This is a genomic window from Micromonospora nigra, from assembly GCF_900091585.1.
Taxonomy (GTDB): Bacteria; Actinomycetota; Actinomycetes; order Mycobacteriales; family Micromonosporaceae; genus Micromonospora; species Micromonospora nigra.
On the sequence record NZ_FMHT01000003.1, the window covers coordinates 3060359 to 3116831 of the forward strand.

Here is a 56473-nt window from a genome sequence, read left to right on the forward strand (position 1 = left end):
GCCGAGAGCGACGAGCTGGTGCAGATCGCCCGGGAGGCCCGACAGAAGGGCTGGTGGCACCCGTACAGCACGGTTCTGGTGGGGGCGTACGTCGGCCTGGAGGCGGCGGCGAGTTCCATCCGGGCGTACGAGCAGCAGGTGGTGCCGGGCCTGCTGGAGACCGAGGACTACGCCACGGCGATGATCCGGGCCGCACGACCCGACTTCACCGCGGAACAGGTGCAGCAACGGGTGCGTGTCCGACTCGGCCGTCAGTCGTTGTTGACCCAGGATGATCCGGTCGATCTGTGGGTGGTGCTCGATGAGGCGGTGGTGAGCCGGCCGGTCGGGGGCGACGCGGTGATGCGTGGCCAGCTCGAACGGTTGGTGGAGGTGGCCCAGCTGCCGAACGTGACGTTGCAGATCCTGCCCTTCGAGGTGGGGGCGCACGCCGGCATGGACGGCACCTTCACGGTTCTCAGCTTTCCCGAGCCGAATGATCCGGATGTCGTGTACGCGGAGAATGCTACGGGTGGGCTCTTCCTGGAGAAGAGCGACGAGCTACAGAAGTACAGCTTCATCTTCGATCACATTCGGGCAGCGGCCATACGACCGGAGGAGTCCGTCGCACACATCGCAAAACTGGCAGAGGAGCCGTTGTGGAAATGGCGACCAAGGGGTTCCCCGTGGACCTGACGCAGGCATCGTGGTTCAAGAGCTCGAAAAGCGGGCCGAACTGTGACAACTGCGTAGAGGTGGCGTACGTGACCGGGGCCGTCGGCGTCCGGGACTCGAAGGACAAGGCGGGTCCCGCACTGCTCTTCGGCCCGGGAGGCTGGCACGCCTTCGTCGCCGGTGCCAGGGGCGGAGTGTTCGACCGGGGCTGACCGGCCCCGGCGTGTCCCGAGCTGCCCCCCGTCCGGTCCGACCGGGCGGGGGGCAGCGTCGCGTCCGCACCCCCCCGGGCGTGGACCTGCTCGACCGGGCGGGCCGGGCTCGACCGGCGCGGCCACGGTCGGCTGGCGGGCACGCAGTCGACCGGTGCTGACGCGATCCTCCCCGGCGCGATGCCGTCGCCAGAGCGTCCCCGACTCGTTGTACCCCTGCGTACGGCGCTGGTCGACATCCCGCCTCTGGCGGGTCCGAGCGAGGCAGGCGAGGCGGATGACGACGATCGGGTCAGAGAACCTGACGAACGGGCCGGGCAAAGCGGAGCGGTTCGGTGGGAAGTACCGCGGCGCCCGCCGGGACACCGTGCTGACCGAGGTGGTGTCCACCGACACCGACCTGCCGGGACGCGAGACCGCCGCAGCACCGGAACAGGCCGGCCAGGCCATGTCCCTGCCGTCGCTGGATTCGAGCCCGCTCACCGAGCCGTCGTTCCCGCCGTCCGGCTGGCCGACGGAGCCGTCGGAGTCGCTGGTCGACCACCCGCTGCTGCGCGGTCTCCTCCTGGAGTTGCCCCCCAAGGGCAGTGTGCCCCCGCCCGGCTGGCTGGACCGCTGGTTCGAGGCGACCCGCGCGATCCTGGAGCTGCTATACGTGCAGGGCTCCGGCCGTTCGCGCTGAGGCCGGACGCTCCGGCATGGCCCGCTCGGCGAGCCGGTTGTGCCGCAGGGCGTGGCGTACCCCGATGGCGGCGACGCCCAGCACTCCGAGGGTGACGGCGAAGCCGGTCACGCCCGGCCCGGTGGGCAGGTTCGCCCCGCTCGCCGTCGCCAGGGCCGGCAGGATCGCCAGCCCGGTGACCTGCACGGGAAGCCCGACGAGCGGGTGCGCCGCAGCGGCCCGCAGCCCGTGCGGCGCGGGGATCCGGGGAACTGCGGCGAACGCCTGTGCACCCGCCCGCACCCGGCGCAACCGGCGCACGGTGCAGACCGCGACCACAAACGCCGGGGCGGCGGCGAGGGCGAGCCCGGCCGCGGCCCGGTCCGCCGGCACGGCGGCGCTGGCGAGACCTGCCAGGAACACCGCGCCGGTCAGTCCGATGCCGGCCAGGGTCAGCCCGAGAACCCATCCGGTGCGTCTGCGGAGCAGCCGGGCCCGGTCCAGCCGGGGTAGCCCGTCCGCGAGCCAGCCAGCGACCCACCACACGACGGCCACCGGAACCAGGACGGCGAGGTGGGTTTCCATACCGGACAGCCTTTCCCGATTCCGGCGTTCGTGAATCAGGGGCGTGCCCCTGGTTCGTCCCGTACCGGGTCCCGTAGGGGCCATCCCACTGGTGTTATGGGGAATCCGACATGTTTATCTGCGTCCATCGGCCGAACTACCCTCACCTCGATCGGCGTTCATCGATTCACCTGCCACGAGCCGGTGGACGGTCGATGCCGGTCGGAGGGAGGTAGGAAGATGACTCTTCCACACAGGTCCGTTCTCGTCGGGCTGGCCGCGCTGGCCATGGTGGCGACAGCATCGCCCGCCATGGCCGCCGAACCGGTCGGCATGATCCGCAACGCCGGCGGCGCGACCGCCGTGACCGACAGCTACATCGTGGTGTTCAAGGACGACGCGGTGGCCCGTCCGGCCGTCGGATCGTCCGTCGACCGGCTGCGCAGCCGCCACGGTGGCACGGTGGCCCGCACCTGGAACTCGGCCGTCCGCGGTGCCGAGATGCGCGTCAGCGCGCGGGCAGCCGCCCGGATCGCGGCGGACCCCGCCGTCGCGTACGTCGAGCAGAACCACGTCGTGTCGATCGCCGGCACGCAGACGAACCCCCCGTCCTGGGGAATCGACCGCGTCGACCAGCGCAACCTGCCGCTGGACAGGTCGTACACGTACCCGAACACGGCGACCAACGTGACGTCGTACATCCTCGACACCGGCATCCGGATCAGCCACTCGGACTTCGGTGGTCGGGCCGTCTGGGGCACCAACACGGTCGACACCAACAACACCGACTGCAACGGCCACGGCACCCACGTCGCCGGCACCACCGGCGGCACGGCGTACGGCGTCGCCAAGGGCACCCGCCTGGTCGCCGTCAAGGTGCTCAACTGCTCCGGCAGCGGCACCACCGCCGGGGTCATCGCCGGCGTCGACTGGGTGACCGCCAACGCGGTCAAGCCGGCCGTGGCGAACATGAGCCTCGGCGGTGGGGCCAGCACCGCGCTCGACAACGCGGTCGCCAGCTCGATCGCCTCCGGAGTCACGTACGCGCTGGCCGCCGGCAACTCCAACGCCAACGCCTGCAACTCCTCGCCGGCCCGGACCCCCGCGGCGATCACCGTCGGCGCGACCACCAACACGGACGCGCGGGCCTCGTACTCGAACTACGGCACCTGCCTGGACATCTTCGCGCCGGGTTCGTCGATCACCGCGCCGTGGATCACCAACGACACGTCGACCAACACCATCAGCGGCACCTCGATGGCGTCCCCGCACGCGGCGGGCGCGGCGGCCCTGGTGCTGTCGGCCAACCCCTCGTGGACCCCGCAGCAGGTTCGGGACTCGCTGGTCAACAACGCCACCAGCAACGTGGTGACGAACCCGGGCAGCGGCTCGCCGAACAAGCTGCTCTACGTCGTCAACGGCAGCACCCCGCCCCCCACCAACGACTTCTCCGTCTCGGTCTCGCCGACCTCCGGGTCGGTCGCGCCGGGTGGCTCGGCCACGGCCACCGTGTCCACCGCCACCACCAACGGGTCCGCCCAGTCGGTCAGCCTCTCCGCGAGCGGCCTGCCGTCCGGGGCCACGGCCTCGTTCAGCCCCGCCACGGTCACCTCCGGCGGCTCCTCGACGCTGACCATCAACACCTCGGCCAGCACCCCGGCCGGCACGTACACCGTGACCGTCTCGGGAACCGCGACGTCCGGCACGAAGACCGCGACCTACTCGCTGACGGTCACCGGCAGCGGGGGTGGCAGCTGCGCCGGCACCAACGGCACCGACGTGGCGATCCCGGACCGCAGCACGGTGACCAGCTCCATCACCATCACCGGCTGCAACCGCAACGCCTCCTCGGCCTCGACGGTGGCGGTCAACATCGTCCACACCTACCGCGGTGACCTGGTCATCGACCTGCTCGCCCCGGACGGCTCCGCCTACCGGCTGAAGAACAGCAGCTACTTCGACGGCGCCGACAACGTCAACGCCACCTACACGGTGAACCTCTCCGGTGAGGCGGCGAACGGCACCTGGCGGCTCCAGGTCCAGGACGCCTACTCCGGCGACACCGGCTACATCAACACCTGGACCCTGACCCTCTGACGCACGACGACACGCAGGCCCCCGCCGGTCACGGCGGGGGCCTGCGGCGTACGGGATCAGACGGCGAAGCTGCCGGGGTGCTCGGTCGCCGGCCTCGGCGGCTTCGCCTTCCACAGCCCGGTCTTCTGCGCCGCCAGTCGGGTCAGGTATGCCGGGTTGAGGATCACGTACCGCCGCCACAGCCGCTTCGGCTCCAGGCCGAGCCGCCAGAACCACTCCAACCCGGCCCGCTGCATCCACGACGGCGGATTACGCAACAGCCCGGCGTGGTAGTCGAAGGCCGCCCCGACCGCCATCAGCGGCATGTCCAGCAGCGGTCGCATCGCGTACGCGAAGATCTCCTGGCGGGGGCAGCCCAACCCGACCAGGACGAGGCGCGCACCGCTGGCGCGGATCCGGTCGGCGATCTCCACGTCCTCGCCCGGCTGCACGGCACGGAACTTCGACGGCTCCACCCCCGCGATCTTCAAAGCCGGGAACATCCGCTCCAGCGCCGGGATCAGGCGCGACAGCGTCTCCTCCGTGGAGCCGTACAGGTAGACGGGCAGGCCCTCGTCGGCGAACCGGGAGAGCACGTGCAGGGTGAGCTGCGGCCCGTAGACCCGGTCGGTGAGGCCGGCGCCGTGCAGCAGGTTCAACGCCCAGCGCACCGGCTGGCCGTCGGGCGTGACCACGTCGAAGGAGTTCAGGCGGGCGTTGTGCGCCGGGTCGAGGACCCCGGTCATCACGCCGTGCACGGCGAGCGCGGTCAGCGCCAGCGGTCGGCGTTCCTGCGCCGCCACGACCACCTGCTCGGTCGCGGCGGCGTAGTCGGTGGCGTCGACGAGGACGCCCAGGACGTTGCGCTTGCCCCGCTCGTTCACGGCCGCACCTCGCTGACGCTCGCTCATGACCCCGGCACCCACTTGTCGACGTTGGCCTCGTAGATCTCCCGCATGATCATCGGTACGTCGTAGACCTGCTTCCAGTCCGGGTAGTCGGCCTGGAACGCCTCGTTGGAGCCGATCCACCACTTGTGGTCGCCGATCCGGTTCGCCTCGACGTACTCGGAGATCATCTCCTGGCCGGTGATCCGCTCGGCCTCGGCGAACGCCTCCCGCATGGAGGTGTTGGAGTGCCGCCCGCCGCCCAGGTTGTAGACGGCCGCCGAGCGCGGGTTGCGGAAGAACGCCTCGAACGCCGACACCACGTCGGAGCTGTGGATCGCGTCCCGCACCTGCTTGCCCTGGTAGCCGAAGATCTTGTACGTGCGGCGTTCCATGTTGGCCCGCATCACGTACCCGAGGAAGCCGTGCAGTTCGGTGGCCGAGTGGGCCGGCCCGGTGAGCGTCCCGCCCCGGAAGCAGGCCGTCCGCATGCCGAAGTAGCGACCGTACTCCTGCACCATCACGTCGGCGGCCACCTTCGACGCGCCGAAGATGGAGTGCAGGCAGGCGTCGATCGACATGTCCTCGCGGATGCCCTGCTCGTACGCGTGCCCCGGCTCGATCTCCCAGCGGGTCTCCAGCTCCACCAGCGGCAGGTCGTTCGGCCGGTCGCCGTAGACCTTGTTCGTCGAGCAGTGCACGACCGGGGCCTCCGGGCAGTGCTCACGGACGTTCTGCAGGACGTTCAGGGTGCCGGCGGCGTTGACGTCGAAGTCGGTGAACGGGTCGCGCACCGCCCAGTCGTGCGAGGGCTGCGCGGCGGTGTGGATCACCACGGCGACGTCGCCGCCGTACCGCTGGAAGAGCTTGCCCAGCGCGGCGCGGTCCCGGATGTCGATGCTGTGGTGCGAGTACGACGGGCCAAGCTCGTCTGTCAGCCGGCGGACGTTCCAGGCGGTGGACGCCTCCTCGCCGAAGAACTCCTGCCGCATGTCGTTGTCGATGCCGACGACATCCAGACCGAGGCCGGCGAAGTGCCGGACCGCCTCGGAGCCGATCAGCCCGCCCGATCCGGTCACGAACGCGACACTCACACGCCACTCCTGGTCCGTCGGAGGCAGAAACCATCGGAGCATAGCGTGACGGGTGACCCGACCCGACATGGCAAGAGGGCCCCGCAAGCTGCGGAGCCCTCTGTCTATGGTGGGGAAGGGGGGAGTTGAACCCCCACGCCCTTTCGGGCACACGGACCTGAACCGTGCGCGTCTGCCATTCCGCCACTTCCCCGTGGCACGACCTCGAACACTGTAATCTGCGCCGCGCCCGCTGTCTCCAGCGGGGCCCGGTGAGCCTACCTGGCTGTCGGTCTTCACCGCGATCGGATAACGTCCCCGTGGGGCGGTCACCGTTCGTGGCGGACGAAAGAGTAACACGGCACGGTGGGCCCGTCCGAACGGGCCGCCGCCGGCGGGCCGAGCGGCGTGTGAGCTGCGGGCGCGCCGGACGGATACCATCATGTCCTCGGGACCCGAGGAGGAGCCGGTGAGCGTGCTGCAACGCTTCGAGAAGCGTCTGGAAGGCCTGGTCGAGGGGGCTTTCGCCAAGGTCTTCAAAGGGGTGGTCCACCCCGTGGAGATCCTCAACGCCATGCAGCGGGAGGCCGAGGCGCACAAGGCCATCCTGGCCGGTGGGCGCACCCTGGTGCCCAACCGCTACGTGATCGATCTCTCGCCGTACGACCACAGTCGGCTGGCGCCGTACGCTGCCGCGCTGGCCCAGGAACTGGCCCAGTCGCAGGCGGAGTTCATCGGCGAGCAGGCGTGGACGGTCTACGGCGACGTGATCGTCGAGATCGAGCGGGGCGAGGGGCTGGACACCGGCATGTTCCGGGTCACCGCCGAGGTCTACACCGGCGGCGAGGTCGCCCCGGTGTCCGCGCCCGGTGGCTACGACGCCGGCCCGCCGGCCTATCCCGCGTACGACCAGGGCGGCGGCTACGGCCCCCCGCCGGGCCACGGCGGCGGGCGCAACGTGCGGCTGGTCTCGGGCGACGGGCGCACCTACCCGCTCCAGATGGGCTCGACGGTGATCGGCCGCGGCGACCAGGCCAACCTGCGCCTGCCCGACGTCGGTATCTCCCGCCGACACGCCCGGCTGGACTTCGACGGCGGTCAGGTGGTGCTCACCGACCTCGGCTCGACCAACGGCACGATGGTCAACGGTCAGCGGGTCTCCGCCGTCGCCCTCAACCCCGGCGACATGATCCAGCTCGGGACCACGACCCTGACCTTCCGCGTGGACGGCTGATCCGCCTTGCCGGAACTCGTCATCACCGTCGCCCGGTTCGGGTTCCTCATCCTGCTGTGGATCTTCGTGTTCACGGTGGTCGGCGTCATCCGCCGGGACCTGTTCGCGGGTGCCCGCTCGGGCCGGCTGGTCGCCGCGCCCCGCGGGGTGGGCGCGCCGGCCGGGCAGCCCGCCAAGCAGGCGAAGGCGAAGCGGGGCCGGGCGGCCCACCAGATGGTGGTCACCGCCGGCCAGTTGGCCGGCACCAGGATCACTCTGGGTGATTCTCAGATCACCATCGGTCGTGCCGAGGACTCCACCCTCGTCATCACCGACGACTACGCCTCCGCGCGACACGCCCGACTCGTGCCACGGGACGGGCAGTGGTTCGTCGAGGACCTCGGCTCCACTAACGGCACCTACCTGGATCGCGCTAAGGTCACCGGACCGACCCCCGTCCCCCTCGGCGTGCCGATCCGTATCGGCCGCACCTCTCTCGAATTACGGCCATGACTTTGACCCTGCGCTATGCGGCCCACAGCGACCGCGGTCTGATCCGAGACGGTAACCAGGACTCCGTCTACGCCGGGCCGCGGCTACTCGCCGTCGCCGACGGCATGGGCGGCATGGCCGCCGGTGACGTCGCCAGCAACATCGTCATCGGTGCCATGGCGCCCCTCGACGAGGACGTCCCCGGTGACGCCCTCGTCGACGCGCTCCGGTCCGCCGTGGGCACCGCCAACCAGCAACTCCGCGACACCGTGGACGCCAACCCCCAGATGGAGGGGATGGGCACCACGCTGACCGCGACCCTCTTCTCCGGCAGCAAGCTGGGCATGGTCCACATCGGCGACTCGCGGGCCTACCTCCTGCGCAACGGCGAGTTCGCGCAGATCACCAAGGACGACACCTACGTCCAGATGCTCGTCGACGAGGGTCGGATCAGCGCCGAGGAGGCGAGCAGCCACCCCCAGCGCTCGTTGCTCACCCGGGCGCTCGACGGCCGCGACATCGACCCGGAGTACAGCGTCCGCCAGGTGCTGCCCGGTGACCGCTACCTGATCTGCTCCGACGGGCTCTCCGGCGTGGTCAGCGCCGAGACCATCGCCGAGACCATGCGCGAGTACGCCGACCCGCAGCAGTGCGTGGAGCGCCTCGTGCAGCTCGCGCTGCGCGGCGGCGGCCCCGACAACATCACGGTGATCATCGCTGACGCCACCGACCAGGACATCGTCGAGGCCAGCCCCATCGTCGGCGGTGCCGCCGCCCGGGACCGGGGAATGGCCACCTCGGCCGACGTCTCCACCCCGGCCGCCCGCGCCTCGGCGCTGTCCGCGCCGCGACCCCCGGCACCCGAGGACGAGTCGGCGGCCAACGCCGACGACGAGCCGGAGGAGCGGCGACGCCGGCCCCTGCGGGCCCTGGCGATCGCCGGCGCGCTGCTGGTGCTCGTCGGTGGTGGTGCCTTCGGTGGCTGGACGTACACCCAGCGCCAGTACTACGTGGGTGCCACGGACGACGGCCAGATCGCCGTGTTCCGGGGCATCCAGGGCCAGATCGCCGGCATGGACCTGTCGACCGTCCACTCGGAGAGCACCGCCGAACTGGACGACCTGACGCTGGCCGCGCAGGAGCAGGTCAAGCAGGGCATCCCGGCCCGCAACCAGCCGGACGCCGAGCGGCGGCTCGCCGAGCTGACAGTCGACAGCCCGACGAACGTCAACCTCAAGCCGATCTGCCCGCCCACCATCCCCCCGGCACCGGTCGAACCCACTCCGACACCCACCCCGCCGGTTCCCCCGACTCCGACCCCGGCCGCGACCGCCCTGCCGACGGTCGACCCGTCCGGCCTTCCCACCGCGCCGGCCTCCACGCCCGACGCCCCACCCTCCGACACCTTCTCGCCGGCGGTCGACCCGGCCACCTGCCGGTCGCCCGAGTAGGCGTCGGCTCGAATCCGAGGACGATCGTGACCGCAGCGGCCACCCCGGCAACCTCGCCCGCCACCATGGGCGAGCAGCCCGGCGTACGCCTGGCCCGGTCCCGGCGCAACGCCGAACTGTCGCTGCTGCTGCTGGCCATGGTGCTGGTGGCCGCCTACGGGGCGATGGTCGAGGCGAAGGTCCTGGACACGGTCACCCCCGACTTCTGGATGCCGGCCGCCGCACTCACCGCGGTCTTCCTCGGCGCCCACCTGGTGATCCGGTTCCTGGCACCGTTCGCCGACCCGGCCCTGCTGCCGGCCGTGGCCCTGCTCAACGGGCTCGGGGTGGGCTTCCTGCGCCGGCTCGACCTGGCCAAGGCCGCCCCGCCGGACCGGGAGGGCCTGGCCATCTTCGCGGGCACCGGGGGCCGCCAGCTCGCCTGGACGCTGATCTCGGTGGTGCTCGCCGCCGGCCTGCTCACCCTGATGCGGGACCACCGGTCGATCTCCCGGTACGCGTACACCCTCGGCCTGTCGGGCATCGTGCTGGTGATGCTCCCGGCGGTGCTGCCGGCCAGCATCTCGGAGATCAACGGCGCGAAGCTGTGGGTCCGCATCGGCAGCTTCTCCATCCAGCCCGGTGAGTTCGCCAAGCTGGCGCTGCTGGTCTTCTTCGCCTACTACCTGGTCCGCAAGCGCGAGGTGCTGTCGCTGGCCAGCCGCCGCTTCCTGGGCATCGACCTCCCGCGTGGCCGTGACCTCGGCCCGGTGCTGGTGGTGTGGATCATCAGCCTCCTGGTCCTCGTCTTCGAGAAGGACCTCGGCACCTCGCTGCTCTACTTCGGCATGTTCGTGGTGACGCTCTACATCGCCACCGAGCGGGTCAGCTGGCTGCTCATCGGCCTGGTGCTGTTCTTCGGCGGCGCATACCTCGCGTACGTGCTCGGGGAGGCCGTGGGCGGGCCGTTCGCCAACTTCTACCTGCGGGCGCAGATCTGGCTGGACCCGTTCGCCGACCCCTACGAAGACGGCTACCAGCTGGTGCAGGGGCTGCTGGCGCTCGGCACGGGCGGCCTGTTCGGCGCCGGGCCGGGTGGTGGGCAGCCGCTGCTGCTGCCCGAGGTGCAGAACGACTTCATCTTCGCGGGCATCGGCGAGGAGATCGGCCTGTTCGGCCTCTCCGCGCTGCTGGTGGTCTACCTGCTGATCGTGGAGCGGGGCCTGCGGGCCGCCCTCGCGGTGCGGGACTCGTTCGGCAAGCTGCTCGCCGGTGGCCTGGCGTTCACGCTCGGTCTCCAGGTCTTCGTGATCGTCGGCGGGATCAGCAAGCTCATCCCGCTCACCGGCCAGACGACCCCGTTCCTGTCGGCCGGTGGCTCCTCGCTCATGGCCAACTGGCTGCTCATCGCGGTGCTGATGCGGGTCTCCGACGCGGCCCGCCGACCGGTCGCCGCCGGTGGCAAGGTCGCCCGCCCGAGCGGCGGGCCGCCGGAGCAGCTGCACGGTGCCCCCACGGAGGTGATCAAGCCGTGAACGCACCGCTGCGCCGGGTCGGCATCGTCGTCATGGTCCTGTTCGGTCTGCTCTTCGCGAACCTCAACTGGATCCAGGCGTACAAGGCCGACGAGTACCGCACCAGCGACTACAACGGCCGGGTCCAGGTCGCCGAGTACGAGCGCCGCCGGGGCAACATCGAGGCCGGCGGCACCGCGCTCGCGGTGAGCAAGGAGACCGACGGCGAACTGAAGTTCCTGCGCACCTACCCCGGGGGCGCGAAGTACGCGCACGTCATCGGCTACAAGCCGGTCAACCTCGCCGCCACCGGCGTCGAGCGGTTCGAGAACGACTTCCTCGCCGGCACCAGCGACCAGCTCATCGCCAACCGGGTGAAGGACATGTTCACCGGCGACCGCACCGCGGGCGGCAACGTGCTGCTCACCCTGTCCCGCCGGGCCCAGGACGTCGCGTACGACCAGCTGCGCAACAACAACCGGGGGGCGGACAAGGGCGCGGCCATCGCCATCGACCCGCGTACCGGGGCGGTGCAGGCGATGGTCTCCATGCCCAGCTTCGACCCCAACCCGCTGGCCAGCCACAGCACCAGTGAGGCGACCGCCGCGTACAACAGGCTGGAGCAGGACCCGGACCGGCCGCTGCGCAACCGCGCGCTGGCCGAGACGTTGCCGCCCGGCTCCACCTTCAAGATCGTGGTGGCCGCGGCGGCGCTGGAGAACGGCGTCGGTCCGGAGACCCGGATCCCGGCCGGGCCCAGCTTCACCCCGCCGACCTCGGGTGAGCCGATCCGCAACGCCGCGCCGTCGATCTGCCCGGAGTCCGAGGTGACCCTGATCGACGCGGTCACGGAGTCCTGCAACACCGGGTTCGCGCAGCTCGGCCTGCGGCTCGGCGCTGACACGATCAAGGAGAAGGCCCGCCAGTTCGGCTTCGAGCAGGACGACCTGCGGGTCGGCCGGCCCGGCGAGGGCGGCCTGGAGGTGGCCGCCAGCCGGACCGGCAGCATGGAGAACCCCGACGGCGGCGACGACCCGGGTGCGCTGGCCCAGTCGTCCATCGGCCAGCGCGACGTGCGGATGACCCCGTTGCAGGGGGCCCTGATCGCGGCCACGGTCGCCAACGGCGGCCGGCAGTACGAGCCGTACGTGGTGCGGCAGCTGCTCGGCCCCGACCGCACCACCGTCTACGAACCCGTCGAACCCCGGGTGCTGCGCCAGCCGGTCAGCAGCCAGGTCGCCGGAGACCTGCGGGACATGATGGTCAGCGTCGTCCGGAACGGCAGCGGCGGCAACGCCCAGATCAACGGCTACACCGTCGGCGGCAAGACCGGCACGGCCCAGTCGGCACCGGACCGACCCGACCACGGCTGGTTCATCGGCTTCGTGCTCGACAAGGACGGCAACGCCATCTCCGCCGTGTGCGTGCTGCTGGAACAGGCCGGCAGCGGCGGCAGTGCCGAGGCGGCCCGGATCGCCGGCCAGATCATGCGGGCGGTCATCGCCGAACCCGGGGGGCGCTGACATGTTGAGCCCCGGCGTCCAGCTCGGCAACCGCTACCGTCTCGACGAGCGGATCGCCAGCGGCGGCATGGGCGACGTCTGGCGCGGCACCGATCAGGTGCTCGGCCGCACGGTCGCCGTGAAGAGCCTGCTTCCGGCGCTGCTCGACGAACCCGGCTTCGCCGAGCGGTTCCGGGGCGAGGCGCGGACGATGGCGACGATCAACCACCCCGGCGTGGTCGACGTCTACGACTTCGGCAACGACCAGCAGATCGCCTTCCTGATCATGGAGTACGTCGAGGGCGATCCGCTGTCGGCGACGCTGAGCCGGGTCGGCCGGCTCACCCCGGCCCGCACGATGGCGCTGGTCGCGCAGGCCGCCGACGCCCTGCACGCCGCCCACGGCAAGGGCATCGTGCACCGGGACGTCAAGCCCGGCAACCTGCTGGTCCGGCCGAACGGCACGCTCGTGCTGACCGACTTCGGCATCGCCCGCTCCGAACTGGTCGGCCAGCTCACCGCCGCCGGCTCGGTGCTGGGCACCGCGTCGTACATCTCGCCCGAGCAGGCCACCGGGCAGGTCGCCACCCCCGCCTCCGACGTGTACGCGCTCGGTGTGGTCGCCTACCAGTGCCTCGCCGGCCGGCGGCCGTTCGAGGGTGACAACCCGCTGGAGATCGCCATGCGGCACGTCCGGGAGCATCCCCGGCCGCTGCCGCCGGACATCCCGCCGCAGGTGCGGGCGGTGGTGGAGCGGGCGATGGCGAAGGACCCGGCGGCCCGCTGGCCCAGCGCCGCGGCGCTGTCCAACGTCGCCCGGCAGTTGAAGGCGCAGCTCTCCCAGCAGGCGCGGGCCGGCGGCCAGAAACCTGTCTCCGGCGCTCCGTCCTCGCCGGCGCCCGCTCCCGGCCGCGCCCAGGTGCCGTCGCCCTCGTCGCCCCGCCCGCCGGCCGCCCAGCCGCCCCGGCCGCCCGTCACCGCCCAGCCGCCCCGGCCGCCGGTGAGCCAGCCGCGCCCCACCGTGGTCGCGCCGGCCGGGCACCCGCACCGGCCGGCGGCGCAGGCGTCGACCGGCTACCCGCGAGGGGCCGCCCCGACACGCCCACCTGCCGCCCGACCGGTGGCCTACGCGCAATCCGGCCCGCAGCCCGCACCCCGCCGTTCGCGAACCGGCGTCTGGTTACTCGCCGTGCTCCTGGCGGCACTGGTCCTGCTCTGCTCCGGCGTGATTTCCTACAAGGTGCGGGAGCAGTTGAATACCGGTGCGCCGGTGGTGGACGCCCCACGAACGGTGACATCCGACGCGCTGCGGCTCGCCGGACGAGACGATCTGGCCGGCACGGCGTACCGTCGACTGGATCGGGTCCGATCCGGCAGCGACGAGACGACGACGAGCGAAGGACGACAGACGCGATGACAGCGCAGGCCCGCCTGCTCGGAGGCAGGTACCAGGTCGGCGAGCTGCTCGGCTACGGCGGCATGGCCGAGGTGCACCGCGGTCGCGACCTGCGGCTCGGCCGGGACGTCGCGATCAAGATGCTGCGCACCGACCTGGCCCGCGACGCCACGTTCCAGATGCGCTTCCGCCGGGAGGCGCAGAACGCGGCGTCGCTCAACCACCCCGCCATCGTCGCCGTCTACGACACCGGCGAGGAGCAGGCGCCCACGGGCGAGACGCTGCCGTTCATCGTCATGGAGTTCGTCAACGGGCGGACGCTGAAGGAGGTCCTCGGCGCGGAGGCCCGCCTCCAACCCCGGCGGGCGCTGGAGATCTGCGCCGACATGTGCGCGGCGCTGGAGTTCAGCCACCGGCACGGCATCATCCACCGGGACATCAAGCCCGGCAACGTCATGCTGACCCAGACCGGCCAGGTCAAGGTCATGGACTTCGGGATCGCGCGGGCCCTGGCCAGCGGTGCCACCACCATGACGCAGACCAGCGCCGTGATCGGTACGGCCCAGTACCTCTCGCCCGAACAGGCCCGGGGCGAGGCCGTCGACGCCCGCTCCGACGTGTACGCCGCCGGCTGTGTGCTCTTCGAGCTGGTGTGCGGGCACCCGCCGTTCGTGGGCGACAGCCCGGTGAGCGTCGCCTACCAGCACGTACGCGAGGCCCCGCCGACGCCCAGCGACGTCAACCCGGACGTCACCCCGGCGATCGACGCGATCGTCCTCAAGGCGCTGTCGAAGAACCCGCTCAACCGCTACCAGAGCGCCGGCGAGATGCGCGCCGACCTGCTCCGCGCCGCCGCCGGGCGGCCCGTGATGGCCACTCCGGTGCTGCGCGAGGACGAGACGATGCCGATGTCCGCGGCCGGCGCGGCGGCGGGCTACCCGGCCGCCGCGGGCGCTCCGCAGACCCGGCAGATCCCGGCCCGGGTCGGTGACCCGCGGCAGCGGCGGGCCTCCTCCTGGCTCATCGCGACCTTCGCCGCGCTCGGCGTGCTCGCGGTGATCGCCCTGGTGGCCGCCCTCCTGCTGAACCAGCGCGACGCCGACGAGGTCGCCGTGCCGACGGTGACGGGGCTCAGTCAACAGGACGCGTTCGCCCAGATCCGACAGGCCGGCTTCAACCCGCAGGCCGGTGAGCAGGTCTTCGACGACAGCTGCCGGGAGGGCACGGTGGCGAGCCAGCAGCCCGCCGCCGGGGCGCCGTTGGAACCGAACAGCACGGTGACCGTCCGTGTCTGTGGCGGCAAGCCCGAGGTCACCATCCCGCCCGCCCTGGTCAACTCGCCCTTCGAGAACGTCGAGCAGCAGCTCACCGACCTCGACCTGGAGGTCGACCGCAAGGACGTCAACAGCAGCGCCGCCGAGGGCACCGTGGTCAAGGTGGACCCGCCCTCGGGCACCAGCGTCGCGGAGGGCACCAAGGTGACCGTCGAGGTCTCCAACGGCAGGATCACCAAGGTTCCGAACGTGCTCGACCGGACCCAGTCGCAGGCCGAGCGGGAACTCCAGCAGGCGGGCTACGACGTGGAGGTCGTCGAGGGTGACCCGGTGCCGGCGGCCGAGGCCGGCCGGGTGACCGCCCAGGATCCACGCGGGGGAACGGAACTGCTCAAGGGCAAGAAGGTGACCATCGAGGTGACCGTGCCGGAGAAGGTCGACCCGACGCCGTCGCAGTCGCCGCCGACTCCGACCCCGACGCCGACCGAACCGGATGACGACGGCGGCGGGGACGGCGGCGGCCTGCTTCCCACCCCGCCGGTGCGACTCCCCGACGACTGACCCACGCCCGATCCCGAGACGGGGAGGGCTGCCCGCTGCCGCCCGGTCCGGCGTCCGGCGGCTCGGTGTCGCCTTGGTGGGAGAGAGGGCCGGTCAGATGGTGGCGAAGGCGGCGCGGCGACGGGCGTCCACCTCGGCGGCCAGCGCCGGGGCACGGTCCAGCGCCTCGCGGTGACCGCAGGCGGCCAGCCAGTTGGCCAGCATCAGGTGCCCGCCCTCGGTCAGCACCGACTCGGGGTGGAACTGGACCCCCTCGATCGGCAGCGTGCGGTGACGCATCGCCATCACCACCCCCGAATCGGTCCAGCCGGTGACCTCCAGCTCGTCCGGCAGGGTCTCCGGCCGTACGGCGAGCGAGTGGTAGCGGGTCGCCGTGAACGGGTCGGGCAGCCCGGTGAGCACACCCGTCGACTGGTGCCGCACCTCGGAGGTCTTGCCGTGCAACAGCTCGGGGGCTCGGGCCACGGTGGCGCCGAACGCCTCTCCGATCGCCTGGTGGCCGAGGCAGACGCCGAAGATCGGCAGCTCGCCGCCGTAGCGGCGGATCACGTCGAGGCAGATGCCGGCCCGGTCCGGGCTGCCGGGGCCGGGTGACAGCAGGATGCCGTCCGCGCCGGCCTCGCCGACCCCGGCAAGGTCGATCTCGTCGTTGCGGCGCACCTCGCACTCCGCGCCGAGCTGGCCCAGGTACTGCACGAGGTTGAACACGAACGAGTCGTAGTTGTCGATCACAAGGACACGCATGGGGCTCACTCGTCGTCCGGGGGCGGGGTGTTGTTGGTCTCGGTGTCGTACGGCAGGTCGTGTTCGTCGCCGGGCGGCGCGTCCGACGGCACGTCACCGGCCGGCTCGCCGGGAACGCCCGAGTCCTGGGTGACCTGGACGTCGTCGAAGGGCAGCAGCGGCTCGGCCCACGGGAACACCACGTACCACAGCAGCGCGACCGTAGCGGTCGCCAGCAGCAGGCTGCCGGTCAGCTTGCCGGGCAGCCCGAAGGGAAGCTTGCGCCAGATCCAGCCGTACATTCGTCAGCCCCCCAGCTCCGCCGGGCGACCTTCCGACTTGGGCTGACTGCGGGTCAGCTCCGCGTGGATGATCAACCGTTCGTAGTTGTCGAACTTCGGGTTGCAGGTGGTCAGGGTCAGCATCCGCTTCGTCGGCTTCGCGCCGGGCTTACCGGGCACCGGGGCGACCACCTCCACCTGGGTGGGCTTCACGATGATGTTGTCGGTGACCTGGTAGACGTACCACTCGTCGCGGCCCTCGACGACGATCGGGTCGCCGTCGCGCAGCTCGTCCAGCCGCCAGAAGGTCGCCCGGTTACGGTGCCCGGCGACCGAGAAGTTGCCGACCCGGCCGGGCATGGCGCTGTCCGGGTAGTGGCCCGGGGCATACCGGATGTCCTTCTGCGTGACGCCCTCGACCACGACCCACTGCTTGTCGAGCTTCGGGATGTAGAGCCCGGCGAGCGGCTTGCCGTTCACCGGCGGCTTCGGCTTGGCGGACGCGCTGGCCGACGGGGCGACCGTCGGATCGCCCTCCGGCCCCCACGCCTGTGCCAACTGCTGGGTGAGGTCGTCCTGGTGGGCGTCGACGATGGCCGACTTGCCCCAGATCTCGTAACCGGCGAACAGCAGCACCACCAGGCCGAAGGTGATCAGCAGCTCGCCACTGAGCCGCAGGCCCGTCCGCACGCGGGACCAGACCGTCGGGCGGGTCAGCTCGGAGTAGACGCTCCGGTAGCCCTCACCGGTCTGGTGCGGGCGCAGTTGCACCACCCGTTCCCCGCGCCGGGGGCGGGGCGGTTCGTCTGGCTCCCCGGCCTCGGCGGCATCCTCGCGGGGCGGGGTCCGGGGTACGGCGCCCATCAGCGCGGTCGAGTCGGGCGTGGGCCGCGTACGCCCGCCGACCGCCGGGATGACGGCGGTGGTCGCCGGGTCGGCCGGCGTGCCGGGGCCGGCCGCTGTCCGGTCGAGTCGGGGGATGAGGGCGGTGGGCGCGTCCCCGGCCGGTCCGTGCTGGCCGGCGTGGGGTGCTGCTCCGTGCTGGCCGGCGGGCGGCGGTGCTGCTCCGGGTCGGCCGGCGGGTGTCGGCTGCGCGCTGCGCTGGCCGGCGGCCGGCGGCGGCGACGTTCTGTGCGGGGCGGTCTGCCCGGCGGCGGACGGGGCGGTCTGCCCGGCGGGGACGGACGGGGTGGGGGCACCCGGTCGCACGACCGACCCGCCCGGCCAGACCGGGGGCGGGTCGGGGGTGCGGGTCGACCATGGCGCGTCGCCGCCCGGGGTGCGGGGCCGGGGGTCGTCGGTGGCCCGCCGGGGTGCCGACCCCTGCCAGAGACTCTGGTCGGGGAGGCCGGGGTGGTCGGCGGGCGGGTCGAAGCGCCCCGGGTTCGTGGGTCGCCCGGGGTCGGCGGGGCCGACGGCCGGCCGTGGCGCGGCGGTGGTCGTGGGCGGCGACTGCGGTGCCGCCGGCCGAGGACCCGGGGAAGCCGCGGCGGGCGTCAGGGGCGTCGGGCCGGCGGATGGGCGCGGGGCGGCGGGCTGCGGCCCGGCGGGTGGGTGGATGGCGGCGGGCTGCGGCCCGGCGGGTGGGTGGATGGCGGCGGGCTGCGGCCCGGCGGGTGGGCGGATGGCTGCGGGCTGCGGGCCGGCGGACGGACGCGGGGCGGCGGGCTGCGGGCCGGCGGCGACGGCCGGAGGCTCCGCGGAGCGCGGCGGCAGCACCGGGTCGGGCCACCGGCCGGCGGGAGCCGGACGGGCCGGCGCGGTCGCGGTGCGGTCGATCCGGGGCAGGATCTCGGTCTGCTCGTCGCCGTGCGGGCGCTGCCGACCGTCCTCCGGGCTGCTCACCGGGGCACCGTCGCCGAGCGCAGCGTCGTGCTGTCCTCGAACGCTGGCACGGTGACCGTGGAGACGGTCTCGCTGTAGCCGAGCTGGTAGTCGTCGACCGCGTCCTTGTACAACCGGACTCCCTCAGAGTCGGCGAGGGCCCGCTGAAGGGTGGCGGGGTCGCCGATTGCTACGATCTTGAACGGTGGGGAGTACACCCGGCCGTGCAACAGCAGGGTGTTACCGACGCAGCGTACCGCGCTGGTGGTCAGCACGCGGACGTTCATGATTGACATCGCCTCGGCGCCACCGGCCCAGAGGGCGTTCACGACCGCCTGGACGTCTCCCTGGTGCACCACCAGGTCGTCGTTGGTGGCGCCGTCGGGCAGCGTCTGGTCGCCGAGCCGGGGTGCGTCGTTGAGCTCAACGGTCACACCGGGCCCGGTGAGCGCCGTGAACCCGGCGGCGGCCCGGTACTCGGCGGCGCGGTCCTGCTGCTCGCGGATCGGGGCGTCGGACCCGGCAAGGGCGGTGGTGCGGCCCTCGACCTCGGCGCGTAGCTCGGCGGCGCGGGCCTCGTTGGCCGCCACCTGGGCGCGCCGGTCCTCGATGAGCTGGGTGAGCTGGGGGCGGCGGTCCTCCCGCAGGGCGGTGCCGCCGGCCGTGGTGGCGGTGGTCGTGAACAGCAGCCCGGCGGCGACCGCGATGACGGGCACCCCGATGGACCAGCCGCTGCGCCGGTGTGGCCGCCCGGGCAGCAGGCCGGCGACCAGGCGTCGCACGACCTTCTGCCAGGATGCCGCGCCGGATGTGTACTCCACTGACCCTTCCCCCTGTGTCTGGTGCGTGGCCACGGGCCCCGTCGCCGGGCGACCGTGGCCAACTTTTCCGGTGGAACCGGGTACCGGCCTGAACCATTCGTGGATCGGACGGGTTTTCGGGACTACGCTAGCTGTCGAACATTATTGGCCATGGACCGTCGCCCCCGCGCCCGGTTGTCAGGCCGGACGAGGTCGTAACCCCTCTGGAGAGCGTCGTGCCCAAGTCTCAGGTCCGCAAGAAGAAGGTGTACACCCCGCCGACGGACGTCCGTCCGACGGCCACGGCGGCGACGCGCAAGCCTAGCCCGGTGTGGCTGCCGGTCACGGCGGTCGCGCTCATCGTCTTCGGCATCGGGTGGCTGGTCGTGTACTACCTCTCCGAGCAGGAGTACCCGATCATGTCGCTCGGGTACTGGAACCTGGCGGTCGGCTTCGGCGCGATGGTCGCCTCGCTCGTGCTGCTCTCCCGCTGGCGCTGACCCGGCGGCCCTTTCCCGCCGACGGCTTCGTCGTGCGCCGTCCGGAGACGTCCAGGTCACTCCGCCTGGCCCCTACCGGGCGAACGTGAGCCGGGCACCCTAAGGTGTCGGCAGGGCGGCGTGGCCTGGGTGCGAGAAGTCTCACGTTACCGATGGGTAACCTTGCGCGTAGGCTGCACTGCATGACCGAGCGGAGCGAGGTCATCGACCGGTCCGGTCGGGGGTGCGGCTAGCAGCTCGCCGCTCGCGCCCCGACCTGGATCCCGGTCGCCGAGCCGCTCGACAGGCAGCAGACCGGGGAGGCCAACTCGATGGGCAGCGTCCAGATCGTCACCACGATCCTCGCGGCCGCCATCACCGCCGTTGCGGTGTGGCTCGCGGCGCGTGCGGTCATGAAGATGGTGGCGGTGATCCGGCTGGGTCAGCCCGACCCGTCCCGCTTCACCGACAAGGGCACGCGCACGACGACCATGCTGGCGGAGACCGCCGGCCACACCCGGATGCTCCGCTGGAGCGTGGTGGGTGCCGCGCACTGGTTCGTGATGGTCGGCTTCGTCGTGCTGTCGCTGCTGGTGCTCGAGGCGTACTTCGAGGTGGTGTCCCCGACGGGCGGTCTGCCGCTGGTCGGCGGCTGGGCCCTCTACGGCCTGGTCACCGAGTGGATCGGCATTCTCGGCATCATCGCCATCCTGGTGCTGATCGCGATCCGGTTCCGCAACCGGCCCACCCGGCCCGGCGGGAAGTCCCGGTTCACCGGCTCCACCATGTGGCAGGGCTACTTCGTCGAGGCCGTCGTCCTCGCGGTGCTGATCATGGGCTTCGTCATCCGGGGCTTCAAGGTCGCCACGGACCACTTCGAGTACCCGACCTGGGCGACCCCGCTCAGCCACGCAGTGGGCTCCATCCTGCCCGACGCCGAGGCCGGAGTGAGCATCGCCGCCCTCATCAAGATCATGATTTCGATGACCTGGCTCATCGTGATCGGGCTCAACGTCACGATGGGTGTCGCCTGGCACCGCTTCCTGGCCTTCCCCAACATCTTCTTCAAGCGCAACCCCGGCGCCGCCGGTTCCGGTCTCGGTGCCCTGCGGCCGATGATGAGCCAGGGCAAGCCGCTCGACTTCGAGGAGGCCGACCCCGAAAAGGACCAGTTCGGCGTCGCCCAGGTCGAGCAGTTCACCTGGAAGGGCCTGCTGGACTTCAGCACCTGCACCGAGTGCGGGCGCTGCCAGTCGCAGTGCCCGGCCTGGAACACCGGCAAGCCCCTGTCGCCGAAGCTGCTGGTGCTCAGCCTGCGCGACCACGCGTACGCCAAGGCGCCCTACCTGCTGGCCGGCGGCGGCAAGGACCTGACCGGCGAGGAGAAGGCCACCGCCGCGCAACTCGCCCACGTCGACGTGCTCGCCCTCGCCGAGGCCGAGAAGCCGCTGATCGGTACCGCCGAGGAAGGCGGCATCATCGACCCCGACGTGCTCTGGTCCTGCACCACCTGCGGCGCCTGCGTCGAGCAGTGCCCGGTCGACATCGAGCACGTCGACCACATCGTCGACATGCGCCGCTACCAGGTGCTCATCGAGTCGAACTTCCCCTCCGAGGCCGGCGTCATGCTGCGCAACCTGGAGAACAAGGGCAACCCGTGGGGGGCCCCGCAGAACACCCGCGAGGACTGGACCAAGGGCCTCGACTTCGAGGTGCCGCGGGTCGGCGAGGTCGAGGACTTCGAGTACCTGTTCTGGGTCGGCTGCGCCGGCGCGTTCGAGGACCGGGCCAAGAAGACCACCCGCGCGGTCGCCACGCTGCTCAACGAGGCCGGCGTCTCCTTCGCCATCCTCGGCGAGGGCGAGACCTGTTCGGGTGACCCGGCCCGCCGGATCGGCAACGAGTTCGTCTTCCAGATGCTCGCCCAGCAGAACGTGGAGACCCTCAACGAGGCGTTCGAGGGCCGCGAGAAGAGCCGGAAGAAGATCGTCGCCACCTGTCCGCACTGCTTCAACACCCTGGGCAACGAGTACGGCCAACTCGGCGGCGAGTTCGAGGTCGTGCACCACACCCAGTTGCTGGCGCACCTGGTCAGCACCGGCAAGCTCACCCCCGTGCAGCCGGTCGACGGCGGGGTGACCTACCACGACCCCTGCTACCTGGGCCGGCACAACCGGGTCTTCGCGGCCCCCCGCGAGGTGCTCGGCAGCGCCGTCGCGGGCGAGGGCGGAGACGGTCGCGGCGGCGCGGGCGACAGCGGCCTCGTCGAGATGCCGCGCAACAGCGAGCGCTCCTTCTGCTGCGGTGCCGGCGGCGCCCGCATGTGGATGGAGGAGAAGATCGGCAAGCGGATCAACGTGGACCGGGTCGAGGAGGCCATGTCCACCGGGGCGCGGACGGTCGCCGTCGGTTGCCCGTTCTGCTCGACCATGCTCAACGACGGGGTGAACGGCAAGGGCGCCGGCGAGCAGGTCGAGGTGGTCGACGTGGCCAGCGTGCTGCTCCGCTCGGTCCGGCCCGACCAGACCCGCACCTCCGAGGAGCCGGTGGCCGGCTGAGTCGTTCCGCGCGTACGACGGGCGCGGCAGCACCCTCCACAGGGGCGCTGCCGCGCCCGTCGCGTTCGACGCGGGAAGACGATCGGCACTCTCGGTACCCGCGTCGTCGCACCCACGTGAAGCTCTCTCGGGTCGTCTTGATTCCACCTCTCGGCTTCCCTACTCTGAGGCACCGACCGCTGTGTGGGTCGTCTGTCCCGCCTCTCCACCTCTCGGCGGGACGCCCGGCGGTCGGTTGCAAAGGAGTCGATGCCGGTGGCAGCCGTGCCCCCTCATCGTCGTGGCCCGAAGCGGAACACCCGACCGGGTGGCCTGCGCCGCGCCGCCCGTGCGCTGCTCGTCCTCGCCGCCGCCGTCGCTGTCGGCGCTGGCGTGCTCGCCGCGCCCGCTCACGCCGAACCCACGGTCGACGAGATCGAGGCGCAGATCGACAAGGAGTGGCGCAAGCTCGAACCGACCATCGAGCAGTACAACAAGGTGCGCTCGGAGCTGAGGGTCAACCGCAAGAAGGCGGCCGACCTGGAGAAGAAGATCGAGCCCCTGGCCCTGGAGGCCGAACTGGCGATGAACCGGGTGGGCAGCCTCGCCTCCCGCTACTACGTCAACGGGCCCTCGCAGGAGATCAGCGCACTGCTGCTCAACGCCAACCCGGACACCCTCGGCGAGCAGATGGCGCTGCTCGACCGCCTGGCGGCGCAGGAGCGCCGGCAGATCGACGAGGTGGTGCGCGTCCGGCAGAAGTACGACGACCGCAAGCGCAGCCTCGACGCCCTCATCGCTTCCCAGACCAAGCAGCAGACGGAGCTGGCCGCGAAGCGCAAGCAGATCGAGGCCGACGTCAAGCGCCTGGAGGCGTCGCTGCCGAAGACCACGGTCAAGACGACGAACTGCCCCACCATCAACGGGGTGGTCAGCGAGGCGGCCAGGATCGCGATCCGGACGGCCTGCGCGCAGATCGGCAAGCCGTACGTCTTCGGCACCACCGGCCCGAACACCTTCGACTGCTCCGGCCTGACCCAGTACGCCTACAAGGCGGCCGGCATCTACCTCACCCACTTCACCGGGGCACAGTGGAACGAGGGCAAGGCCATCTCCCGGGCCGACGCCCGCCCCGGTGACCTCGTCTTCTTCTTCAGCGACCTGCACCATGTCGGGCTCTACCTGGGCAACAACCAGATGGTGCACGCCGCGCGGGCCGGCAAGCCGGTGAACGTCTCCAGCATCACCACCATGCCCCTGGCGGGTTTTCGCCGACCCGGCTGACCCGTCACGCAGTGCCGCCCGAAGACCCCCGGTCAAGCGTCCGGGGGTCTTCGCTTCTGTCGGCTATCAGCACGGAGTGTCATCGCGTGAATCCGTTGCGCATCGCCGGTGGTCGTCCCTAACGTGGTCCTCCGTCGGGCCGGTGACCGACCATCCGGCCGGGATGGCGACGGTCCGACACCGCCGAGTCGCTTCCGAGCGAGCCGGGGACCCAGGTTCCCCGGGGTGAATCCGCAGCCGTTGCGGTAGGGCGCCCCCTTCCCGCCCGAACCCGTCAGCTAACCCGGTAGGCGGTCTGAGGAAGAAGGAGTACGGAGCCCGGTGGCACACCATGCCCCGCGGCCACCGTTGACCCGGCCGGCGATCGCCGGCCCGATGACGGCTGCGCCGCGCCCACGCTGGTACCGCTGCACCACCGCACTCGCCGCCCTGCTCGGCGTCGCCGTCGTCCTGACGGCAGGCGCCACCGGGGCCCAGGCCGACCCCACTGTCGCCGACATCGAGCGCCAGATCGACGAGGACTGGAACCGGCTCGAACCCGTCATCGAGAAACACAACGCGACCCGTCAGGACCTCGCCGACCGGCGTCGGGAGGCCGACGACCTGGCCGCCCGCATCGCCCCGCTCCAGCAGCGGGTGGACGAGGCCATGAACCGGGTCGGGCAGCTCGCCGTCCGGGCGTACAAGGGTGAGACCGTCAGCGCCGTGAACGCCCTGCTGGGCGGCCGGTCACCCGCCGAGCTGATCGAACAGCTCGGCCTGCTCGACCGGTACGCCCACCACCAGCAGTCCGACGTCCGGCAGGCCGCCGAGCTGCGCGACGAGCTGGCTGCCGCCAAGGCACCGCTCGACGACGTGATCGCCCAGCTCACCCGCGCCGAGGCGCAGCTGGCGGAACGCAAGCGGCAGATCAACGCAGAGATCGACCGGTTGCAGCGACTGCGGCTGCGCGCGTACGGCAGGGGTGGCGGCGGGCCGCTGCGGCCGGCACCCTGCCCGGCCACCTACCCGGGCGGCCCCGCGGGGGCGGCGGTGTCGTTCGCGTGTGCCCAGATCGGCAAGCCGTACGTGTGGGGGGCCGAGGGACCGCACGCGTTCGACTGCTCGGGGCTGATGCTCGCGGCCTGGGCGAGGGCCGGGGTGTCGCTGCCGCACAACGCCGCGCGGCAGCGACGGGTCACCGCGTCGGTCCGGCGCGGCGAGCTGCGACCGGGCGATCTCGTCTTCTACTACGCCGACCTGCACCACGTCGGCATGTACGTGGGCGGGGGCTGGGTGGTGCACGCCTCCCGCGCCGGGGTGCCGGTGAAGATGAAGAAGCTGAACGACGGCCCGATCCACAGTTTCGGACGACCGGGCTGACGCCGGCCGCGTACCAGAGGACAGGCCCGCGCCGCCGACGGCGCGGGCCGGTCGGCCGCTCGCGGGGCGTGCGTCGGCCGACGGCGGGTCAGCGGGTCGGCCAGGCGCGCCAGTTCTGCCAGGCGCGGCTCGGCGTGGGGCCGCGCTGACCCTGGTAGCGCGAGCCGTAGACCGCCGAGCCGTAGGGGTGTTCGGCGGGCGAGGAGAGCCGGAAGATGCAGAGCTGGCCGATCTTCATGCCCGGCCAGAGGGTGATCGGCAGGTTGGCCACGTTGGACAGTTCCAGCGTCACGTGGCCGGAGAAGCCGGGGTCGATGAAGCCGGCCGTGGAGTGGGTGAGCAGGCCGAGCCGGCCCAGCGAGCTCTTGCCTTCCAGCCGCCCGGCGAGCTGCTCGCCGAGCGAGATGACCTCCAGGGTGGAGGCGAGCACGAACTCGCCCGGGTGCAGCACGAACGGTTCGCCCTCGGGGACCTCGATCGCCGACGTCAGGTCGTCCTGCCGGGTCGCCGGGTCGATGTGCGTGTAGAGGTGGTTGTTGAAGACCCGGAACAGCCGGTCCAGTCGGACGTCGATGCTGGACGGCTGCACCAGGGTGGGCTCGAACGGCTCCAGCGCGAGGGTGCCCGCCTTGATCTCGGAGACCAGGTCCCGGTCGGAGAGCAGCATCGGAACACCATAGCGAGCGGTGTGCGTGACCTGCGTGTCGGACTAGGTCTTCGTACACGTGTTCGATAGGATGTCGGCATGGCTTCCTGGTCCGAGTTCTCCGCTGACGAGCCCCGACTCGCCGAGGGGATCCGCCTTCTCATGCAGCAGTACGGGCCGGGTTTCGGCTACCTGGCCACCGTCCGTGCCGACGGTGGGCCGCGCGTCCACCCGGTCTCGCCGGTGATCACCGACGAGGGTCTGTTCTGCTTCGTCATCGACTCGCCCAAGCGACGCGACCTGGAACGCGACGGCCGCTACGCGCTGCACTCGTTCCCGCCGGAGGAGAGCGACGACGAGGCGTACGTGGCCGGTCGGGCGCGTCCCGTGACCGACCGGGCCCGGGTCGGCCGGCTGGTCGACATCGCCCGCGCCGAGCCGCGCGCCGACTGGCGGCTGTTCGAGTTCACCGTCGAGGTGGCGATGCTCGCCCACCGGGAGCACGGCGTCGCGGGTGGTCCCGGCGACCCCGGCGGCCGGCCCCACGTGCAGGTCTGGCTCGACCCGGCGACCCCGGCGGCCGGCGGCCTGCCACAGCCCGCGTCCGCCGCCCGCCACGTCCGCGCGGCCTGACCCCGCACCCGCCGGTGCCGGCCCCGTCGAGGGAGCCGGCACCGGTGGTACGCGGTCAGAGCTGGCGGGTCACGCCGCGCGGTACGCGTTCCACGCGTTGATCATCCGGGTCGCCTGGCCCGGGGTGAACTGGTACATGCAGGTGTCGTACGAGTAGTCCATGAAGTTGGTGATCGGGTCCAGGCCCGGCGCGGAGCAGGTGTCGCGGCCGGTCGGGCACCCGCTGGCCGGCGACGCCTCCGCAGGGGTGTCCGAGACGCTGTCACCCGAACCGGCGCAGCCGCCCTGGAAGGTGTGGTAGAGGTTCAGCCAGTGACCCACCTCGTGGGTGCCGGTGTCGCCCTGGTTGTAGTTGGTGGCGGTGCCACCCGGCAGCGACTCGCTCAGCACGACCACGCCGTCCATGCTGTTGAGCCGGGTCTGCGGGAAGGTTGCCCAGCCGAGCAGGTTGTTGCTCAGCGCGCCCAGGTAGATGTTGAGGGTGTTCTTGCCGCCGACCCGCAGCTGGGACTTCATCTGCCGCTCGGCCGACGAGCCCTGCCTGATCGGGTACCACGACGAGTTGGTCACCCGGTTGATCCGCTGGAGCGAGAAGGTGAACGCGGTCGACGCGCCGCCGGTGGCCCCGCTGAACGACTCGTTGAGCACCCTGATCTGCGAGTTGACCATGGAGTCGGGGATGTTGCCGCCCGCGCGAGTCGAGTTCCGCTGGATCACGTGCACCACGACCGGGATCGTCACCGACGCGGCGGCGGCCTGGGTGCTGAGGGTGCGCTGGCCGACGCGCTTGGCCTGCACCTGGAGCAGCTCCGCCAGCTCGGTCTCGCGCTGCTGCACCTGGCGGAGGGTCAGCTGGTTCGGGTCGTGCGTCGTACCCGCGCCAGGCCGTGCCCTCGCCAGCGCGTCAGCCGGCTCGCAGACCTCGTCGGCGGCGGAGGCGGCGGTGACTGCGGGGGCGGCCGGGGCGGTGGCGGCCGGCAGCAGGCCGACCGTGGCCACTCCCAGCAGCAGGGCGAACGACGTCGATGCGATGCCGGCGTAGCGCCGGTTCAGCAGGTTGGGACGGAGTCCCATGGGCCCACCTCTTTCTGGACGGCGTGACCGGGGGTGTGTCGCGCCGTGGGGGAAACGTGCAGCAGACGTTACAACCCATCGACACATTTGAGAATGGGCATATGTTGCCGGGATGAAACTTCTGCCGACCGAGGCGAGGCCCTCCAGGTGAGAGGGTGGCCGGGACCGGACACGGCGGCTTCGGGGTGCCTGGGTGCAGGCGGGCGGTGACTCAGGTACAGTGGTGCCGCCTGCGGGTGTAGTTCAATGGCAGAACATCAGCTTCCCAAGCTGACAGTGCGGGTTCGATTCCCGTCACCCGCTCCACCACGAAGGCCCTGGTCAGGATGTGAGTCCCGAGCCAGGGCCTTCGATGTTTCCAGGTCAACGATCATGCGCCGGGCCATCCACGGGCCACTACCCGCGCCGGGCCACCCCGCCGGCCACCCGATGATCTTGTTCAGATTGCCGCGCCAGATGAGCTTGCCGCTCGGCGTGGTGAAGACCAGCGCTTCCGGGTTGTCGTCGACGAAGCCGGCCAGCTAATCACGGAGCGCGGGCAGGATCGTCGCCGGCACCGCCGCGGTACGCAGGCGCCGCCTACGCTGTCGCGGTGGACGCGGGCAGGGTGTGGCGGCTGTACCACCGGGGCGAGTTGGTCGGCGAGATCGACGTGCAGAGCCACGACTTCCCCTGGATGTACGGCCGGTTTCGCGCGCTACCGGGGTTCGAGCCGCTACGGCCGCTCTTCGCCGCGCGGAGCGCCTCTGCCGGCCAGGAAGGCGACGAGGCCATGGAACGGGATAGCGAGGCCAAGCGTGCCGCCGTCACGATGACCTTCCCCGACGGCGGCGAGGTGGCCGAGTTCCTACTGACCATCAAGGACGACGCGGCCGGATTCCGGTGGTATGACGAGCCGTTCGAGGACGAGTAGGACCGGGTCGGCCAGGGGCACGAGCCGGGGTGAACCCAGGCCGACCGGGGGTCACCAGGGCGCTGCCGATCGTGCGACTTGCGACTCATCCGCGAGAGTCGGCTGCGGGAGTCGGCTGCGGGAGTCGGCTGCGGGAGTCGGCTGCGGGAGTCGGCTGCTTATGATGGCCCGATGGCGTCAGTCAAGCAGTTCCAGGTCACCTTCGACTGCGCAGAACCTGAGCGCGTCGCCCGTTTCTGGTGTGAGGTGCTGGGGTACGTCGTACCGCCGCCACCGGAGGGTTTCGCTACCTGGAACGATTTCGATCGCGCGCTGCCGCCCGAACATCAGGGTTCAGCGTTCGCGTGCGTCGATCCTTCAGGTGTGGGCCCGCGACTGTTCTTCCAGCGCGTTCCCGAGGGCAAGGTCGTCAAGAACCGACTGCATATCGACGTGCGGGTCGGCACCGGGCTCGTGGGTGAGGAGCGCGTGGCCGCACTTGAGGCCGAATGCGCACGACTGGTCGCGCTCGGCGCGGTACGGGTGCGACTACTGCTTGCCGACGGTCACAACGAGTCGTGCCTCGTGATGCAGGACGTCGAGGGCAACGAGTTCTGTCTCGACTGAGTGGCCGCGAACGTGGCACTTCGTGAGTCGAGGGGCCCTTCCACATCCACAGTTCGCCGTCGAACTCCAGTCCACCCGGCCAGCACAGAAGCGCCCTCCGACAGGGCCGGCGCGCTCGCCGTAGGGTGACGACCATGCGGATTGGCATCGTGATCCTGCCCGACCAGCGCTGGTCGGTGGCGCGGCACCGGTGGCGGCAGGTCGACGAGTGGGGCTTCGACCACGCCTGGACGTACGACCACCTGGGCTGGCGGGACCTGGTCGACGGCCCGTGGTTCGACTCGATGGGGACGTTGACCGCCGCCGCGACGGTGACCGCCCGGATCCGACTGGGCACCCTGGTCGCCTCGCCGAACTTCCGACACCCGGCGGCCTTCGCCCGGCAGGTCACGGCGCTCGACGACGTCTCCGACGGGCGGGTGCTGCTCGGGCTGGGCGCAGGCGGGATCGGGTTCGACTCGGCGGTGCTCGGCGGCGAGGAACTGCCGCCCCGGCAGCGGGTGGACCGGTTCGCCGAGTTCGTCGAGCTGCTCGACCTGATCCTGCGCGAGGACGGCACCACCTGGCGGGGCGACTGGTTCGCCGCGGTGGACGCGCGGAACAACCCGGGCTGCGTACAGACGCCACGGGTGCCGTTCGTGATGGCGGCCAACGGGCCCCGCTCGATGCGCCTGGTGGCCCGCTTCGGCCAGGGTTGGGTGACCACCGGGCCCGGCGCGGACGACCTGACGGACTGGTGGAATGGCGTACGGGAGTACGCCCAGCGCCTCGACGGGGTGCTCGACGTGACCGGACGCGACCCGGCCACCCTGGACCGCCACCTGTCGCTGGACTCGGCCCCGGTGTTCTCGCTGGACAGCGCCCAGTTCTTCGCCGACCAGGTGGGGCGGGCCGCCGAGCTGGGCTTCACGGACGTGATCACCCACTGGCCGCGGCAGAGCAGCTGGTACGCGGGCGACGAGTCCGTCCTGGTCGACGTGGCCACCCGCCTGCTGCCGGAGCTGCGCCGGGTCTGAGGACGGCGCAGCCACCCACACCAGTGACGGCGGCCACCCACACCGGTGACGGCGGCCACCCACACCAGTGACGGCGCAGCCACCCTCGCCGGTGACGACGGCCACCACGGCTGGACGCCGCACGGGCACCGGCGGAGGTTCAGACGCCCAGGTCGCCGCTGGCGACGCCGCCCTCGCCGCCGGACACCAGCCGGAACCGCACGCAGACGACCGCCGCGTCGTCGGTGACGGGGGTGCCCTGCCGCGCCCAGTAGGCGGCGTGGCCGGCCCGCCACTCCTCGATGTCGCGGTCACCCTCCCCCTCGGCGCGGGCGAACTCCCAGGGCACCTGCGCGAAGGGAACCACCTCGACGCCGGTCACCTCGACGACGCCGGCCAGCACGTCGTCGTCGTCCACCAGCACCAACCGCTCGCCGACGTGCTCCAGTTGCTCGTGCTCCTGGGCGTACTCGGTCAGCAGCCCGGCGGTCGCGGTCTTCACTCCGGCCAGGACGAGGGTGTTGAGATTGGTGCGCAGCTCACCGGGCGTGCCGAGGGCGAGCGTGCGCAGTCCACCGATGCGGGGCCACATCCTGCCGAGGCTACCGGCCGGCCGATCGCCCGTCGTGGCACTTGTCGCACCTGTGCGGGTCGACCCGGCGGTACGGTGGTCGTTCGACGACAAGGAGACGTCCATGGCGGACCGCCGCGCGGTGCTCATTCCCGGCCAGGGCTACGACACCCGGTACCCACTTTTCCTGTACGCGGGGGAGGCGCTGCGCCGGGCCGGGTTCGCCCTGCACGCGGTCACCTGGCAGGTGCCGGACGACCTCGACCTGGAGACCGCCGGCCGGTGGGTCAACGAGCAGGTCGCCCCGACCCTCAACGACCGCACGGATCTGCTGGTCGGCAAGTCGCTGGGCACGTTGGCCGTGGAGTTGGCCGCCGATCGGGGGCTGGCCGCGGTGTGGCTGACCCCGCTGCTGCACCGACCGGACGTGGTCGCCGCGCTGCGCCGCACCCGAGCGCCGTTCGTGCTGGTCGGAGGCACTGCCGACCGTACGTGGGACGGTGCGGTGGCCCGCCGGCTCACCCCGTACGTGCTGGAGATCCCGGAGGCGGACCACGCGCTGATGGTGCCGGGGCCGCTCGCCCGCAGCGCGGCGGCGTTGGGTGAGGTGTGCACCGCCGTGGAGCGGTTCGTCGGCTAGGTGCCCGGAGGTGGGTGTCAGGGCGTCCTGTCGAGGTCGGCGGCGTCGAGCAGTGCGGTGACCCGGAGTTCGGCGGCGAGTTCCGGGGCACACCCGCGGACGACGGCCGCCGTGCCGGCGGGTTCGGCGCCCCGGGCCGCGCAGATGTCGTAGAGGGCGCGGACCTGGGCGCCGGTGGCGATCCAGTCGTCCACGACGAGGACCCGGTCGCCGGGGCCGAGGTGCCGGTCGCGGACGGCCAGGTCGACTCGCCGACCCCGGAAGTCGGGTGGGCTCTGGGCCCAGGTGAGCGGCCCGGGTGGCAGCCGCCCGTCGACTGGTTTGTGCGCCGGGACGAAACCGACGCCGAGCGCGGTCGCCGCGAGCGGGCCGAGGAGGAGACCGGTGACCGCCGGGGAGACGACGACGGTGGGCCGGGCCGGGCGGAACGGGGCGACGAGAGCGGGCCCCAGTTCGGCGAGTACCTGCGGGTCGCGCCACCAGCCGGAGAGGTCGCTGACCAGGTGATCGGCTTCGGGGCCGGGGTCGATCCACCGGAACAGCTCGACGAGTCGTCCGCTCAGGTCGGCGTACATGCCGACCATCCTGCGGCACCGTCCCGGCGCACGTGGAGACGGTCCTGCGCGCGTCGTCCTGTTCACCGGACCCGCAGCACATCGCCCTGTTCTCAGGGCCCGGGGCACATCGTCGGGCCGGTTGATTCACGTGCTCACGTCAATCAGGCATGCTGTCGGGTGTACGCACGCACTCCTTCCAGTCGGGCCACGGCCCACTGAGCCCCGGATCCCGCGCCGGCCTCGGCGCGGCCCTCGCCCTGCTCGCGCTCGTCTCCGCCGTGGAGCTGGCGGACGGGCGTGAGGCGAACTACATCGCCCTGATGGTGGCCGCGCCGTTCCTGGCGGCGGCGCTGGCGTCCTGGCGTGTGGTCCTCGGGGTGGGGGCCGCCGCTTCCGTGCTCGGTGCGGCCTTCGCCTTCGTCGAGCCGGCCGTCTCGGTGTCCACGGCGGTCGCCGTGGCGGGGATCGCTCTCGGAACGGCCATCGCGGCGGCGGTGGCGGCGATGCGCCAACGGCAGGCCGAGCAGATCGCCGAGTTGTCCAAGCTGGCGACGGTGGCCCAGCAGGCGGTGCTGCGTCCGCTCGGGCCTCGGGTCGGGACGCTCTCGGTGGCCGGCCGGTACATCTCCTCGACGGCGACCGCCGAGATCGGTGGCGACCTGTACGAGGCGATCGACACCCCGTACGGCGTACGCATGATCATCGGTGACGTGCGCGGGAAGGGGCTGGAGGCGGTCCGCCTGGCCAGCATCGTGCTCGGCTCCTACCGGCACGTGGCGTACGACCGGGCGGACCTGCGCGCGGTCGTCGCCGACCTGGACCGTGCGGTGGCCCGCAACGTGGGTGACGAGGACTTCGTGACCGCCGCGCTGGTCGAGGAGCGGGGCGGCACGCTGACCATCGTCAACTGCGGGCACCCGTCGCCGCTGCTGATGCGTCGCGGTTCGGTGATCCCGCTGGACCCGCCCGCCCCCGCGCCGCCGCTGGGTTTCATGCCGGTGGTCCGTCCCCGGGTGGAGCGGCTGGAGCCCGGTGACCGGCTGCTGCTGTTCACCGACGGGCTCGGTGAGGCCCGCCGGGACGGCGAGTTCTTCCCCACCGCCGACCGGGCGTGGCGGCTGCTCGGGCACGGCACGGTCGCCGACGGCCTGGCGTCGCTGGAGACCGCCCTGGTGGAGTGGGTGCACGGCCGGCTGGACGACGACATCGCGCTGGTCCTGATGGAGTACACGGGATCTCCGGCCGCCACGCCCGCGGTGGTGCCGAGCTGGGAGGTCGGCGCGACGGAGGGGTGATCCATCCGGGTCCGTCCGGGTCCGTCCAGGTGTCGTAATCCCGAACCGCAGGTGTGTAATCGCTGTCACTTCCGCCAGTGGCTTGTCGCTGCCTACCCGTGAGTAATACAGTCAGGGTTACTGATCGGTAACACCTGTCCGGAAGCGGGGCCAGCGAGCATGACCCACTACAAGAGCAACCTTCGGGACCTCGAGTTCAACCTGTTCGAGGTTTTCGGGGCGGACCGGACGTTCGGCCAGGAACCGTACACGGACCTGGACGTCGATACCGCCCGCAGCTTCCTCTCGGAGGTCGACCGCCTGGCCCGCGAGGACCTCGCGGCCAGCTACACGGACAGCGACCGCAACCCGCCGGTCTTCGACCCGGCGACGCACACCGCGCCGCTGCCCGAGTCGTTCAAGAAGTCGTACCAGGCGTTCATGGATTCCGAGTTCTGGCGGCTGGACCTCCCCGAGGTCCTCGGCGGCACCAACGCTCCGCGGGCTCTCTGGTGGTCGCTCGCCGAGCTGGTGCTCGGCGCGAACGCCCCCGTCTGGATGTACGCCTCCGGCCCGTCCTTCGCGCACGTGCTGCACGTCGAGGGCACCGAGCAGCAGAAGAAGTGGGCCAAGCTGTTCATCGACAAGCAGTGGGGCTCCACCATGGTCCTCACCGAGCCGGACGCCGGCTCCGACGTCGGTGCCGGCCGCACCCGTGCCGTCCAGCAGCCGGACGGCACCTGGCACATCGAGGGCGTCAAGCGCTTCATCACCTCGGGTGAGCACGACCTGAGCGACAACATCGTGCACTACGTGCTGGCGCGCCCGGTCGGCGTCGAGGGAGTGGGCGGGCCGGGCACCAAGGGCCTGTCGCTGTTCGTCGTGCCGAAGTTCCACTTCGACTCCGAGACCGGCGAGCTGGGCGAGCGCAACGGCGTCTACGCCACCAACGTCGAGCACAAGATGGGCCTGAAGGTCTCGAACACCTGCGAGGTGACCTTCGGCGAGCACGGCGTACCGGCCAAGGGCTGGCTGCTGGGCGAGAAGCACGACGGCATCCGCCAGATGTTCATGATCATCGAGTACGCCCGGATGATGGTCGGCACCAAGGCGATCGCCACGCTCTCCACCGGCTACCTGAACGCCCTGGAGTACGCGAAGAACCGGGTGCAGGGCGCCGACCTGATCCAGCAGGCCGACAAGACCGCCCCCCGGGTCACCATCACCCACCACCCGGACGTGCGCCGCTCGCTGCTGCTGCAGAAGTCGTACGCCGAGGGTCTGCGGGCGCTGGTCTGCTACACCGCCTCCTGGCAGGACAAGGTGGCCATGGCCGAGGCGGCCGGCGACGAGAAGGCCACCAAGCTGGCGAAGCGGGTCAACGACCTGCTGCTGCCGCTGGTGAAGGGCGTCGGCTCGGAGCGGGCGTACGAGCTGCTCGGTCACGAGTCGCTGCAGACCTACGGCGGCTCCGGCTTCCTCCAGGACTACCCGCTGGAGCAGTACGTCCGGGACGCCAAGATCGACACTCTGTACGAGGGCACCACCGCGATCCAGAGCCTCGACCTGATCTTCCGGAAGATCGTTCGGGACAACGGCAAGGCACTGATGGCCGTGGCCGGCGAGATTCAGGAGTTCATCGCCACCGAGGCCGGCAACGGTCAGCTCAAGGAGGAGCGTCAGGCTCTCGGCAAGGCGCTCGCTGAGATCCAGACGATGGTCGGCGTGATGACCGGTTGGCTGGGCGAGGCGCAGGCCGGCGACGGCCGTGCCCTGTACAAGGTGGGCCTGGGCAGCCGCCGCTTCCTGCTGGCCCTCGGCGACGTCGTGGTCGGCTGGCTGCTGCAGAGGCAGGCCGACGTGGCACTGAAGGCTCTGGCGGGCGAGGTGTCCGCCGCCGACCGGGCCTTCTACACCGGCAAGGTGGCCGCCGCCCGGTTCTTCGCCCGTGAGGTGCTGCCCCGCCTCGGCGCCGACCGGCGGATCATCGAGGGTGCCGACCTCGACATCATGGACCTCCCGGAGGAGGCGTTCTGAGTAACCCCGTACCGCTTCGTGCGGTTGGGGTGACCCCGGATGTCCTCGGGGCGTGAGCTGGTCGTGACGGCCGGCGGGTGGTGACCCGCCGGCCGTTGGCGACCCCGCTCCGAGCCGAGTTCGGCATCGACGGCGGGGCGCAGTCGACGACCAGCTCCACTCGAGTGCGGTGGTCCGGATCCGCTGCGGACGCCAGCAGGCGGAGGCTGGCCGCGATTGGGGTCGGCCCGCCGGGTAGGTGGTGCCGTTGGCGGGTAACCGTCGCGGGACCACGTCAGGGAACGCCCAGAGCCACCGCACGGGGGAGTGCAGCGCACATGGGCATTGGTAGCGGGATCTTCCTGATCGCGATCGGCGCGATCCTGACCTTCGCCATCAGAGCCAACGTCTGGTGGATCGATCTGCGCGCGGTCGGCTGGGTCTTCATTCTGGCCGGGCTGGCCGTCCTGCTCACCACGCTCTGGTTCTGGCAGGATCGCCGCAAACGGGCCAGGACCCTCATCGTGGAGGAGAACCGGCTGTCGCATCCGACGGCGATGATGCCACCGCCGCCGGACCCGCCGCCGCCCACCGGGCCGCCCAACTGACCGACCACGGCACAGGGCCGGTCGTTGAAGCCCCCACTCGTCCATCCGCCACCGCACTCACCACCGGCCGTGCCACCACGGGCACGGGCGGCTCAGCCGCGGGCGGTGTGCCGCACGTCGATCGGGGCCGTCGCCCGTCCCAACTCCGACCAGGCCACGGTGGGGTGGTGCACCACGATGTCGCTGGTGCGCAGCCCGTCCGGATCGGCCCGCTGCGGAGCCAGCAGCGCCGAAAGCAGCGAGATGCCCGGGTTGTGCGCCACCAGTAGCACCGTGCGGGCGCAAGGGTCGACCCGCCGCACCAGCTCCAGCAGATCCTCCGGATGCGCCTCGTACGCGTCCTTCTCGTACCGCACCACCGGCGTGGGACCGGCCGTTCCGCCCTCCGCCCGTACGCCGGTCATGCCCGTCTCCACCTGGTGCCAGGTCTGCCGCGTGCGCAGCGCCACCGAACAGAGCACCACGTCGGGCAGCAGCTCGTGGCGGGCCAGCCAGGCGCCGGCGGCCGTCGCGTCCACACGCCCCCGCGCCGCCAGAGGTCGATCCACGTCCGGCCCGTCGCCGTGGGGCGGCTCGGCCTTCGCGTGTCGCAGCAGCACCAGTGCCCGTCGTTCCTCCCCAGTGTCCGTCATGCCACCAGCTTGCCCGATTGGCGATCACCGTGCCCGGGTATGTCGATGCGTGCCGCACCCTCATCCATGGCCGCGGCGGAGTGCAACGCCAGCGGAGAGCCGAGGAGACGACGAGATGGGCATTGGTGGCAGCATCTTCCTGATCGCGGTTGGTGCGATCTTCGCGTTCGCCGTGGAGGCGGATGTGGGCTGGCTCAACCTGAGCGTCGTCGGCTGGGTGCTGATGCTCGCCGGGGTCGCCGGCCTGCTCGTGACCCTCTACTTCTGGAACTCGCGTCGCCACACCGTGGCCACCGTCCGCGAGGAGCGGGTCATCGACGACCGGGCCGTGCCGGTCCGGGACGACCGCGTCGTACGGGAGCACCGCGAGGTGCGGCGTCCCGGCCGCACCGTCTGACCCCCGCCGACCCGTGCCGGGGCCCGCGACGTGGCGGGCCCCGGCACGTGACCGTTCAGGCGAACAGGGCGAAGTAGATCGCGATGTGGTGGCACAGGGCCGCCACCAGGGTGCAGGCGTGGAAGAACTCGTGGTGGCCGAAGACCGTCGGCCACGGGTTGGGTCGGCGTAGCGCGTAGAAGACCGCGCCGACGCTGTAGATCGCACCCCCGACGGCGAGCAGCACCAGCGCGGTGACGCCGCCCTCGCGCAGGATGTCCGGCAGCATCGCGACCGACACCCAGCCGAGCGCCAGGTACAGCGGCGCGGACACCCAACGCGGGGCGTGCGGCCACACCAGTTTGACCGCGACCCCGCCCAGCGCGCCGCCCCAGACCAGCGACAGCATGACGACGGCCGCCCGTTCGTCGAGCAGCAGCACGCAGAACGGGGTGTACGTGCCCGCGATGAAGACGAAGATCATCGAATGATCCATGCGGCGCATGATCTGGTAGCCGCGCTCGGTCCAGACGCGACGATGGTAGAGGGCGCTGGTGCCGAACAGACCACAGACGGTCAGGCTGTAGACGAGGCAGCTCACCAGGGGTGCCCAGCCGGGCCGGGTGGCGGCGATCGCGGACAGCACGATCCCGGCGACCACGGCGACGAAGAAGGCGTACGTGTGCAGCCAGCCGCGCATCCGGGGTTTACCGATGTCGACCGGCTTGAGCCGAAGCGGTGCGGAGGTGGTCACTCCCTCAGGCTACGGCACCGTAGGTTACTTCTGGGTAGTGCCACCCGTCACGTGTCATGACGGGCCGGGGAATCCGGGGGCACCAGAACCGTACGCAAGGATGGCGGGATGCGGATCCGACCCGTCGGCGCCCACGCCCTCCTGCTCGACCTCGCCCCGGCACCAGACGACCCCGTCCCCGCCCCCGACCGCGACTCCGCCCCCGACCACGCCCCGGCAGCCGGCAGCTCTGACGCCGCCCCCGACCGCGCCCCGGCAGCCGGCGGCTCTGACGCCGACGCCGACTCCGTCCCGGCAGCCGGTGGCCCCGACCTCGCCGACCGGGTCGAAGCCTGGCGGGCCGAGCTGTGGCGACGCCGCGAGAACGGCGAACTGACCGCCGAGGAGATCGTTCCCGCCGCCGCGACCGTCCTGCTCGACGGTGTACCCGACCCCGCCGGTACGGCCGCCCGGATCGTCCGCTGGACGCCCGCCGCCACCACGGCCACCGCCCAGTGGACGCCCACCACGGCCGCCGCCCGATCGACGTCCACCACGGCCGCCGTCCGCACCGTCGACGTTCCCGTCACCTACGACGGGGAGGACCTGCCCCTCGTCGCCGGCCACTGGGGCGTGGACGTGCCGACCGTCGTGCACCGCCTCGCCACCACCTCCTTCCGGGTGGCCTTCTGCGGCTTCGCTCCCGGCTTCGCGTACCTGACCGGGCTGCCCGCCACCCTCACCGTGCCCCGGCTGGCCACCCCCCGGCCCCGGGTGCCGGCGGGTGCCGTCGCCCTGGCCGGCCCGTACGCCGGCATCTACCCCACCGCCTCACCCGGTGGGTGGCTGCTGGTCGGTCGGACCGGGCTGACCCTGTTCGACGTGCACGCCGACCCACCCGCCCGGCTCGCCCCCGGCACCCGCGTCCACCTGGTGCCGGCGTGACCGGGCCGGGCCACCACCGCCCGCCCTGTCACCGCCTCCACGGCCCGGACACCCGCACGCCGGCCCGGGTCGTCGAGGTGCTCCGGGCCGGGGCGCTCACCACCGTGCAGGACCTCGGCCGGCCCGGCTGGGCGCACCTCGGGGTGCCCCGCTCCGGCGCGCTCGACCCGGCCGCCCTGCGGCTGGCCAACCGACTCGTCGGCAACGCCGAGGCCGCCGCCGGCCTGGAAACCACCCTGACGGGCTGCGACCTGCGGTTCGTCCGCGCCACCACGGTCGCGGTGACCGGAGCGGACGCCGCCGTCCTGGTCACGGTGCCGCACGGCCCCGGTCGAGCCGCAGACGTGGGCCGGCCGCTGTCCGTACCCGCCGGGGCGGTGGTGCGGATCGGCCCACCCCGCGTCGGCCTGCGGAACTGGATCGCCGTGGGCGGGGGGATAACGGTCCCGCCCGTGCTGGGCAGCCGCGCCACCGACACCCTCTCCGGGCTCGGCCCCCCGCCACTACGGGACGGGGACCGCCTCCCGCTCGGCGACCCGGCCGGCGCACCGGCCCCGGTCGACGTCACCGTGCCCACCCCGCTGCCCGGGGAACTGCGCCTGGCGCTTCGCCTCGGCCCTCGGCACGACTGGTTCACGGCCGCCGCTCTCGACCGGCTGTTCGCCGAGGCGTACACGGTGAGCCCGCTGAGCAACCGGGTCGGCGCGCGCCTGTTCGGCACGCCGCTGCCCCGCGCGGTGGCCGGGGAACTGCCCAGCGAGGGGTTGGTGCTGGGCGCGGTGCAGGTGCCGGCGGACGGCCAACCGCTCGTCTTCCTCGCCGACCATCCGACCACCGGCGGGTACCCCGTCGTGGGGGTGGTGGACGACGTGACCGCGCTCGCGCAGGCCCGTCCGGGCACTACGGTGAGGTTCCATGGACCTCAACGCTGATCTCGGTGAGGGATTCGGCATCTGGCGGCTCGGCGACGACGAGGCGCTGCTCGACCTGGTCACCTCCGCCAACGTCGCCTGCGGCTTCCACGCCGGCGACGCGGCCACCATGCGCCGGGTCTGCGCCGCCGCCGTCGAACGCCGGGTCGCCGTCGGGGCCCAGGTCGGCTATCGGGACCTGGCCGGCTTCGGCCGGCGGCACATCGCGTACGAGTTCGCCGAACTACGCGACGAGGTGATCTACCAGCTCGGCGCGCTGGACGTCTTCTGCCGCCTGTTCCGCACCCGCGTCCGCTACCTGAAGCCGCACGGCGCGCTCTACCACGCCGCCGCCTGCGACGAGGTGCAGGCGGCGGCGCTGATCGCCGCCGTCAAGGACGTCGACGACGAGTTGCCCCTGCTGTGCCCGCCCGGATCGGTGCTCGCCCAGCTCGCCCAGGGTGCGGGCCTGCGGGTGGTCGCCGAGGGCTTCGCCGACCGTGGCTACCTGCCCAGCGGCGCACTGGTGCCCCGCAACGCCCCCGGGGCGCTGCTCACCGACCCGGAGGAGATCGCCCAGCGGGCCGTACGGATGGCGACCGACCGGACGGTGGTCGCGGTCGACGGCACCGTCGTCCCGTGCGTGGTCGAGTCGATCTGCCTGCACGGCGACACCCCCGGCGCGGTCCGCTCCGCCGAACTGGTCCGCGCCGCCCTCCTCGACGCGGGCGTGGTTCCCCGCCCCTTCACGGACTGACCATCCGGCCGACCGGGCCGGTCAGGTGTCCAGGCCGCGCAGCACCAACGGAAGGCGGGTCGCGCCGCCCTCGACCACCCGCACCGGTACCCCCAGTCCTGCCGCGTCAGGTGGCAGGCCGCGTGTTCCACGTCGGCGTCGCAGGTCGCCGCCTGGGCGGTCACCTGGAGCACCCCGCCGGCCACGTCGGCGTCGACCACCAGCCGCCGGGACAGGTCGGTCGTGGTGCCGGCCCCCTCCCGCAGCAGCTCCGGTGGGGAGGCCGACACCACCAGCCGGGTGGACGGCCCGTACGTGTCGTCGAGCTTCTGCCCCGGCGCGGGAGTGAACACCACGTCCAGGGTGACCTCGCCGGCTGCCACGTCCGTCGGCTTACGTTCGGTGCGGTGCCGGGGTCCGTCGACCGTGTTCGCGCCGGCTGCGGACAGCGCGCCCGGGGCGAGCCGGGTCAACCGGTGCGCGGCTGACTCCACCACCAGCACCCCGCCGTCCGCGGTGAGCACCAGGTCGCTCGGCTCCGCCAGCCCGTCGGCCACCGTGGAGACCCGCTCGGTCTGCGGGTCGTAGCGGCGGACCGCGCCGTTGTACGTGTCGGCGACCAGCACCGAGCCGTCGGGCAGCGCACACACCCCCAGCGGATGCTGGAGCAGCGCCTGCGCCGCCGGCCCGTCCACGTGCCCGAAGTCGAACAGCCCCTGACCCACGGCGGTGCCCATGGTGCCGTCCTCGACGTACCGGATCGCGCTGGTCTCGCTGTCGGCCACCCACAGCCGGGCGCCGTCGGCCGACACGGACAGGCCCGACGGCTGCGCCATCCACACCTCGGGCAGCGGCCCGTCCCGCAGCGCCTCGACCGTGGTGCCCGCGTACATGCCGGCGGTGCGCTTCACCGGGTCGAACCACCAGAGCTGGTGGATGCCGGCCATCGCCACCACGATTCGGTCGTCGTACCAGGCCACGTCCCAGGGCGAGGACAGGTCGACCGAGAGGGCGTCGTGCGCGTGGTCGTCCACGGTGGAACGCCACTGCCGGCCGCTGCCGGCCACGGTGACGACCGCACCCGAGGTGAGGCTGACACCGCGCAGCAGGTGGTTGACGGTGTCCGCGACGACCACGTCGTAGCCGGCCACCTCGGCGGTGTGCGGCGGCAGCAGGCAGATGCCCTGCGGCTCCGAGAAGGAGGCCACGTCCGGCGGCCCGTCGGCCCGGCCCCGGCTGCCGGTGCCGACACGCCGGACCACCGTCTCGCCGTCGGGGGCGAGTTCGACCAGCGAGTGTCGGGCCGAGTCGGACACCAGCAGGTTGCCGCCGGGCAGGACGAGGGCCTTGCCGGGGAACCGCAGGGTGGTCTCCGGCTCGGCGGGCGGCACGTAGGGGCCGTCGCCCCGGTGCAGGGTGCCCCGGGCCTCGTGCGTGGCGATCAGGTCGTCGATGAGTCGGGCCAGCCCTTCGGCGTGGCCCTCGCCGGCCATGGTGGCCACCACGTAACCCTCGGGGTCGACCACCGCCAGGGTCGGCCAGGCGCGGGCCGCGTACTGCTGCCACATGTCCAGCTCGGGGTCGTCGAGCACCGGGTGGTGTACGCCGTACCGCTCGACGGCTGCGGCGAGGGCGTCCGGGTCCTTCTCGTGCTCGAACTTCGGCGAGTGCACGCCCACCACGACGAGCACGTCGGCGTACTTCTCCTCCAGCGGACGCAACTCGTCGAGCACGTGCAGGCAGTTGATGCAGCAGAACGTCCAGAAGTCCAACAACGCGATCTTGCCTCGGAGGTCGGCGAGCCGCAGCTCCCGCCCGCCGGTGTTCAACCAGGCCCGACCCCGCAGCTCGGGTGCGCGTACGCGTGCACTCATGGCCCCATCGTGCCGTACGACGGTGGCCTTCCGTACGGACGGGCGTGGGCTGAGTCGTACGCGACACCGCCGTCCCTCGGCCAGCGCCCGGTCAGCGGTGACTGATCAGCTCTGGTTGCGGCATGTCGGGGTATCCGGCGAGTGGAAGACCCCGACATGCCGCAACCAGTGCGGCCTGCACCCCGACACGTCGCGTCAGCTGTCCGCCGGCTTGAGGCAGAGCACCCGGTTCGCGCCGTCGCCCGGCAACTCCACGTGCGGCAGGGCCGGGTCAGCGCAGTTGTCCTTCGTGGAGACCTTCGAGACGACGGTGTAGGCGCCCGTCTCGCCGCAGTCGGCCGCCACCGCGCTCTCGCCCGACTGCTTCACGCAGGAGCCCACGGCCGGGTCGAACTGATTGTCCGAGTCGCCCACCATGCCGAGCAGGGTCAGCAGGCCCAACGGCACGGCCAGGATGAGCACGGCGGCGACCAGCACCGCGGCGAGCACCCGCCCGTTGCGGACCTTCGGCGGCGGGGCCTCCTTCGCCGGCTCGGACACCGGCTTGAACTGGTCGAAGCGGCCCTGCTCGGGTTCGCCCGATCCTGACGGTGACCAGGAGTCCGGCGCGGACTGCGCGGGCGGGAAGGCGGCGGTGTAGTCCGCACCGGGGCGGGCCTCCGGCGCTGGGGGGTAGGCCGCGCCGGCACCGCTGCCCGGACCTCCTGCGCCGGGCCCGGCGAACGGGTCGGCCGGCCCACCGAACTGGTCCGACTGGCGGTCGTCGTCGTGCGGGCGGACGCCGTTGACCGGCCGGTTGCTCTGCGGCGCGTCGACGAAGGACGGCACCCCCGGCGGGAAGGCCGGCGGGGCGGCCGGCGCGGCGGCGAATGCGTCCGCCCCGCCCGGTCGGTGGTCGCGGTCGTCGAAGTTGCCGCCCGGCGGCTGGTCGAACCGGGGTGGCTGGTCGAACCGGGGCGGCTGGTGTTCGGCCCGCTGGCCGTCCCGCTCCGGCTGGTCCGTCTCGACGTCGGGCCGGGCGGGTCGGCCGTACACCCGCGGTTGCGGGGTGGGCGTGCCAGCCGGGCGTGGGCCCTGGTCGGTGGGGGGCATCACTCGGCTGGCCAGCGGCACCGAGGCGCTCGCGGCGGCCCGGCCACCGGCGGGTGCCGAATCGCCGGCCTCGCCGGGCACCGAGGCCCGACCACCGCCGGCCTCGGGGGAGGTACGCGGGGCGGGCACCACGGGACCGGCCGGCGACTGGGGTTCCTCGTGCCGGGAGTCGGCCTGGCCCCAGCCGCCGGACTGCTGCTCCCGGTCGTACGCGGGCGGGCCGCCCGGATCGCCGAACGGGGCCGGCGGGGCGTAGTCGGCTGGCGGGGCTGCGGCCAGGCTGGCACCGGGCACCCGCTGCTCCTGAGGGGGCAGCGGCACCGCGTTGGCGGGCGAGATGCCCGGCCCGGGTGCCGGCTGGTAGGCGGGGGAATCCTCGGCCCGGCCGGAACGGGCGTCGCCCGAGTCGGCCCGCCCCCACGCCTCGTCGGCGCTCCAGGGCTGCACGTCGGGCACCATCCGGTCGACACCCGGCTGCTGCCCGGCGGCCTCGGTGGGGCCCCAGGAGGGGAGCGGTCCGCCGGGGCCGGGCACGGACACACTGGCCCGGGCCGGCGCGGTGGAGCCCTGCTCGGAGCCCTGCTCGTCGCGGGGCTGCCTGCCGGCGTCCGGCCGGTCGTCGCCGGTCATCCAGGCCGGCTGCTGCGCTGCGGCGGCACCCGACCAGCCCGGCTGTTCGTCCTGCCGGGCCCAGTCGGGCTGGGCGGGCCGCTCGCCGGGGGCGTCGTCACGCCGCGCCCAGTCGGGCTGCTCGCCCGGCGCGGAACCCGCCGGCCAGGTCTCCGTGCGGGCCCGGTCGGGCTGCTGCTCGGCCGCCCAGGCGGGCTGGTTCTGCGGGTCGGGCGACCAACCGCCCGGCCGCGCGGGCTCGTCCTGCGGGCCCCAGTTCGGTGCCGACGGGCTCGCCTGTGGCACCTGTGCGCTGGCCCGCGCGGCGGGCGGGCCCTGCTCGGCCTGTACCCACGCGGGTCGGTCGTTGGGTTGCTCCTGGCCGGTCTGCCCCCAGCCGGGTCGGTCGGCGGGCTGCTCCTGCTCCGTCCGTGCCCAGGCCGGTCGCTCGGCCTGCTGGCCCTGGCCGGACTGTGCCCAGGCGGGCTGGTCGGCTGCGGCCTGTTGGCCCTGGCCGGCCTGCGCCCAGTCGGGCTGTGGGGCGGCGTTCTGGCCCTGCGCCCAGTCGGGCTGCTGCGGGCGGTCCTCGGGCTGGCGCGAGTCGGACGCCGAGGCACCCCACGCCTGCTGCGGGGCGGCGCCGGTGTCCCAGTTCTCGGCCGGGCGTGCGGCGGCGGTCGGCACCTGTGCGGCACCCCGGGCGGCGGGCTGCGCGGGGGCGGCGTTCTCGCCCTGGGCCCACGCGGGCTGGTTCTGCGCACCCTGCGCCCAGGTGGGCTGGTTCTGTTCGCCCTGCGGTTCCCAGGCGGGCTGACCGGCGGCGGCGTTGTCACCCTGCGCCCAGGCGGGCTGTGGGGCGGCGTTCTGGCCCTGCGCCCAGGCGGGCTGTTGGCCCTGCTCGGGCTGCGCCGGCCAGGGCTGCTGCGCACCGCCCTGCGGCTCCCAACCCTGGGGCGATGTGGAGGGTGGCTGCGGGTTGGACTGGTTGCCACCCCACGGGGCGGCCGGCTGGCCGCCGGCCCAGGTGGGCGCCGGGGAGTCGGGTCGCGTCGGCGGCGGTGGTGCCCAGCCGAGGTCGGGAGCGGCGGCGCCGTACCCGTTGTCCTGCTGCGCCGGTCGGTCGCCGTACGGCGCCTGTCCGCCGCCGCCCGGCGGCACCTCGTCCGGCTGCTGGCCGGGGTGGTGCGAGCCCTCGGACGTCATGCGTGCGCCTCCTCCATCACATGTCGGCCGCCGGTGCCGATCGGTCTGCTCGACGGGGTTGCCGGCGTCGCCGGTCCCGTACCGGTCGTGCCGGCTCCCCGCACCGTATCCGGTGGCCGCCCCGGGGGGCTTCCGGGGAGCGTGGCCGTCACTTTCCGTCGCCGGATGGTTTCGAGCGGCTTCTGTCGGCTCGACGTGTTCCGGCGTGGCGGTTGACGACCGAGCCTCACCGTACCGGGCGGTGCGTCGGGGTGGAATCCCGGTGCCGCTGGCGTCGGAACGCCGACGACCCGCCCGGGTGCCCGGGCGGGTCGTCGGACTGGAGGAGGGTGGGAAACGTGGTGGAGCGTCAGTGCATGTGACGCTGCGCGATGGCGAGGATCTCGTCGCGGACCGCGGGCGAGTTGGCGGAGCGCAGCGCGGCCTCGATGGCGCGGGCGCGGCGGCTGGCGTCGCGGCGGTTGCGGAATCGCTCGATCATGCTCATGGTGGCTCTCCTCCTGGCTATTCGGTTGTCAGCCCGTCGTTGACTCCATTCAAGCGCAGGACGAGGCAAAGTTCCAATGATTATTAGGTGAGCTGGGACACCAGCCTAAAGATCGTAGGTCAACGGTCGTTAAGGCTGAAGGTTTCTTAGCCTCATGGCAACGGCCGGTGTGCCGGGCGTTAACCCCGGGCACACCGGCCGTCGGCCGTGCTGGTGGACCGTCAGGTCCAGGCGAGCAGCGCCGCCTCCGGGTCGGCGAGGAAGTCGCCGACGTCGCGCAGGAACTTCGAGCCCAGCTCGCCGTCGATGATGCGGTGGTCGAAGGAGAGGCCCAGCGTGGTCACCTGCCGTGGCTTCACCTTGCCCTTGTGCACCCAGGGCAGCTCCCTGACCGCGCCGAAGGCCAGGATCGCCGACTCGCCCGGCGGCAGGATCGGCGTGCCCGTGTCCACTCCGAACACCCCCACGTTGGTGATCGTCAACGTGCCGCCGGACATGTCGGCCGGGGACGTCTTCCCGGCCTTCGCGGTCTGCACCAGCCCGGTCATCGCGTCCGCCAGCTCACGCAACGAGAGCCGGCCCGCGTCCTTGATGTTCGGCACGATCAGGCCACGGTCGGTGGCCGCCGCGATGCCCAGGTTGACGTACTCCTTCACCACGATCTCGTCGCCCGCCCAGGTCGAGTTGACCATCGGGTGACGCCGGACCGCGAGCAGGACCGCCTTGGCGACCAGCAGCAACGGCGAGACCCGGACGTCCCGCCACTCCCGCCGCCCGCGCAGCCGGTCCAGGGCCTTCATCGCCCGGGTCATGTCGACGGTCAGGAACTCCGTCACGTGCGGGGCCGTGAACGCCGAGCGGGACATGTTCTCGGCGGTGAGCTTGCGTACCCCCTTGACCGGGATGCGCTGCTCGCGGTCCGCGCCGAAACTCGCGGCGGCCGTGGCCGTGGCCGTGGCCGTGGCCGTGGGGGTGGCCGTGGCCGTGGGGGTGGCCGTGGCCGGCTCGGCGGCCGACGCCGCCCCGCTCGCGGCCTGCTGCACGTCCTCCCGCGTGATCGACCCGAGCGGCCCCGACCCCACCACGGTGCCCAGGTCGACGCCGAGATCCTTCGCCAGCTTCCGCACCGGCGGCTTGGCCAGCACCAACGCGCCGGCCCGCCCGTTGCCGTTCGCCGCGGGAGCCGGCGACACCGGGGCGGCCTTCGACACCGGCGCGGCGGGCGCGGCCGGTGCCGCAGCCGCCGTGGCGGTGTCGGTCTGCACCGGGACCGCACCCTTGCGCGGGCGGCGCTTGGCGGTCGTCGTACGCGGGCCGTAGCCGACCAGCACGGCCGTGCGGCCACCCGGCGCGGGACCGCCGATCAGGCCCGGCTCGACCGCGCCCTCGGCGGGCGCAACCTGCACGGCGGCCAACGAAGTCGCCGACGGGGCGGGCAGTTCGGTGGCCGGCGCACCCGTGGTCGACTGTTCGACCGGGCCCGCGCCCGGGTCGGTGTCGATCGCGATGATCGGCGTGCCGACCTCCACCGTGGTGCCCTCCGGGTGGAAGATCGCCTGCACCTGGCCGGCCCACTTCGCCGGGATCTCCACGGCCGCCTTGGCCGTCTCCACCTCGACGATCGGCTGGTTCAGCTCGATGGTGTCGCCCACCTTGACCAGCCAGGCGAGGATCTCGCCCTCGGTCAGGCCCTCGCCCCGGTCGGGCAGGTTGAACTCCTTGATCCGCGACATGCCGATCACCAGCCGAAGGTGCGGTCGACGGCGTCGAGCACCCGGTCGAGGTCGGGCAGGTACTCCTCCTCCACCCGGGCGGCCGGGTAGGGGGTGTCGAAGCCGGTCACCCGCAGCACCGGGGACTCCAGGGAGTAGAAGCACTCCTCCGTGATCCGCGCCGCGATCTCCGCGCCCATGCCCAGGTTGCCCTGGGCCTCGTGCACCACGACCGCCCGACCGGTGCGCCGCACCGACTCGTAGGCCACGCCCAGATCCAGCGGGGACAGCGTGCGCAGGTCGATGACCTCCAGCTCCCGACCGTCCTCGGCGGCGGCCGTCGCCGCGTCCAGGCAGGTGCGGACCATCGGGCCGTACGCCAGCAGCGTGACGTCCGTGCCGGGCCGCGCCACCCGCGCCGAGTGCAGCGGGTACGCCTGTGACAGCGGGGCGTCCAGGTCGACCGGACCCTTCTCCCAGTAGCGCCGCTTCGGCTCCAGGAAGACGATCGGGTCGTCCGAGGCGATCGCCTGCTGGATCATCACGTACGCGTCCTGGGGGGTGGAGCAGGACACCACCTTCAGGCCGGCAGTGTGGGCGAAGTACGCCTCCGGCGACTCGGAGTGGTGCTCCACCGCGCCGATGCCACCGCCGAACGGGATCCGGATGACCATCGGGATCCGCACCTTGCCCTGCGAGCGGTAGTGCATCTTCGCCACCTGCGACACGATCTGGTCGTACGCCGGGTAGACGAAGCCGTCGAACTGGATCTCGCAGATCGGCCGGTAGCCGCGGATGGCCAGGCCGACCGCGGTGCCGATGATGCCGGACTCGGCCAGCGGGGTGTCGATCACCCGCTGGTCGCCGAAGTCCTTCTGGAGCCCGTCGGTGATCCGGAAGACGCCGCCGAGCTTGCCGACGTCCTCGCCCATGATGACGACCTTCGGGTCGTTCTCCAGGGCCCTGCGCAGGCCGACGTTGAGAGCCTTGCCGAGGGTGAGCGTCTCCGTGGCCATCAGTGCGCGCTCCCCTCGAACGACTCCAGGTAGTTCGTGAACTGCATCCGCTGCTCGTCGAGTTCCGGGGACCCGTGGGGGTAGACGTGGTCGAACATCGTCACCGGCTCCGGGTTCGGCATGGCCAACACCCGCTCCCGCAGGTGCACCGACTCGGTGCGGGCCTGCTCGTCGACCTCGGCGAAGAAGCCGTCGTCGGCGATCTGCTGCTTGGTCAGGAACGCCTTCATCCGGGCGATCGGGTCCTTGGCCTGCCAGGCCTCGACCTCGCTGGCGATCCGGTAACGGGTCGGGTCGTCGGAGGTGGTGTGCGCCCCCATCCGGTACGTGTACGCCTCGATCAGGCTCGGGCCCTGCCCGTGCCGGGCGTTGTCCAACGCGTGCCGCGTCACCGCGTACGTGGCCAGCACGTCGTTGCCGTCCACCCGGATGCCGGGGAAGCCGAAGCCGGCGGCCCGCTGGTAGAGCGGGACCCGGGTCTGCCGCTCCAGGGGCTCCGAGATGGCGTACTGGTTGTTCTGGCAGAAGAACACCAGCGGGGCATTGAAGACGCTGGCCCAGACGAACGCCTCGTTGACGTCGCCCTGGCTGGTCGCGCCGTCCCCGAAGTAGGCGATGACCGCCTCGCCGTCGTCGCCGCCGGTCTTGCCGTCCATCGCGATGCCCATGGCGTACCCGGTCGCGTGCAGGGTCTGCGCCCCGATCACGATCGTGTACATGTTGAACCTGAACTCGTTCGGGTCCCAGCCGCCCTGGTCGACGCCCCGGAACAGGCCCAGCGGCATGATCGGGTCGATGCCCCGGCAGTAGAGGACGCCGTGCTCCCGGTAGGTCGGGAATGCCATGTCCTGGGTACGCAGGGCGCGCCCGGAACCGACCTGGGCGGCCTCCTGTCCGAGCAGGCTGGCCCAGAGGCCCAGCTCACCCTGGCGTTGCAGGGCGGTGGCCTCCGCGTCCAGCTTCCGGACCAGCACGAGATCGCGGTACAGGCCGCGGTACTCGTCGTCGGTCAAGTCGACGCGGTACTCGGTGCCGTCCGGCCCGGTCGCGCTGTCGATCCGCTCACCCTCCGGGGTCAGCAGCTGCACCAGCGAGGGGTCGCCGGTCTTCGCCTTCCTCGAACGGGGTGCGGCCCGTCGGCCGCGGGGGGACACCCCGGGGTCGCCCTTTGCCATCCGTCTCTCCCTGTCGTGTCTGCGTCGGCACCGGGGGGTCACCCGGCCGCGCGACTCGTGCACCCGTCCGGCTGCTGCCGGACCGGTTCCTGGCGGCCGCGCCTAGCCCGGGTGGGGTTGCCGCGCGGCGTGAGCCGGATTCCTGGCTGAACCCGGTTCGGGAGCCGGTGCGCTGTCGCGCCTGCCGCGTGGGTGCGCGGAGGTCGCGGCTTCGCTGCCGTCGTACTCCATATTCGCATCACACGTGAGCCGGCCCACAGTCCGCCCGCCCCGCATCCGGGTGGGCGCCCACTTCGTTACCCGAATCGCCGGGCTGTCGGGTTCAGCGACGCGCGCCCGAACGGTGCTGGTTCATCACCGTTCGGGCAGATCTGCGTGTCGACACGCGGTGCGGGGTTGGCCGACACAGAGTCACTGAACCACGCTGTTGAGCGCGGGCCGGGCAGGTGCCGGTGGCCCGCCGGGTCGACCCCACCGACCCGCCGGTCGACGACGAGGAGCGCACGGTGTCCGAGGCAGGTGAAGGTCCCGGTGTCCCGGCCCTCGGTCGGCACCGGGCGGGTGGCGGCTACCGCCGGGTCGTCGGCGCGCACCGCGCTCCCGGCGGCGCCGGCCCCTCCCGGGGCTACCTGCTCACCGTCGCGCTGCTCGCCGGCACCGCCTCGATGCCCATCGTCGCCGCCATGAGCACCGGCTCCGCCACGGTCGGCCGCACCGCCCTGCCCGACAGCGGCACCCGGTTCATCCCGACGCCCTCGGTCGGCCCCGTGGTGATCCCACCACCGGTGACCGGCCAGCCGGGAACCCCAGGGGCCACCTCACCCATGACCGGGCCGGTGCCCGGCCCGGTCGACCCCGGTCCGCGTACGCCCGTGGTGCCGCCACCCGCCGGAGCGCCCGCGGACCTGTGGGAACCCCGGCTGCCCGTGCGGCCCCCCACCCCACGACCCGCTCCCCGGCCCAGCGGGAGCCATCCCGTTCCGTCGCCGAGCCCCTCGCCGGTGCCCTCGCCCAGCCGGTCACCGGTGCCGTCGCCCAGCGCCCCGCCCTCGGAATCCCCCAGTGCCCCGCCGACCGGCCCGAGCACCGAACCGAGCACCACGGGAACCGCCGAACCAACGCCGACCGGTTCGGCGGCCCCGGAGCCCTCGGCAACCTCTCCGACGCCGGAACCCTCGGCAACCTCTCCGACACCGGAGCCCTCGGACCCACCGCACGCCACCGGTACGCCCACCGACCCGGCGGACCCACCCCGGCCGACGTCGACCCGAACCGGCACTGCTTCCCCCAGCCCGGCCTCGCCCCCGGCCCGGCTCCGCGCAGCCTGACCGCGCCACCCGAGCCTGGCCCCGGCTCCGCCACCGGCCCGGCTCCGCGCGGCCTGACCGCGCCCCGGTGCTCGGGGTCGGTGTCAGGCGGAATCGTCGGTGAGGCGGTGCCGGTTGGCTTCGATCCAGGCGTCCAGGGCGGCCGGGTCGTCCGGGTCCACCCCGTCGGCCATTAACTGGGCGACGGCCGCCGTGGCCGGGCTGCGCCGCTCACCGGTGCTGTAGAGCCGCGCGAACTCGGGCACCATCTCCTCGATCGAGGAGTCCGTCTGCGCGGCGGCCCGTTCGGGCAGGCCCCGTCTGCGAGCGGCGTACGCGGCCCAGGCTCGCAGCACCCGGGGCAGCATGGCCGCGTCGTCCATGTCGAGGACGGCCCGCCGGTGCACCCAGTCGAGCAGGAAGAACCCGGTGACGGTCGGACTCCAGCGCAGCGGGTCGGCGTCCGGGAAGGTGGCCGCGTGGTCGAGCAGCAGGCTGATGCAGAAGTGCAGGGAGGCCAGCTCCGCGCCGTCCACGCTGTCGAGGCCGAACCGGGCCGCCTCCGGAGCGGCCAGGAATCGCCGTACCAGATCGGTGCGTTCAGCGGCGGACAGCGGCTCGCTGTCAGGTGCCGTGGCGGCCGTGGCACCGCCGGGCAGCACGGCGAGGCGGGCACCCATCAGCGCCCGGTCGGTGGCGAGCGACCCCTCGGCGGGCAGCTCTCCCAGGTTGTCGGTGATCGCCAGGTGTCGGGTCACCTCGCCGCGCATCCGGGCCGGATCCTCCTCGCGGAACCAGGTCAGCTCGTCGCCGGCACACATCTGCCGGACCTGCTCCAGGATTCGCGCGGGCGGCCCGCCCACGAAGACATCCTTGGCGATGCCGATGTTGTGGTCGAGCAGGGTCACCATGGCGTGCTCCGGGCCACCGGCCGCGTCGTCGTACGCGAAGGTCGCCAGGTAGGAAGTCTGGTCGCCGTACACGTCGCCGTACGACCAGCAGCCGGTGAGGTGCACCCGGCCGAGGTGGCCCGACCAGGCCGGTGCGGCGGCGCCGGGGCGTACCCGGTCGGCGCCCGCCGCCTGCGGTACCAGCGCGGCGAAGACCGCCCGGACGGTGGTGGCGGCGGCGGCCCGGCGCCGGGTGGTGGCGGCCAGGAAGCCCGCCACGAACTCCCGCACGGCGGTTTCCCGGTCGGTCTCGGCGACCGCGTACACGCTGCCCAGCAGGGCCGCGCCGAGCATCTCCGCGTCGAGGGCGGTGTCGAGCTTGGGCACGTCGCGAGCGGCGTGCAACACCGCGTCGTAGGGGGTCTGAGGCGTGGCCATGTCTCGACCCTACGCCGCCGGATGGGAGGAGCGGGTCGGTCGAGGCCGGTCGTTCTCGGCCCGGCGGGACGGTCGGCGGCGGCGTGGGAGCGTCGTGGAGCTGGCGTGGAGATGGCTGGCGGTGGCGTGGCGCGGGTGCTGCGGACGGCGGCCAGCGGCGTGGCGACAGCCTGAGGCAGTCGCTGCGTGCGGCGGTCAGCGGCGGGCGGCGGCCTGGAGCAGTTCCCGGGCGTCGGCGTAGGAGGCGAGCACGGCGTGCACCGGCGCGAGCACGTACTCCTCACCGACCGCCGCGACCGCCTCGGTGAGCCGCTGTTCGGCCCGGCGGCGGGCCCGGCGGGCGGCCCAGCGCACCACGGGCCGGGTCAGTGCGGCCACCAGCAGGCCGGCGAGCAGCCCGCCCAGCAGCAGCAGGGACGGCAGCGGTACCTCACCGACGGTCGGATTGTCCAGGGCGGGCAGGCCGAGCGCACGGAGCGCGTACTCGACGGCCAGCCAGCCCAGGCCGGCGAGCGCGGCGAGGGTGACCAGCCACTGGAGGCCACCGACCAGCCGCCACCAGATCGGCCGCCGGTCCATGCCGAGGTCGGTGCCGGCGACCGCGCGGTCCAGCGCGTCGGGCAGGTCGCCGAGTCGGGACCGGGCCGCGCCGGTGACGGCAGTCGGCCAGGCCGCCGGCAGCCCGGCCGACGCCCGGTCGGCGAGTACCCGCACCGCCAACCCCAACGCGGAGCGCTGCGCGGCCGTCGGGTCCGGGACCGAGGTGGCGGCGACCAGGCTCTCCGCCGGCTGGTCCACCTCGCCGGCCGGACCGGGCAGGTGCAGGCGGCGCAGCGGATCGGGCCGCAGCCGCCGCCAGCCCCGCACCAGAGGCCAGCCCGTGGCGGCGGCACCCCGGTGCCGGTACGCCTGCTCGACCGCATCCGCGACCGCTGACACGCCGGCGGCCCCGGCCAGTGCGCGTTCCAGCGACACCACCGCCGGGTCGTCGGCACCGACGACAGGGCCGGGCTGGCCGATCAGCCCGCCCAGCCCGGCGACGACGGCGTCGACGTCGCCGTCGAGGCGGCGCAGGGCGGCCTGCCGTTCGAAGACCGTCCGCTCCAGCGCGTTGCGCAGCCCGACGACCCCGTTCGGGTCGACGGCGGTGGTGGTCAGCAGTGGCACCCCGGGCAGGCCGTCGGCGTCGAGCAGGCGGCGCAGGTCGGCGAGCACCCGGGGCAGTTCCGCCTCGGGCAGCCGGTCGGCCTGGTTGAGCACGACGAGGGTGACGTCGCGGTGCCGGTGGAACTCCCGCAGGTAGCCGGTGTGCACCACCTTGTCGGCGTACTTCTGCGGGTCGACCACCCAGACCACGAGGTCGACCAGGCCGAGCAGCCGGTCGACCTCCAGCCGGTGGGTGCGCTGCACGGAGTCGAAGTCGGGCAGGTCGAGCAGGATCAGCCCGTGCAGGCCGGACTCGCTGTCGCCGTCGAGCACGCTCTCCCGCACGAAGCGGTGCCTTGGCAGCACGCCGATCCAGTCGAGCAGCCGGCTTCCGCCGTCGAGCGGCCCCCAGACGCAGGCGTGAGTGACGCCGGTGGTGGGACGGCGCACGCCGACCGGGGAGAGGTCCATCCGGGCGAGGGTGTTGAACAGGCTGGACTTTCCGCTGCCGGTGGCACCGGCCAGCGCGACGACGGTGTGGTCGCGGGACAGGGCCAGGCGGGTGCCGGCCCGCTCCACCAGGGTGTGCGCGGCGACCAGTTCGGTGTCGGGCAGCAGCCCGTCGACGACCTCCAGCAGCCGGCGGACGGCCTCCAGGCGGTAGACGAGCACGTCCGGGTCGACCCGTCGGTCGCCCCGGAAGACCTCGCGGACGCGCCCCACGATGCCGGTCACCGGGCCTGCCCCTCGACGGTGGTCAGCGCCGGGTCGGGGGTCGTGGCCAGGCCGCTGTGCCGGCGGGCCTCCGCCACCCACGCGGCGGCCCCGCGCAGCTCGGCGGCGGTCTCGGCGGTCGGCCGCGCCTGTTCGGTGCGGGTCAGGTAGCGGGCGGCCTCCGCGTCCAGCAGCGTCCGCACCCGGTCCAGCAGGTCGGCCCGGGCCTTCTCGGCGAGGGTACGCACGGCCTGGTCGCCGAAGATGGCCTGGAGGACGGCCTGCGCGGCGACGGTGGTGCCGGCCCCGGTGGCCACCTCCAGCCCGGTGGGGATGAACGCGGTCGAGGCGAAGACCGCGATCATCACGGCCAGCCCGGTGGCGTTGACCGCGTACGCGGCCGTGCGGGCCACGAACCGTTTCTCGGGGCTCTCGGCGCGCACCAGGTCGAGCACGCCGCGCTGCCAGTCCCGGACCAGCCGTTCGGCCCGCTCGGGCAGGTCGGCGGCGTGGTGTGCGAGGTCGGGGTCGAGCAGAGCCGCCCCGGCCGGGTGTGCCTTCCACGCCGTGTACGCGTTCTCCGCCGCCTCGGCGGAAACGCCGCGCAGCAGGGTGACGAGTTGGGACTCGATCGCGTCCCGCAGCTCGACGGCGGGGGCGGGACGCCCGGTCACGGCGGCGACCACGCGGTCACGCAGCCGGGCGACCCGCGCCTCCAGGGTGCGGAAGAACTCACCGGTGCCGACGAACTCCTGCCAGCGGGCGAGCACCTCGCCCCGGAGCAGCCGGCCGTCGCGCAGCCCCTGGTCGACGGTGCGGTGCGCGCCCCGGTACGCGGCCCGGACCCGTTCGTCGAGCGCGTCGGCGGCGTCAACCTGCTCGTCGGCGGCCTCCGCCAGCCCTTCGACGGCGGGGTGCAGCGCGGCCAGGGCGCCGTCGAGGGTCTGCCGGACCACGGCGGCCCGGGCGTCGGCGTCGGCGGCGAGCCGGGCGAACCAGTCCGCGAGCGGCGCGATGATCCGGTCGGGCAGCAGCCCCTGCCCGTCGACCCAGGTCTCGGGCAGGACGAACAGCGGGGCCGCGCCGAGACCCTGCTCGGCGAGCATCTCGGACAGGTGGGCGGCGATCTCCTCGGTGGCCTCGGGTGGCACCCGGTCGAGCACCATCGCGATCACCGCCCCCCGGGCGCGGGCGCTGCGCAGCAGCTCCCACGGCACCGCGTCGGCGTACCGGGCGGCGGTGGTGACGAAGAGCCACAGGTCGGCGGCGGCGAGGAGCTGCCCGGCCAGGGCCCGGTTGGCGTCGACGACGGAGTCGATGTCGGGCGCGTCGAGAAACGCCAGGCCGGGCGGCAGGGCGGGAGCGGTGACGAGGTGCAGCGTGCCGGGCTCCTCGCTGGGCTGGTTGGTGCGGGTGAGGCCGGGCAGCAGGTCGCCGCGCCGGAACCAGCCGGAGTCGGCGGGGTTGCACACGAGCACCGGGGAGCGGGTGGTGGGCCGGAGCACCCCGGCGGCGCTGACCCGGGCCTGGACGAGGCTGTTGACCAGGGTCGACTTGCCCGCGCCGGTGGATCCGCCGACGACCACCAACAGGGGCGCGTCGAGACGCGCGAGCCGGGGCAGGAGGTAGTCGTCGAGCTGGTCGGCGAGGCCGGCGGCGATCCGCCCGGCAGGTTCCGCCGAGGGCAGGGCCAGCGGGAACCGGGCCGCCCCGATCGCGGCCCGCAGGCCGGCCAGTGCGGCGGAGAGCCCGTCGTGCCCGGTGGTGGCGGACGGGTCCGGCCCGGTGTCTGTGGGGCCGGTGCGGGCGGCGACGGCGGGCGTGCCGGTGGGGAGGGCGGGATCGCCGTTCGTCGTCACCGCTAAAGCGTGCCCGACCGACACAAGAGAAGACAACCGATCGGTAGCAACCCGAGGTTGCGTCGGGTCGACTCAACCTCGACTTGACGATTTCCAGGGGCGTGGCACTATTGAGTCAAGTTCACTCAACTTGCGGTGGGGTCGCTGCGGGCGGGCCTGCCGGGCGCCCCGCGGGCGGCCCGCCGGAGACCCGGCGGGAATGGCCCGTCACCTGCTCACACGTAACGAAGCGAGGAAGCGAAGATGGCACGTGCGGTCGGTATCGACCTCGGCACGACGAACTCCTGCGTCAGCGTTCTGGAGGGCGGTGAGCCCACCGTCATCGCCAACGCTGAGGGCTCGCGGACGACCCCGTCGATCGTCGCGTTCGCCCGCAACGGTGAGGTGCTCGTCGGTGAGGTCGCCAAGCGCCAGGCGGTGACCAACCCGGACCGGACGATCCGCTCGGTCAAGCGGGAGATCGGCACCAACTGGACCGTCGACATCGACGGCAAGAAGTACACCCCGCAGGAGATCTCGGCGCGCACGCTGATGAAGCTCAAGCGGGACGCCGAAGCCTACCTGGGCGAGCAGATCACCGACGCGGTGATCACCGTCCCGGCCTACTTCAACGACGGCCAGCGCCAGGCCACCAAGGAGGCCGGCGAGATCGCCGGCTTCAACGTGCTGCGGATCGTCAACGAGCCGACCGCCGCCGCCCTGGCGTACGGGCTGGACAAGGGCTCCAAGGAGCAGACCGTCCTGGTCTTCGACCTCGGCGGTGGCACCTTCGACGTCTCGCTGCTGGAGCTGGCCGAGGGCGTCATCGAGGTCAAGTCCACCAGCGGTGACAACCTGCTGGGCGGTGACGACTGGGACCAGCGGATCATCGACCACCTGGTCAAGACGTTCCGCGGTGAGCACGGCATCGACCTCTCGCAGGACAAGATGGCCATGCAGCGGCTCAAGGAGGCGGCCGAGAAGGCGAAGATCGAGCTGTCCGCCGCCACCACCAGCAACATCAACCTGCCGTACATCACCGCCGGCGCGGCCGGCCCGCTGCACCTGGACGTGACGCTCAGCCGCGCCGAGTTCCAGCGGATGACGCAGGACCTGCTGGACCGCTGCAAGGGCCCGTTCGAGCAGGCCGTCAAGGACGCCGGCATCAAGGTCTCCGACGTCGAGCACGTCATCCTGGTCGGCGGTTCCACCCGGATGCCTGCCGTGACCGACCTGGTCAAGCAGCTCACCGGCAAGGAGCCCAACAAGGGCGTCAACCCGGACGAGGTCGTCGCCGTGGGTGCCGC

50 protein-coding genes, 2 tRNA genes, 1 pseudogene and 1 riboswitch (2 of these 54 cut by a window edge) are annotated in these 56473 nt (G+C 72.6%); of the genes and pseudogenes, 29 read left to right on the top strand and 24 right to left on the bottom strand.

From position 1 onward, the window contains the following. The 3 genes from GA0070616_RS12950 to GA0070616_RS12960 form a co-directional block, all read left to right on the top strand. Positions 1-675: the 3' portion of a helix-turn-helix domain-containing protein gene (locus GA0070616_RS12950; RefSeq protein ID WP_091081447.1), read on the top strand. Its footprint begins 207 nt before the window's first position; only the last 675 of its 882 coding nucleotides appear in the window; its start codon lies beyond the left edge, outside the window; the stop codon is at positions 673-675. Beyond that, positions 645-866: a DUF397 domain-containing protein gene (locus GA0070616_RS12955; RefSeq protein WP_091081449.1), complete on the top strand. Its 222-nt coding sequence runs from the start codon at positions 645-647 to the stop codon at positions 864-866. Before GA0070616_RS12950 ends, GA0070616_RS12955 begins: the two co-directional genes overlap by 31 nt. Positions 867-1143: 277 nt before the next feature. Then, on the top strand, positions 1144-1548 hold the full coding sequence (locus GA0070616_RS12960; RefSeq protein ID WP_091081452.1) for a hypothetical protein: 405 nt from the start codon (positions 1144-1146) through the stop codon (positions 1546-1548). Here the strand turns inward: GA0070616_RS12960 and GA0070616_RS12965 are convergent. After that, the gene (locus tag GA0070616_RS12965) at positions 1516-2112 is read right to left on the bottom strand and encodes a hypothetical protein (protein ID WP_091081454.1); all 597 of its coding nucleotides are present in this window, start codon (positions 2110-2112) and stop codon (positions 1516-1518) included. The genes GA0070616_RS12960 and GA0070616_RS12965 overlap by 33 nt on opposite strands. Positions 2113-2331: 219 nt before the next feature. Here GA0070616_RS12965 and GA0070616_RS12970 point away from each other — a divergent pair, with 219 nt between their 5' ends. After that, the gene (locus tag GA0070616_RS12970) at positions 2332-4188 is read left to right on the top strand and encodes a S8 family peptidase (RefSeq protein ID WP_091081457.1); all 1857 of its coding nucleotides are present in this window, start codon (positions 2332-2334) and stop codon (positions 4186-4188) included. Between the two features lie 56 nt (positions 4189-4244). On the opposite strand, the gene GA0070616_RS12975 is transcribed toward GA0070616_RS12970, so the two are convergent. The 3 genes from GA0070616_RS12975 to GA0070616_RS12985 form a co-directional block, all read right to left on the bottom strand. Beyond that, positions 4245-5078 (bottom strand): WecB/TagA/CpsF family glycosyltransferase, encoded by an 834-nt coding sequence (locus GA0070616_RS12975; protein WP_091090640.1) that lies wholly within the window; start codon positions 5076-5078, stop codon positions 4245-4247. Beyond that, positions 5075-6190: an NAD-dependent epimerase/dehydratase family protein gene (locus tag GA0070616_RS12980; RefSeq protein WP_175440067.1), complete on the bottom strand. Its 1116-nt coding sequence runs from the start codon at positions 6188-6190 to the stop codon at positions 5075-5077. The genes GA0070616_RS12975 and GA0070616_RS12980 overlap by 4 nt, the downstream gene beginning before the upstream one ends. A 65-nt stretch (positions 6191-6255) precedes the next feature. Beyond that, positions 6256-6341: transfer RNA gene (locus GA0070616_RS12985), tRNA-Leu, on the bottom strand. A gap of 228 nt (positions 6342-6569) precedes the next feature. On the opposite strand from GA0070616_RS12985, the gene GA0070616_RS12990 reads away from it, so the two are divergent. From GA0070616_RS12990 to pknB, 7 genes are read left to right on the top strand one after another with little or no spacing between them, the layout of a single operon-like run. Further along, complete coding sequence (locus tag GA0070616_RS12990; RefSeq protein ID WP_088976758.1) at positions 6570-7361, top strand: FHA domain-containing protein; 792 nt, start codon at positions 6570-6572, stop codon at positions 7359-7361. Positions 7362-7367: 6 nt separating this feature from the next. Further along, positions 7368-7853 carry an FHA domain-containing protein FhaB/FipA gene (locus GA0070616_RS12995; RefSeq protein ID WP_091081462.1) on the top strand — a complete coding sequence of 162 codons (486 nt, stop codon included), beginning with the start codon at positions 7368-7370 and terminating at the stop codon, positions 7851-7853. Then, a complete protein-coding gene (locus GA0070616_RS13000; RefSeq protein WP_091081465.1) occupies positions 7850-9283 on the top strand; it encodes a PP2C family protein-serine/threonine phosphatase in 1434 nt (477 codons plus the stop codon). Before GA0070616_RS12995 ends, GA0070616_RS13000 begins: the two co-directional genes overlap by 4 nt. A 26-nt stretch (positions 9284-9309) precedes the next feature. After that, a complete protein-coding gene (locus GA0070616_RS13005; RefSeq protein ID WP_091081467.1) occupies positions 9310-10797 on the top strand; it encodes an FtsW/RodA/SpoVE family cell cycle protein in 1488 nt (495 codons plus the stop codon). Beyond that, complete coding sequence (locus GA0070616_RS13010) at positions 10794-12299, top strand: peptidoglycan D,D-transpeptidase FtsI family protein (RefSeq protein ID WP_091081470.1); 1506 nt, start codon at positions 10794-10796, stop codon at positions 12297-12299. The genes GA0070616_RS13005 and GA0070616_RS13010 overlap by 4 nt, the downstream gene beginning before the upstream one ends. 1 nt (position 12300) lies before the next feature. Continuing rightward, positions 12301-13695 (top strand): serine/threonine-protein kinase, encoded by a 1395-nt coding sequence (locus GA0070616_RS13015; protein WP_091081473.1) that lies wholly within the window; start codon positions 12301-12303, stop codon positions 13693-13695. After that, positions 13692-15509 carry a Stk1 family PASTA domain-containing Ser/Thr kinase gene (gene pknB, locus GA0070616_RS13020; RefSeq protein WP_091081476.1) on the top strand — a complete coding sequence of 606 codons (1818 nt, stop codon included), beginning with the start codon at positions 13692-13694 and terminating at the stop codon, positions 15507-15509. Before GA0070616_RS13015 ends, pknB begins: the two co-directional genes overlap by 4 nt. Positions 15510-15602: 93 nt before the next feature. On the opposite strand, the gene GA0070616_RS13025 is transcribed toward pknB, so the two are convergent. The 4 genes from GA0070616_RS13025 to GA0070616_RS13040 are packed head-to-tail and all read right to left on the bottom strand — an operon-like array spanning position 15603 to position 19158. Continuing rightward, positions 15603-16253, bottom strand: a complete 651-nt coding sequence (locus GA0070616_RS13025) for an aminodeoxychorismate/anthranilate synthase component II (protein WP_091081478.1) — start codon at positions 16251-16253, stop codon at positions 15603-15605. Between the two features lie 5 nt (positions 16254-16258). Then, positions 16259-16534: a hypothetical protein gene (locus tag GA0070616_RS13030; RefSeq protein WP_091081481.1), complete on the bottom strand. Its 276-nt coding sequence runs from the start codon at positions 16532-16534 to the stop codon at positions 16259-16261. A gap of 3 nt (positions 16535-16537) precedes the next feature. Further along, positions 16538-18358, bottom strand: a complete 1821-nt coding sequence (locus tag GA0070616_RS28775; RefSeq protein WP_245712755.1) for a class E sortase — start codon at positions 18356-18358, stop codon at positions 16538-16540. Next, the gene (locus tag GA0070616_RS13040; protein WP_091081484.1) at positions 18355-19158 is read right to left on the bottom strand and encodes a DUF881 domain-containing protein; all 804 of its coding nucleotides are present in this window, start codon (positions 19156-19158) and stop codon (positions 18355-18357) included. The genes GA0070616_RS28775 and GA0070616_RS13040 overlap by 4 nt, the downstream gene beginning before the upstream one ends. Before the next feature lie 215 nt (positions 19159-19373). On the opposite strand from GA0070616_RS13040, the gene GA0070616_RS13045 reads away from it, so the two are divergent. The 4 genes from GA0070616_RS13045 (at position 19374) to GA0070616_RS13060 (ending at position 24799) form a co-directional block, all read left to right on the top strand. Further along, the gene (locus tag GA0070616_RS13045; RefSeq protein ID WP_091081487.1) at positions 19374-19637 is read left to right on the top strand and encodes a cell division protein CrgA; all 264 of its coding nucleotides are present in this window, start codon (positions 19374-19376) and stop codon (positions 19635-19637) included. Positions 19638-19948: 311 nt separating this feature from the next. After that, complete coding sequence (locus GA0070616_RS13050; protein ID WP_091081489.1) at positions 19949-22174, top strand: (Fe-S)-binding protein; 2226 nt, start codon at positions 19949-19951, stop codon at positions 22172-22174. A gap of 249 nt (positions 22175-22423) precedes the next feature. Continuing rightward, entirely contained in the window at positions 22424-23437 is a 1014-nt protein-coding gene (locus tag GA0070616_RS13055; RefSeq protein WP_091081491.1) for a C40 family peptidase, read from the top strand. Between the two features lie 171 nt (positions 23438-23608). Further along, a riboswitch (cyclic di-AMP (ydaO/yuaA leader) is annotated at positions 23609-23746 on the top strand. A gap of 12 nt (positions 23747-23758) precedes the next feature. Continuing rightward, positions 23759-24799 carry a C40 family peptidase gene (locus tag GA0070616_RS13060; protein ID WP_175440068.1) on the top strand — a complete coding sequence of 347 codons (1041 nt, stop codon included), beginning with the start codon at positions 23759-23761 and terminating at the stop codon, positions 24797-24799. An 88-nt stretch (positions 24800-24887) separates the two neighbouring features. Here the strand turns inward: GA0070616_RS13060 and dcd are convergent, their stop codons facing one another. Next, entirely contained in the window at positions 24888-25466 is a 579-nt protein-coding gene (gene dcd / locus GA0070616_RS13065; protein WP_091081494.1) for a dCTP deaminase, read from the bottom strand. 78 nt (positions 25467-25544) lie between these two features. Here dcd and GA0070616_RS13070 point away from each other — a divergent pair, with 78 nt between their 5' ends. Next, positions 25545-26078, top strand: coding sequence for a pyridoxamine 5'-phosphate oxidase family protein (locus GA0070616_RS13070; protein ID WP_091081497.1), 534 nt, complete (start codon positions 25545-25547; stop codon positions 26076-26078). Between the two features lie 69 nt (positions 26079-26147). On the opposite strand, the gene GA0070616_RS13075 is transcribed toward GA0070616_RS13070, so the two are convergent. After that, positions 26148-27152 (bottom strand): zinc metalloprotease, encoded by a 1005-nt coding sequence (locus tag GA0070616_RS13075; protein ID WP_091081500.1) that lies wholly within the window; start codon positions 27150-27152, stop codon positions 26148-26150. Between the two features lie 232 nt (positions 27153-27384). Here GA0070616_RS13075 and GA0070616_RS13080 point away from each other — a divergent pair. The 4 genes from GA0070616_RS13080 (at position 27385) to GA0070616_RS13095 (ending at position 29687) form a co-directional block, all read left to right on the top strand. After that, a tRNA-Gly gene (locus GA0070616_RS13080) sits at positions 27385-27458 on the top strand. A gap of 286 nt (positions 27459-27744) precedes the next feature. Then, positions 27745-28065 (top strand): hypothetical protein, encoded by a 321-nt coding sequence (locus tag GA0070616_RS13085; protein WP_091081503.1) that lies wholly within the window; start codon positions 27745-27747, stop codon positions 28063-28065. Positions 28066-28236: 171 nt separating this feature from the next. Next, the gene (locus tag GA0070616_RS13090; RefSeq protein WP_091081504.1) at positions 28237-28671 is read left to right on the top strand and encodes a VOC family protein; all 435 of its coding nucleotides are present in this window, start codon (positions 28237-28239) and stop codon (positions 28669-28671) included. Between the two features lie 134 nt (positions 28672-28805). Then, the gene (locus GA0070616_RS13095) at positions 28806-29687 is read left to right on the top strand and encodes an LLM class flavin-dependent oxidoreductase (protein WP_091081505.1); all 882 of its coding nucleotides are present in this window, start codon (positions 28806-28808) and stop codon (positions 29685-29687) included. Positions 29688-29826: 139 nt separating this feature from the next. On the opposite strand, the gene GA0070616_RS13100 is transcribed toward GA0070616_RS13095, so the two are convergent. Next, positions 29827-30258: an ASCH domain-containing protein gene (locus GA0070616_RS13100; protein WP_091081508.1), complete on the bottom strand. Its 432-nt coding sequence runs from the start codon at positions 30256-30258 to the stop codon at positions 29827-29829. Positions 30259-30361: 103 nt separating this feature from the next. Between GA0070616_RS13100 and GA0070616_RS13105 the strand changes: the two genes are divergently transcribed. Next, a complete protein-coding gene (locus GA0070616_RS13105; RefSeq protein WP_091090651.1) occupies positions 30362-30877 on the top strand; it encodes an alpha/beta hydrolase in 516 nt (171 codons plus the stop codon). Positions 30878-30894: 17 nt separating this feature from the next. On the opposite strand, the gene GA0070616_RS13110 is transcribed toward GA0070616_RS13105, so the two are convergent. After that, positions 30895-31452, bottom strand: a complete 558-nt coding sequence (locus GA0070616_RS13110; RefSeq protein WP_091090654.1) for a phosphoribosyltransferase family protein — start codon at positions 31450-31452, stop codon at positions 30895-30897. Between the two features lie 149 nt (positions 31453-31601). Between GA0070616_RS13110 and GA0070616_RS13115 the strand changes: the two genes are divergently transcribed. The 3 genes from GA0070616_RS13115 (at position 31602) to GA0070616_RS13125 (ending at position 35332) form a co-directional block, all read left to right on the top strand. After that, the gene (locus GA0070616_RS13115; RefSeq protein WP_091081510.1) at positions 31602-32729 is read left to right on the top strand and encodes a PP2C family protein-serine/threonine phosphatase; all 1128 of its coding nucleotides are present in this window, start codon (positions 31602-31604) and stop codon (positions 32727-32729) included. 159 nt (positions 32730-32888) lie between these two features. After that, complete coding sequence (locus GA0070616_RS13120; protein WP_091081512.1) at positions 32889-34745, top strand: acyl-CoA dehydrogenase; 1857 nt, start codon at positions 32889-32891, stop codon at positions 34743-34745. Between the two features lie 317 nt (positions 34746-35062). Beyond that, positions 35063-35332 carry a DUF6458 family protein gene (locus GA0070616_RS13125; RefSeq protein ID WP_091081514.1) on the top strand — a complete coding sequence of 90 codons (270 nt, stop codon included), beginning with the start codon at positions 35063-35065 and terminating at the stop codon, positions 35330-35332. A gap of 92 nt (positions 35333-35424) precedes the next feature. Here GA0070616_RS13125 and GA0070616_RS13130 read toward each other — a convergent pair whose 3' ends face one another. Continuing rightward, entirely contained in the window at positions 35425-35964 is a 540-nt protein-coding gene (locus GA0070616_RS13130; RefSeq protein WP_091081516.1) for a SixA phosphatase family protein, read from the bottom strand. 115 nt (positions 35965-36079) lie between these two features. Between GA0070616_RS13130 and GA0070616_RS13135 the strand changes: the two genes are divergently transcribed. Further along, positions 36080-36361 carry a DUF6458 family protein gene (locus GA0070616_RS13135; protein ID WP_091081518.1) on the top strand — a complete coding sequence of 94 codons (282 nt, stop codon included), beginning with the start codon at positions 36080-36082 and terminating at the stop codon, positions 36359-36361. A 55-nt stretch (positions 36362-36416) separates the two neighbouring features. Here the strand turns inward: GA0070616_RS13135 and trhA are convergent, their stop codons facing one another. Further along, positions 36417-37094, bottom strand: a complete 678-nt coding sequence (gene trhA, locus GA0070616_RS13140) for a PAQR family membrane homeostasis protein TrhA (protein WP_091081520.1) — start codon at positions 37092-37094, stop codon at positions 36417-36419. A gap of 108 nt (positions 37095-37202) precedes the next feature. On the opposite strand from trhA, the gene GA0070616_RS13145 reads away from it, so the two are divergent. From GA0070616_RS13145 to GA0070616_RS13155, 3 genes are read left to right on the top strand one after another with little or no spacing between them, the layout of a single operon-like run. Beyond that, positions 37203-38018: a 5-oxoprolinase subunit B family protein gene (locus GA0070616_RS13145; protein WP_091081523.1), complete on the top strand. Its 816-nt coding sequence runs from the start codon at positions 37203-37205 to the stop codon at positions 38016-38018. Then, positions 38015-38950 (top strand): 5-oxoprolinase subunit C family protein, encoded by a 936-nt coding sequence (locus GA0070616_RS13150; protein WP_091081525.1) that lies wholly within the window; start codon positions 38015-38017, stop codon positions 38948-38950. The genes GA0070616_RS13145 and GA0070616_RS13150 overlap by 4 nt, the downstream gene beginning before the upstream one ends. Further along, complete coding sequence (locus GA0070616_RS13155; protein ID WP_091081527.1) at positions 38934-39686, top strand: LamB/YcsF family protein; 753 nt, start codon at positions 38934-38936, stop codon at positions 39684-39686. The genes GA0070616_RS13150 and GA0070616_RS13155 overlap by 17 nt, the downstream gene beginning before the upstream one ends. A 21-nt stretch (positions 39687-39707) precedes the next feature. Here the strand turns inward: GA0070616_RS13155 and GA0070616_RS13160 are convergent. From GA0070616_RS13160 to GA0070616_RS13205, 10 genes and pseudogenes are all read right to left on the bottom strand, one after another. After that, positions 39708-41539: pseudogene (locus GA0070616_RS13160) on the bottom strand (NHL domain-containing thioredoxin family protein). Positions 41540-41734: 195 nt separating this feature from the next. Next, positions 41735-44443, bottom strand: a complete 2709-nt coding sequence (locus tag GA0070616_RS13165) for a hypothetical protein (RefSeq protein ID WP_091081530.1) — start codon at positions 44441-44443, stop codon at positions 41735-41737. A 349-nt stretch (positions 44444-44792) separates the two neighbouring features. After that, a complete protein-coding gene (locus GA0070616_RS28125; RefSeq protein ID WP_175440069.1) occupies positions 44793-44930 on the bottom strand; it encodes a hypothetical protein in 138 nt (45 codons plus the stop codon). Positions 44931-45151: 221 nt separating this feature from the next. After that, positions 45152-46663 carry a dihydrolipoamide acetyltransferase family protein gene (locus GA0070616_RS13170; protein ID WP_091090657.1) on the bottom strand — a complete coding sequence of 504 codons (1512 nt, stop codon included), beginning with the start codon at positions 46661-46663 and terminating at the stop codon, positions 45152-45154. A 5-nt stretch (positions 46664-46668) separates the two neighbouring features. Next, positions 46669-47658, bottom strand: a complete 990-nt coding sequence (locus GA0070616_RS13175) for an alpha-ketoacid dehydrogenase subunit beta (protein ID WP_091081532.1) — start codon at positions 47656-47658, stop codon at positions 46669-46671. Next, complete coding sequence (gene pdhA / locus GA0070616_RS13180) at positions 47658-48833, bottom strand: pyruvate dehydrogenase (acetyl-transferring) E1 component subunit alpha (RefSeq protein ID WP_091081534.1); 1176 nt, start codon at positions 48831-48833, stop codon at positions 47658-47660. Before pdhA ends, GA0070616_RS13175 begins: the two co-directional genes overlap by 1 nt. Before the next feature lie 625 nt (positions 48834-49458). Continuing rightward, positions 49459-50112 carry a hypothetical protein gene (locus GA0070616_RS28780; RefSeq protein ID WP_091081539.1) on the bottom strand — a complete coding sequence of 218 codons (654 nt, stop codon included), beginning with the start codon at positions 50110-50112 and terminating at the stop codon, positions 49459-49461. A 132-nt stretch (positions 50113-50244) separates the two neighbouring features. Next, on the bottom strand, positions 50245-51468 hold the full coding sequence (locus tag GA0070616_RS13195) for a hypothetical protein (RefSeq protein WP_091081542.1): 1224 nt from the start codon (positions 51466-51468) through the stop codon (positions 50245-50247). Positions 51469-51663: 195 nt separating this feature from the next. Next, the gene (locus GA0070616_RS13200; protein WP_091081545.1) at positions 51664-53349 is read right to left on the bottom strand and encodes a GTPase; all 1686 of its coding nucleotides are present in this window, start codon (positions 53347-53349) and stop codon (positions 51664-51666) included. Beyond that, positions 53346-55187 (bottom strand): GTPase family protein, encoded by a 1842-nt coding sequence (locus GA0070616_RS13205; protein ID WP_091081547.1) that lies wholly within the window; start codon positions 55185-55187, stop codon positions 53346-53348. Before GA0070616_RS13205 ends, GA0070616_RS13200 begins: the two co-directional genes overlap by 4 nt. A 243-nt stretch (positions 55188-55430) precedes the next feature. Between GA0070616_RS13205 and dnaK the strand changes: the two genes are divergently transcribed. Beyond that, on the top strand, positions 55431-56473 hold the 5' portion of the coding sequence (gene dnaK, locus GA0070616_RS13210; RefSeq protein WP_091081549.1) for a molecular chaperone DnaK. Its footprint extends 829 nt past the window's final position; the window shows 1043 of its 1872 coding nt (coding positions 1-1043); the start codon lies at positions 55431-55433; its stop codon lies beyond the right edge, outside the window.

Bases quoted from the DNA above. Each gene is read 5' to 3' on its own strand.
- GA0070616_RS12955 (WP_091081449.1), top strand. From the start codon at position 645: ATGGCGACCAAGGGGTTCCCCGTGGACCTGACGCAGGCATCGTGGTTC.
- GA0070616_RS12960 (WP_091081452.1), top strand. From the start codon at position 1,144: ATGACGACGATCGGGTCAGAGAACCTGACGAACGGGCCGGGCAAAGCG.
- GA0070616_RS12965 (WP_091081454.1), bottom strand. From the start codon at position 2,112: ATGGAAACCCACCTCGCCGTCCTGGTTCCGGTGGCCGTCGTGTGGTGG.
- GA0070616_RS12970 (WP_091081457.1), top strand. From the start codon at position 2,332: ATGACTCTTCCACACAGGTCCGTTCTCGTCGGGCTGGCCGCGCTGGCC.
- GA0070616_RS12975 (WP_091090640.1), bottom strand. From the start codon at position 5,078: ATGAGCGAGCGTCAGCGAGGTGCGGCCGTGAACGAGCGGGGCAAGCGC.
- GA0070616_RS12980 (WP_175440067.1), bottom strand. From the start codon at position 6,190: ATGCTCCGATGGTTTCTGCCTCCGACGGACCAGGAGTGGCGTGTGAGT.
- GA0070616_RS12990 (WP_088976758.1), top strand. From the start codon at position 6,570: ATGTCCTCGGGACCCGAGGAGGAGCCGGTGAGCGTGCTGCAACGCTTC.
- GA0070616_RS13000 (WP_091081465.1), top strand. From the start codon at position 7,850: ATGACTTTGACCCTGCGCTATGCGGCCCACAGCGACCGCGGTCTGATC.
- GA0070616_RS13015 (WP_091081473.1), top strand. From the start codon at position 12,301: ATGTTGAGCCCCGGCGTCCAGCTCGGCAACCGCTACCGTCTCGACGAG.
- pknB (WP_091081476.1), top strand. From the start codon at position 13,692: ATGACAGCGCAGGCCCGCCTGCTCGGAGGCAGGTACCAGGTCGGCGAG.
- GA0070616_RS13025 (WP_091081478.1), bottom strand. From the start codon at position 16,253: ATGCGTGTCCTTGTGATCGACAACTACGACTCGTTCGTGTTCAACCTC.
- GA0070616_RS13030 (WP_091081481.1), bottom strand. From the start codon at position 16,534: ATGTACGGCTGGATCTGGCGCAAGCTTCCCTTCGGGCTGCCCGGCAAG.
- GA0070616_RS13050 (WP_091081489.1), top strand. From the start codon at position 19,949: ATGGGCAGCGTCCAGATCGTCACCACGATCCTCGCGGCCGCCATCACC.
- GA0070616_RS13055 (WP_091081491.1), top strand. From the start codon at position 22,424: ATGCCGGTGGCAGCCGTGCCCCCTCATCGTCGTGGCCCGAAGCGGAAC.
- dcd (WP_091081494.1), bottom strand. From the start codon at position 25,466: ATGCTGCTCTCCGACCGGGACCTGGTCTCCGAGATCAAGGCGGGCACC.
- GA0070616_RS13070 (WP_091081497.1), top strand. From the start codon at position 25,545: ATGGCTTCCTGGTCCGAGTTCTCCGCTGACGAGCCCCGACTCGCCGAG.
- GA0070616_RS13075 (WP_091081500.1), bottom strand. From the start codon at position 27,152: ATGGGACTCCGTCCCAACCTGCTGAACCGGCGCTACGCCGGCATCGCA.
- GA0070616_RS13090 (WP_091081504.1), top strand. From the start codon at position 28,237: ATGGCGTCAGTCAAGCAGTTCCAGGTCACCTTCGACTGCGCAGAACCT.
- GA0070616_RS13095 (WP_091081505.1), top strand. From the start codon at position 28,806: ATGCGGATTGGCATCGTGATCCTGCCCGACCAGCGCTGGTCGGTGGCG.
- GA0070616_RS13100 (WP_091081508.1), bottom strand. From the start codon at position 30,258: ATGTGGCCCCGCATCGGTGGACTGCGCACGCTCGCCCTCGGCACGCCC.
- GA0070616_RS13105 (WP_091090651.1), top strand. From the start codon at position 30,362: ATGGCGGACCGCCGCGCGGTGCTCATTCCCGGCCAGGGCTACGACACC.
- GA0070616_RS13110 (WP_091090654.1), bottom strand. From the start codon at position 31,452: ATGTACGCCGACCTGAGCGGACGACTCGTCGAGCTGTTCCGGTGGATC.
- GA0070616_RS13115 (WP_091081510.1), top strand. From the start codon at position 31,602: ATGCTGTCGGGTGTACGCACGCACTCCTTCCAGTCGGGCCACGGCCCA.
- GA0070616_RS13120 (WP_091081512.1), top strand. From the start codon at position 32,889: ATGACCCACTACAAGAGCAACCTTCGGGACCTCGAGTTCAACCTGTTC.
- GA0070616_RS13125 (WP_091081514.1), top strand. From the start codon at position 35,063: ATGGGCATTGGTAGCGGGATCTTCCTGATCGCGATCGGCGCGATCCTG.
- GA0070616_RS13130 (WP_091081516.1), bottom strand. From the start codon at position 35,964: ATGACGGACACTGGGGAGGAACGACGGGCACTGGTGCTGCTGCGACAC.
- GA0070616_RS13135 (WP_091081518.1), top strand. From the start codon at position 36,080: ATGGGCATTGGTGGCAGCATCTTCCTGATCGCGGTTGGTGCGATCTTC.
- GA0070616_RS13145 (WP_091081523.1), top strand. From the start codon at position 37,203: ATGCGGATCCGACCCGTCGGCGCCCACGCCCTCCTGCTCGACCTCGCC.
- GA0070616_RS13155 (WP_091081527.1), top strand. From the start codon at position 38,934: ATGGACCTCAACGCTGATCTCGGTGAGGGATTCGGCATCTGGCGGCTC.
- GA0070616_RS13165 (WP_091081530.1), bottom strand. From the start codon at position 44,443: ATGACGTCCGAGGGCTCGCACCACCCCGGCCAGCAGCCGGACGAGGTG.
- GA0070616_RS28125 (WP_175440069.1), bottom strand. From the start codon at position 44,930: ATGAGCATGATCGAGCGATTCCGCAACCGCCGCGACGCCAGCCGCCGC.
- GA0070616_RS13170 (WP_091090657.1), bottom strand. From the start codon at position 46,663: ATGTCGCGGATCAAGGAGTTCAACCTGCCCGACCGGGGCGAGGGCCTG.
- GA0070616_RS13175 (WP_091081532.1), bottom strand. From the start codon at position 47,658: ATGGCCACGGAGACGCTCACCCTCGGCAAGGCTCTCAACGTCGGCCTG.
- pdhA (WP_091081534.1), bottom strand. From the start codon at position 48,833: ATGGCAAAGGGCGACCCCGGGGTGTCCCCCCGCGGCCGACGGGCCGCA.
- GA0070616_RS13195 (WP_091081542.1), bottom strand. From the start codon at position 51,468: ATGGCCACGCCTCAGACCCCCTACGACGCGGTGTTGCACGCCGCTCGC.